The 57,671-nt window shown below is 42.6% G+C and carries 47 protein-coding genes, 1 tRNA gene, 1 pseudogene and 1 riboswitch (2 of these 50 cut by a window edge); of the genes and pseudogenes, 23 read left to right on the top strand and 26 right to left on the bottom strand.

The window, feature by feature from the left end; genetic code table 11:
- The 6 genes from U5J89_RS03130 to U5J89_RS03155 form a co-directional block, all read right to left on the bottom strand.
- Positions 1-418, bottom strand: the 5' portion of a protein-coding gene (locus U5J89_RS03130; protein WP_322574148.1) for a hypothetical protein. Its footprint begins 5 nt before the window's first position; 418 of the gene's 423 nt are visible here — the first part of the coding sequence; it begins with the start codon at positions 416-418; the stop codon falls past the left edge of the window.
- Positions 419-561: 143 nt separating this feature from the next.
- Entirely contained in the window at positions 562-729 is a 168-nt protein-coding gene (locus tag U5J89_RS03135) for a hypothetical protein (protein ID WP_322574149.1), read from the bottom strand.
- 197 nt (positions 730-926) lie between these two features.
- The gene (locus tag U5J89_RS03140; RefSeq protein WP_322574150.1) at positions 927-1,142 is read right to left on the bottom strand and encodes a cold shock domain-containing protein; all 216 of its coding nucleotides are present in this window, start codon (positions 1,140-1,142) and stop codon (positions 927-929) included.
- Between the two features lie 417 nt (positions 1,143-1,559).
- Positions 1,560-1,644, bottom strand: a tRNA-Leu gene (locus tag U5J89_RS03145).
- 177 nt (positions 1,645-1,821) lie between these two features.
- Positions 1,822-2,037 carry a cold shock domain-containing protein gene (locus U5J89_RS03150; protein ID WP_322574151.1) on the bottom strand — a complete coding sequence of 72 codons (216 nt, stop codon included), beginning with the start codon at positions 2,035-2,037 and terminating at the stop codon, positions 1,822-1,824.
- Between the two features lie 173 nt (positions 2,038-2,210).
- Positions 2,211-3,416, bottom strand: a complete 1,206-nt coding sequence (locus U5J89_RS03155) for a GlmU family protein (RefSeq protein ID WP_322574152.1) — start codon at positions 3,414-3,416, stop codon at positions 2,211-2,213.
- Between the two features lie 134 nt (positions 3,417-3,550).
- Here U5J89_RS03155 and glmS point away from each other — a divergent pair.
- From glmS to U5J89_RS03185, 5 genes and pseudogenes are all read left to right on the top strand, one after another.
- Positions 3,551-5,396, top strand: a pseudogene (gene glmS, locus U5J89_RS15880) (glutamine--fructose-6-phosphate transaminase (isomerizing)).
- Positions 5,397-5,510: 114 nt separating this feature from the next.
- Positions 5,511-6,080: a helix-turn-helix domain-containing protein gene (locus U5J89_RS03170; protein ID WP_322574155.1), complete on the top strand. Its 570-nt coding sequence runs from the start codon at positions 5,511-5,513 to the stop codon at positions 6,078-6,080.
- Positions 6,081-6,186: 106 nt separating this feature from the next.
- Entirely contained in the window at positions 6,187-8,445 is a 2,259-nt protein-coding gene (locus U5J89_RS03175) for a heavy metal translocating P-type ATPase (protein ID WP_322574156.1), read from the top strand.
- Positions 8,446-8,848: 403 nt separating this feature from the next.
- The gene (locus U5J89_RS03180) at positions 8,849-9,208 is read left to right on the top strand and encodes an Hpt domain-containing protein (RefSeq protein WP_322574157.1); all 360 of its coding nucleotides are present in this window, start codon (positions 8,849-8,851) and stop codon (positions 9,206-9,208) included.
- Between the two features lie 64 nt (positions 9,209-9,272).
- Positions 9,273-9,590, top strand: a complete 318-nt coding sequence (locus tag U5J89_RS03185; RefSeq protein ID WP_322574158.1) for a phage holin family protein — start codon at positions 9,273-9,275, stop codon at positions 9,588-9,590.
- Here the strand turns inward: U5J89_RS03185 and U5J89_RS03190 are convergent, their stop codons facing one another.
- Positions 9,591-10,202, bottom strand: coding sequence for a class I SAM-dependent methyltransferase (locus U5J89_RS03190; protein WP_322574159.1), 612 nt, complete (start codon positions 10,200-10,202; stop codon positions 9,591-9,593).
- 229 nt (positions 10,203-10,431) lie between these two features.
- Here U5J89_RS03190 and U5J89_RS03195 point away from each other — a divergent pair, with 229 nt between their 5' ends.
- Positions 10,432-12,924, top strand: coding sequence for a zinc-dependent metalloprotease (locus tag U5J89_RS03195; protein ID WP_322574160.1), 2,493 nt, complete (start codon positions 10,432-10,434; stop codon positions 12,922-12,924).
- Positions 12,925-12,997: 73 nt separating this feature from the next.
- Here the strand turns inward: U5J89_RS03195 and U5J89_RS03200 are convergent, their stop codons facing one another.
- The 3 genes from U5J89_RS03200 to U5J89_RS03210 form a co-directional block, all read right to left on the bottom strand.
- On the bottom strand, positions 12,998-14,743 hold the full coding sequence (locus U5J89_RS03200; RefSeq protein WP_322574161.1) for a sodium:solute symporter: 1,746 nt from the start codon (positions 14,741-14,743) through the stop codon (positions 12,998-13,000).
- A gap of 148 nt (positions 14,744-14,891) precedes the next feature.
- On the bottom strand, positions 14,892-16,052 hold the full coding sequence (locus tag U5J89_RS03205; RefSeq protein WP_322574162.1) for an aminotransferase class V-fold PLP-dependent enzyme: 1,161 nt from the start codon (positions 16,050-16,052) through the stop codon (positions 14,892-14,894).
- 59 nt (positions 16,053-16,111) lie between these two features.
- Positions 16,112-16,789: a WbqC family protein gene (locus U5J89_RS03210; protein WP_322574163.1), complete on the bottom strand. Its 678-nt coding sequence runs from the start codon at positions 16,787-16,789 to the stop codon at positions 16,112-16,114.
- Positions 16,790-16,875: 86 nt separating this feature from the next.
- On the opposite strand from U5J89_RS03210, the gene U5J89_RS03215 reads away from it, so the two are divergent.
- Together U5J89_RS03215 and gltX are read left to right on the top strand one after the other, a co-directional pair.
- Positions 16,876-17,322 (top strand): four helix bundle protein, encoded by a 447-nt coding sequence (locus U5J89_RS03215; protein WP_322574164.1) that lies wholly within the window; start codon positions 16,876-16,878, stop codon positions 17,320-17,322.
- A gap of 109 nt (positions 17,323-17,431) precedes the next feature.
- Positions 17,432-18,916 (top strand): glutamate--tRNA ligase, encoded by a 1,485-nt coding sequence (gltX, locus tag U5J89_RS03220; RefSeq protein WP_322574165.1) that lies wholly within the window; start codon positions 17,432-17,434, stop codon positions 18,914-18,916.
- A 170-nt stretch (positions 18,917-19,086) separates the two neighbouring features.
- Here gltX and U5J89_RS03225 read toward each other — a convergent pair whose 3' ends face one another.
- A complete protein-coding gene (locus U5J89_RS03225; protein ID WP_322574166.1) occupies positions 19,087-20,256 on the bottom strand; it encodes a pyridoxal phosphate-dependent aminotransferase in 1,170 nt (389 codons plus the stop codon).
- Positions 20,257-20,671: 415 nt separating this feature from the next.
- On the opposite strand from U5J89_RS03225, the gene U5J89_RS03230 reads away from it, so the two are divergent.
- The gene (locus tag U5J89_RS03230; protein ID WP_322574167.1) at positions 20,672-22,402 is read left to right on the top strand and encodes a Na+/H+ antiporter NhaC family protein; all 1,731 of its coding nucleotides are present in this window, start codon (positions 20,672-20,674) and stop codon (positions 22,400-22,402) included.
- Between the two features lie 178 nt (positions 22,403-22,580).
- Positions 22,581-23,123: an REP-associated tyrosine transposase gene (locus U5J89_RS03235; protein ID WP_322574168.1), complete on the top strand. Its 543-nt coding sequence runs from the start codon at positions 22,581-22,583 to the stop codon at positions 23,121-23,123.
- Between the two features lie 359 nt (positions 23,124-23,482).
- Here U5J89_RS03235 and U5J89_RS03240 read toward each other — a convergent pair whose 3' ends face one another.
- Positions 23,483-24,253, bottom strand: coding sequence for an NRDE family protein (locus tag U5J89_RS03240; RefSeq protein WP_322574169.1), 771 nt, complete (start codon positions 24,251-24,253; stop codon positions 23,483-23,485).
- Positions 24,254-24,348: 95 nt separating this feature from the next.
- Here U5J89_RS03240 and U5J89_RS03245 point away from each other — a divergent pair, with 95 nt between their 5' ends.
- The 3 genes from U5J89_RS03245 (at position 24,349) to U5J89_RS03255 (ending at position 28,348) form a co-directional block, all read left to right on the top strand.
- Positions 24,349-26,970 carry a PP2C family protein-serine/threonine phosphatase gene (locus U5J89_RS03245; RefSeq protein ID WP_322574170.1) on the top strand — a complete coding sequence of 874 codons (2,622 nt, stop codon included), beginning with the start codon at positions 24,349-24,351 and terminating at the stop codon, positions 26,968-26,970.
- Positions 26,970-27,485 (top strand): thioredoxin family protein, encoded by a 516-nt coding sequence (locus tag U5J89_RS03250; RefSeq protein WP_322574171.1) that lies wholly within the window; start codon positions 26,970-26,972, stop codon positions 27,483-27,485. Before U5J89_RS03245 ends, U5J89_RS03250 begins: the two co-directional genes overlap by 1 nt.
- Positions 27,486-27,691: 206 nt before the next feature.
- Positions 27,692-28,348, top strand: a complete 657-nt coding sequence (locus tag U5J89_RS03255; RefSeq protein WP_322574172.1) for a metal-dependent transcriptional regulator — start codon at positions 27,692-27,694, stop codon at positions 28,346-28,348.
- Between the two features lie 134 nt (positions 28,349-28,482).
- Here the strand turns inward: U5J89_RS03255 and U5J89_RS03260 are convergent, their stop codons facing one another.
- The 9 genes from U5J89_RS03260 to U5J89_RS03300 form a co-directional block, all read right to left on the bottom strand.
- On the bottom strand, positions 28,483-29,523 hold the full coding sequence (locus U5J89_RS03260; RefSeq protein ID WP_322574173.1) for a zinc-dependent alcohol dehydrogenase family protein: 1,041 nt from the start codon (positions 29,521-29,523) through the stop codon (positions 28,483-28,485).
- Between the two features lie 304 nt (positions 29,524-29,827).
- Positions 29,828-33,013, bottom strand: coding sequence for a S41 family peptidase (locus tag U5J89_RS03265; RefSeq protein WP_322574174.1), 3,186 nt, complete (start codon positions 33,011-33,013; stop codon positions 29,828-29,830).
- Positions 33,014-33,204: 191 nt separating this feature from the next.
- A complete protein-coding gene (locus tag U5J89_RS03270; RefSeq protein WP_322574175.1) occupies positions 33,205-34,443 on the bottom strand; it encodes a glycerophosphoryl diester phosphodiesterase membrane domain-containing protein in 1,239 nt (412 codons plus the stop codon).
- A gap of 334 nt (positions 34,444-34,777) precedes the next feature.
- On the bottom strand, positions 34,778-36,961 hold the full coding sequence (locus U5J89_RS03275) for a PAS domain S-box protein (RefSeq protein WP_322574176.1): 2,184 nt from the start codon (positions 36,959-36,961) through the stop codon (positions 34,778-34,780).
- A 107-nt stretch (positions 36,962-37,068) separates the two neighbouring features.
- A complete protein-coding gene (locus U5J89_RS03280; RefSeq protein WP_322574177.1) occupies positions 37,069-37,458 on the bottom strand; it encodes a hypothetical protein in 390 nt (129 codons plus the stop codon).
- A gap of 1,039 nt (positions 37,459-38,497) precedes the next feature.
- Positions 38,498-39,154 carry a response regulator transcription factor gene (locus U5J89_RS03285; protein ID WP_322574178.1) on the bottom strand — a complete coding sequence of 219 codons (657 nt, stop codon included), beginning with the start codon at positions 39,152-39,154 and terminating at the stop codon, positions 38,498-38,500.
- Complete coding sequence (locus tag U5J89_RS03290) at positions 39,147-42,356, bottom strand: PAS domain S-box protein (RefSeq protein WP_322574179.1); 3,210 nt, start codon at positions 42,354-42,356, stop codon at positions 39,147-39,149. The genes U5J89_RS03285 and U5J89_RS03290 overlap by 8 nt, the downstream gene beginning before the upstream one ends.
- 426 nt (positions 42,357-42,782) lie before the next feature.
- Positions 42,783-42,986: a DUF2892 domain-containing protein gene (locus tag U5J89_RS03295; protein WP_322574180.1), complete on the bottom strand. Its 204-nt coding sequence runs from the start codon at positions 42,984-42,986 to the stop codon at positions 42,783-42,785.
- A gap of 44 nt (positions 42,987-43,030) precedes the next feature.
- Entirely contained in the window at positions 43,031-43,831 is an 801-nt protein-coding gene (locus U5J89_RS03300) for a GntR family transcriptional regulator (protein WP_322574181.1), read from the bottom strand.
- Between the two features lie 249 nt (positions 43,832-44,080).
- Here U5J89_RS03300 and U5J89_RS03305 point away from each other — a divergent pair, with 249 nt between their 5' ends.
- From U5J89_RS03305 to U5J89_RS03345, 9 genes are all read left to right on the top strand, one after another.
- Entirely contained in the window at positions 44,081-44,467 is a 387-nt protein-coding gene (locus U5J89_RS03305) for a DUF302 domain-containing protein (protein WP_322574182.1), read from the top strand.
- Between the two features lie 69 nt (positions 44,468-44,536).
- A complete protein-coding gene (locus U5J89_RS03310; RefSeq protein ID WP_322574183.1) occupies positions 44,537-45,904 on the top strand; it encodes a TolC family protein in 1,368 nt (455 codons plus the stop codon).
- Positions 45,905-45,942: 38 nt separating this feature from the next.
- Positions 45,943-47,037, top strand: coding sequence for an efflux RND transporter periplasmic adaptor subunit (locus tag U5J89_RS03315; protein ID WP_322574184.1), 1,095 nt, complete (start codon positions 45,943-45,945; stop codon positions 47,035-47,037).
- 26 nt (positions 47,038-47,063) lie between these two features.
- The gene (locus tag U5J89_RS03320; RefSeq protein ID WP_322574185.1) at positions 47,064-50,288 is read left to right on the top strand and encodes an efflux RND transporter permease subunit; all 3,225 of its coding nucleotides are present in this window, start codon (positions 47,064-47,066) and stop codon (positions 50,286-50,288) included.
- 176 nt (positions 50,289-50,464) lie between these two features.
- On the top strand, positions 50,465-50,677 hold the full coding sequence (locus U5J89_RS03325) for a hypothetical protein (RefSeq protein WP_322574186.1): 213 nt from the start codon (positions 50,465-50,467) through the stop codon (positions 50,675-50,677).
- Between the two features lie 37 nt (positions 50,678-50,714).
- Positions 50,715-50,972 (top strand): DUF2892 domain-containing protein, encoded by a 258-nt coding sequence (locus U5J89_RS03330; RefSeq protein WP_322574187.1) that lies wholly within the window; start codon positions 50,715-50,717, stop codon positions 50,970-50,972.
- A gap of 169 nt (positions 50,973-51,141) precedes the next feature.
- Positions 51,142-51,903, top strand: coding sequence for a sulfite exporter TauE/SafE family protein (locus U5J89_RS03335; protein ID WP_322574188.1), 762 nt, complete (start codon positions 51,142-51,144; stop codon positions 51,901-51,903).
- 51 nt (positions 51,904-51,954) lie between these two features.
- Positions 51,955-52,338 (top strand): rhodanese-like domain-containing protein, encoded by a 384-nt coding sequence (locus U5J89_RS03340; RefSeq protein WP_322574189.1) that lies wholly within the window; start codon positions 51,955-51,957, stop codon positions 52,336-52,338.
- A 154-nt stretch (positions 52,339-52,492) separates the two neighbouring features.
- A complete protein-coding gene (locus tag U5J89_RS03345) occupies positions 52,493-52,906 on the top strand; it encodes a rhodanese-like domain-containing protein (protein WP_322574190.1) in 414 nt (137 codons plus the stop codon).
- 73 nt (positions 52,907-52,979) lie between these two features.
- On the opposite strand, the gene U5J89_RS03350 is transcribed toward U5J89_RS03345, so the two are convergent.
- Positions 52,980-53,597 carry a class I SAM-dependent methyltransferase gene (locus tag U5J89_RS03350; RefSeq protein ID WP_322574191.1) on the bottom strand — a complete coding sequence of 206 codons (618 nt, stop codon included), beginning with the start codon at positions 53,595-53,597 and terminating at the stop codon, positions 52,980-52,982.
- A 111-nt stretch (positions 53,598-53,708) separates the two neighbouring features.
- On the opposite strand from U5J89_RS03350, the gene U5J89_RS03355 reads away from it, so the two are divergent.
- Positions 53,709-54,167: an isoprenylcysteine carboxylmethyltransferase family protein gene (locus U5J89_RS03355; RefSeq protein ID WP_322574192.1), complete on the top strand. Its 459-nt coding sequence runs from the start codon at positions 53,709-53,711 to the stop codon at positions 54,165-54,167.
- 264 nt (positions 54,168-54,431) lie between these two features.
- Here U5J89_RS03355 and U5J89_RS03360 read toward each other — a convergent pair whose 3' ends face one another.
- The 4 genes from U5J89_RS03360 to U5J89_RS03375 all read right to left on the bottom strand — a co-directional run.
- A complete protein-coding gene (locus U5J89_RS03360) occupies positions 54,432-55,052 on the bottom strand; it encodes a TlpA disulfide reductase family protein (RefSeq protein WP_322574193.1) in 621 nt (206 codons plus the stop codon).
- Positions 55,053-55,184: 132 nt separating this feature from the next.
- Positions 55,185-56,642 (bottom strand): alkaline phosphatase, encoded by a 1,458-nt coding sequence (locus tag U5J89_RS03365; protein WP_322574194.1) that lies wholly within the window; start codon positions 56,640-56,642, stop codon positions 55,185-55,187.
- A gap of 171 nt (positions 56,643-56,813) precedes the next feature.
- Complete coding sequence (gene crcB / locus U5J89_RS03370) at positions 56,814-57,266, bottom strand: fluoride efflux transporter CrcB (protein ID WP_322574195.1); 453 nt, start codon at positions 57,264-57,266, stop codon at positions 56,814-56,816.
- Between the two features lie 59 nt (positions 57,267-57,325).
- A riboswitch (Fluoride riboswitch) is annotated at positions 57,326-57,397 on the bottom strand.
- Positions 57,398-57,438: 41 nt separating this feature from the next.
- A protein-coding gene (locus U5J89_RS03375) for a copper chaperone PCu(A)C (protein WP_322574196.1) crosses the window boundary here: on the bottom strand, positions 57,439-57,671 show its end. The gene runs 250 nt beyond the window's last position; the window shows 233 of its 483 coding nt (coding positions 251-483); its start codon lies off the right edge, out of view — the gene reads right to left on this strand; its stop codon occupies positions 57,439-57,441.

A 57,671-nucleotide genomic window follows, 5' to 3' on the forward strand; every position in this document is an offset into this window, starting at 1 on the left:
TCATTAAAAATAAATCTTTGACCAATATTAGGGTATAGGAATATAAATCCATTTTTAAATGTTGTTTGTCCGGATACAGCAGATGGAGGATTAATAAACTCCCAGCCACATCATCTATTCTAACTTGACTTCGTAATACTTCATACCCTGTCTGGAGACCAAGGATTAACTCATGTCTGGTAATACGTTGAAACTGTGCAGAGAAACCATAGGATAACTTTTTCTTAGTGCCATAGGGATTATTAGTGTAATTACCCTCGGAAGATACATCACTGGCTATTATAAAAGAGCTTTCTGTGGCAGATTCTCCGCCAAAAGAAGAAAGCCCTGAATTAAAATGGACTGAAAACTCTGTACTTTGACCATAAGCTGTTGAAAAGAAAATAAATGGGAGTAATAATACCCCTAATTTTCTCATTGTGTTATTTAGATTCGATTGCATTGGTTTGAAATCCTATAGCGATATTACACTTAAAGAGTGCGTGTAAAAATGTTGATTTATTAAATAATGAATGATGATCTAAAAATCTGGTAGTGTAAACTAAACTCTGTCTAAGTTTATCAGTTTTTATTTTTTAAAACATCATCCAGTTTATCTTGCACCTCTTTCTCGAAGTCGCTCATATGTTCTTGAAGCTCAGCTACAAGCTCTTTTTTTCCTCGTACCATACCAAAGGCCATCCCAATAACAAATCCAATGCAGAAGACTGCAGCAATGGTAAAGTACATAGTGATGCCTTTCTAATTAGTTACTGTTCTTTTAAATACTCCCTTTGCTGATGAATAATAACATCGTCAGTGTATGATATCGATCATTGATTTGTCTTCTCCAACATTACGGGAAGTAGCCTTAAAAGTCGCAAAATAAAAAAGCCTGCTCCCAAGAGGAAGCAGGCTTAATTATTCATTGGATACAAAAATTAGATCTATTTGTAATCCAGACTTTTTACGTTTGTAGCGCTTAAGCCTTTGGGAGTTTCTTCTACGTCAAATTCAACGGATTCCCCGTCCTCGAATCCCTGATCGGGCGCTAGGTTTTCAACTTCATTTCTGTGGACGAAAACATCGTCGCCTCCGTCGTCAGGTTGGATAAATCCAAATCCTTTTTGTGCGTCAAAAAATTTAATCTTGCCTTGTTTCATAAATATAACTGTGTTTTTGTTTGCACCTATAGGCTTTGTCTAATGAAAGGAATTGTACTATCGCGTCTTCTCAAAGAATTCACTTAGTAGGTGGGTAATTAATTATAACATGGTCAATTTAACGCATATTGCGTACAATTCCCACTACTCATTCAATGATTCCCGGCAAACTACCGAATTAAATTAAGGTATTAATAATTCGGGGGCCCAGTAACTAATGCGATGGTTGCCGTTAATTAGTTAGTAGGAAAGTATTTGCTCGCACATATAAATTTGTGCGAATAAAATATTCAGCTTGCAAGGCGAAATCGAGCTTTTCTGTCGATTTGTTCTACCAATGTTCTACCATAAAAAAGGCCGTAACTCATTAGTATGTTGTGCACCAATAGTTTACGGCTATAATAGTATATTATATAGTGCCCAAGAAAGGACTCGAACCTTCACGGGAATAATTCCCACATGCTCCTGAAGCATGCGCGTCTACCAATTCCGCCACTTGGGCAAATTCCGCTAATTTTTCAGCGTGACAAATATAGCAGTTTTCATCACTAATTTGAAACCATTTCCAACGCTTATTTATTGGTCATGCCCGTGTAGGTGCCGGTAATGAGCAATAAATAAGCCATAAAAAAAGCCCGCTAAAAAGCGGGCTTTTAAAATCCAATATAAAATCTCGGATCTATTTGTAATCCAGGCTTGTTACGTTAGTAGCACTTAAGCCTTTGGGAGTTTCTTCTACCTCAAACTCAACGGCTTCGCCGTCTTCAAGTCCTTGGTTGTAATCGAGGTTCTCGACATTATTTCTGTGGACAAAAATGTCATCGCCGCCCTCGTCAGGTGCAATAAATCCAAATCCTTTTTTAGTGTCGAAAAATTTTACTTTGCCTTGTTTCATAACTATAACTGTGTCTTTGTGTACACCTGTCTGCTCTGTCTGATGAAAGGAGTTGAGTTAACGCGTCGTTTCAAAGAAGTAACTTACTGGGTGGGTAATTAAATATAACGCTCAAAGATAGTGCTATCTGAGGACAATACCTATTTATTATTCAGATATTTTTTAGGTGACATCTATTGCGGGTGATTTTTGGTGTCAAAAATGGCTCGCATCATTCGTTTGTATTCTTCGTTGAGGGATACATCGCGGCGTGCCATCATCGCTTCCATGGCTTCAAGGGCCTTATCAAGGCGATATGTTTGAATGACGTTGGAGCCGACCCAGCTAAATGACGGGATTAGTTTGGGAGGGAAATCATTCGAAAAAATATTACAGCTAACTCCGCAAATGGTCCCTGTATTGAGCTGCGTGTTGATAGCTGTTTTGGAATGATCTCCCATTACGGTTCCAAAAAACTGTTGATTTGTTTCAAGCTCTTGACCGTCAGTCCAATCAGGAATACGAACGGTACTGTAATTATTTTTCAGGTTTGATGTGTTGGTATCTGCTCCCAAATTACACCACTGGCCAATAATGGAGTTGCCGACAAATCCGTCGTGACCCTTATTGGAATAGGAGTGAAATATCGAGTTATGTACTTCGCCTCCCACTTTGCAGACCGGCCCTACAGTTGTATCTCCATAAATTTTGGCGCCCATTTTAATAGTGGCATCTTCACAGATTGCCACCGGACCGCGGATATGAGAACCGGACATGATGGTCGCATTTTTGCCAATAAAGATGGGTCCCTTTGAAGCATTAAGTACGCAGCCTGCTTCAATTGTAGCACCGTCTTGAATATAGATACTGTCCTTTTTTTCGAGCACGGCATGATCCGAGACGGTACCGCTTATGGTATTATTTATTCCCAACAAGTCAATATCTCGAACAATTTCCTGGCCGTTCAGCTGGAACAGGTCCCAGAAGTTATTGACAGATAAAAAATCGTTGGATTCCAGCACAAAAAGAGTGTTGAAATCAGGCTCACCATTTTCAAGCCATTGCCCGGATGTTGCTCCATCAACTTTGGCAGCAATAATTGTTTCTCCGTATGTAAGATATTGGCCTTCATTCAAATTGTTGATTTGGGTAACAAGTTGCTCGGTCGGCAGATATCTGCTGTTAATCCAAATACAGTTCTCATCTGTTGAAATTTCACCCTCTTCAAATATTCCGGTGAGCTCTGAACGCAGTATTCGATTAATATTTGCAGAATCGAATGCTTGCTTCCATTTCTCCGAGAGTGTTAAAATGCCGATGCGCAGGTCGTCGGTGGGACGAGTTAATGTAAGGGGATGAAAGGTGGTCAATTTTTCATCTTCAAAGAAACACAGCTGCATGGTGATACCTATAAATGATTAATTATAATTGTTTCAAAATATCTGCCAGAATGATAACTTTAGTATTGTTCAATACTCACTCTGAGAGAGACAGTATAAGAATCAGTAAACAAATACAATAATAAAAGACATCTATGTGCGGAATTGTAGGATATATAGGAAATAAGCAAGCGAGCGATATCATTGTAAAAGGACTTGAACGACTTGAGTATCGCGGATATGACTCTGCCGGTATCGCTTTGCTTAATGGACAGCTGGACATTAAGAAGGGGAAGGGCAAGGTTCAGAACCTCAAGAAAAAAATACAAGCTAATCCCAGCGAGGGTGTTGTTGGTATTGGGCATACCCGATGGGCTACCCACGGGGCGCCAAATGATATAAATTCACATCCACATGTTAGTGAATCGGGTAAAATTGCGCTTGTTCACAACGGTATTATTGAAAATTATAATACGTTGAAGAAGGAGCTGAAGAATAAAGGCCGGACGTTTCATACCGATACCGATACGGAAGTTATTGCGCAGTTGATCGAAGAGATTTATGAGAATGGAGATGGTGAGGAAATAACTTTTGAGCAGGCCGTGCAGATGGCACTGCAGCAGGTTGTAGGCACCTATGGATTGGCTATTTTGAATGTTGAAGAGCCCAATCGCATCATTGTAGCTCGAAAAGGATCACCGTTATTGCTGGGCATCGGCGATGATGAAATGTTTGTGGCTTCGGATGCTTCGCCCATCGTTGAGCACACGAAAAAGGTTATTTACCTGGATGACGGTGAGATGGCTGTTGTTACGAAGGATGGATATGAGGTTAAGACCATCCAAGATGAGCCGCTTACGAAGAAAGTTCACGAGCTGGCGATGAGTATTGAGGAGATCGAGAAAGGCGGCTATCCGCACTTTATGCTCAAGGAAATTTATGAGCAGCCGCGCGCTATTTCGGATTGTCTGCGTGGACGGCTCAATGTAGAAAATCATTCTATACAATTAGGTGGTATTGCCGATGTATTGGATCAATTGGTAAATGCCAAACGGCTGATTATTGCTGCTTGTGGCACCAGCTGGCATTCTGGGCTGGTTGCTGAATACCTGTTCGAACATCTCGCTAAACTTATCTGTCGAAGTTGAATACGCTTCTGAGTTTCGATACCGCGAAGCACTTATCGACGAAGACGATGTGATGCTGGTTGTTTCGCAAAGTGGAGAAACGGCCGACACGCTGGCTGCCCTGCGCACAGCAAAAGAACGGGGAGCACTTACACTGGGCGTTTGTAATGTCGTGGGATCTACTATTGCCCGTGATACTGATGCCGGCATTTATACCCATGCCGGCCCGGAGATTGGGGTGGCATCTACCAAAGCCTTTACAACGCAGGTTTCTGTACTGGCGATGATGGCTATTATGTTGGGACAAAAACGAGGTGTGCTTGATGAAGATTATGCGGCGCGATTGATCGAAGAGTTGGATCGTATCCCTGAAAAGGTGCAGAAAATTCTGGATAACAGCGATTCTCTTAAGGATATGGCCAGGCTTTTTAGCTATGCTCCGAACTTCTTGTACCTGGGACGTACCTATAACTTCCCTGTTGCCCTTGAGGGAGCATTAAAGCTGAAGGAGATTTCCTACATTCATGCCGAGGGTTATCCCGCAGCAGAGATGAAACACGGACCTATTGCCCTCATCGATGAAATGATGCCTGTGGTAGTAATTGCTGCTACGGATCATACCAATGAGAAGATGATCAGCAATATCGAAGAGGTGAAAGCGCGTGAAGGACGTATTATTTCGATAACGGGCGAAGATAATCACGAGGTTATCGATCTTTCTGAGTTTTCTTGTCCGATTCCAGAGACCGAAGATTGCCTATCGCCGCTGCTAACAACTATTCCGTTGCAGTTACTTTCCTATTACATAGCTGTAAATCGTGGTTGTAATGTAGATCAGCCACGAAATCTGGCAAAAAGTGTGACGGTAGAATAGTTTTAAATTTTAAGAATATTGTAAGGGCAGGGCTGTAAAAGCTTTGCCCTTTTGTATTTTTATAGAGTACTTAAGTCATAAACGATTTCCCAACTTGCCGCGTTTTATTGATCTATGACGACACTACAAATTAAAAATATGGTCTGCGACCGCTGTATCATGATGGTACAGCAGGTCTTGGAAGATCTCGAATTTGAGGTAGAATCCATTGCGCTTGGCAAAGTTGTCATTGCAGAAGATGTAACATCTGAGGACCTTGAAAAGATAAGTGAAGAACTGGTAGACAAGGGTTTTGAGCTTATCCAGAAGAACAATGAGGCATTACTTGAGCAGATAAAGGTTCAGCTTATCGACTATCTCAAGTATCTCGAAGACTCCGAAGATCCTGATAAAGTCTCTTCTTTTTTAGAAGAGAATATGCAGTACAACTATAGTTATTTGAGTAAATATTTTTCAGATAACGGTGGAGTTACGATTGAGAAATATCTTATTAACTTGAAGATTGAGCGAGTTAAAGAGTTGCTTTCCTATGGTGAGCTGACACTAAGTGAGATAGCATGGAAGCTCAATTACAGCAGCGTGCAGTATCTTTCCAATCAGTTTAAAAAAGTAACCGGAGAAACAGTCACTTCTTTTCGCGATAACATTGATGAGAATAGTCGTCAGTCGCTGGATGCTGTATAGATCTTAAGACCCAAAAATATTACACATTTCTTTTAATGGATTGTAAGGGTTGCTTGGCTTAGGGCTGTTATATTTGGATGTAATTTGAAATTTAGTAGAAACAGCCATGAAGGAATCATTACAAATCGAAGGCATGCATTGTGCCGGTTGCGCCAACAGCGTAGAAAAAGCTCTCTCTGAAGTGGAGGGAGTTAGTAAAGCCTCAGTTAATCTGGCTACAGAAAAAGCATTTGTTGAGTTTGAAAACGGTGAGGTTACTCGTGATAAGTTAAAAGAGGCCGTTCAAAATGCCGGCTACGATATTAAGGAAGAAGTTGAGGACGATGAGGATCCGGACGTAACCGGTAAAAAAAAACTTGATGTAGCCTACCACAAGATGTGGTGGTCATGGGCATTGACCATCCCCATCATTTTGCTGATGATCCCCGAAATGTTTGCCGGCTATGCGCTCGGCGGAGAGTTGGTATATCAGCTATTAATGATCGGACTTTCTTCGGTTGTGATATTTTATCCCGGCTGGGAAACCCTTAAAGGAGCGTGGAAGTCGGCAATTAACGGCTCACCCAACATGGATGTACTTATTGCAATGGGATCGTTGGCAGCCCTGGGAACGGGATTTGTAGCCCTGCTACATATTTTCGGGATGGCACCGCCTTTCCACAGCTTTGCCGGTATTGCGGGTATGATTATGGCTTTTCACCTTACGGGACGCTATGTAGAAACCAAGGCAAAAGGTCGTGCTTCTGAGGCTATAAAGAATTTAATGACGCTGGAGGCCAAAGAGGCGACGATCATTCGTAACGGCAAGGAGATGACCATACCCGCAAAAGATTTGAAGGTGGATGATGTGATGATTGTCCGGCCGGGTGAAAAGATTCCCACCGATGGCAAAGTCATCGACGGAGAAAGTAGTGTTGATGAGTCGCTTGCTACGGGCGAATCTATGCCGGTACGGAAAGAGAAAGGTGATGAAGTAATCGGGTCGACCATCAATAAAAATGGTACGCTTAAGGTACAGGCGACTAAGGTGGGCAGCGAGACTTTTCTCAATCAGATTATTCGAATGGTTGAAGAGGCCCAGAGCTCTAAGGTGCCGATACAGGAGTTTGCAGATCGTATTACTGCTGTGTTTGTGCCGGTTATTATTGGATTAGCTCTCACCACTTGGGTGGCCTGGATGGTGTTTCCGGAATTTTTTGGACAGATAGCCGTTTGGGCGTCGGGTTTTATTCCTTGGGTAAATCCTGACATGGGTTCGATAGCGCTGGCCTTTTATGCAGCTATTGCCGTATTGGTTATTGCATGTCCATGTGCTTTGGGATTGGCTACGCCAACGGCCCTGATGGTTGGTACTGGCCTTGGAGCCGAAAACGGTATTTTAATCCGTAAGGGTAAAGCTGTTGAGCTGCTTCGTGAAACAGATGTTATTGTGCTAGATAAGACCGGAACGATAACCAAAGGAGAGCCCTCGGTTACAGATGTGGAGGTATTATCAGATTGGGATAAATCAACGATGCTTAAATATGCTGCAGCAGCAGAAAGGGGATCCGAACATCCTCTTGGTGAGGCTATTGTTAATCATTCCAAAGAAATAGGAATTGATCTGTGGGATGCGTCAGGATTTGAAGCCGTAACCGGAAAAGGTATTCGGGCAGAGATTGAAGGAAAAGAAGTTATTGTTGGTAATAAGCCATTGTTTGAAGAACAGAATATTACAATCAGTAGTGATGCAGAAGCTGATATTGAGCAATATGAAGGTGAGGCCAAAACCACTGTTTTAGTTGGAATAGATGGGGTCTTGGTTGGCCTGATAGCTATTGCCGATCCTATTAAAGAAGATAGTAAAGCAGCTATATCTGCTATTAAGCAGATGGGATTTACACCGGTTATGATTACCGGTGATAACGAACGAACGGCACGCGCAGTGGCAAGCGAAGTAGGTATTGAGCAGGTGATTGCGGGTGTACTTCCCGATCAAAAATCCGATGAGATAAAGCGCCTGCAGTCAAACGGAAACAAAGTTATTATGGTGGGTGATGGCATTAACGACGCTCCCGCACTTACACAGGCCGATGTAGGTATTGCCATCGGTACTGGGACCGACGTGGCTATAGAATCCGGTGATATTGTACTCGTAAAAGGGGAGCTGCAATCGGTAGTGCAAGCGATAAAGCTAAGTGAGGCTACTTTTAAAAAAATAAAACAAAACCTTTTTTGGGCTTTCTTTTACAATGTCGTGATGATACCCCTGGCTATTATGGGAATGATGCATCCTGTTCTGGCTGAAGCTGCCATGGCATTTAGCTCTATAAATGTGGTGTTTAATTCCAGGCGACTGCAAAAAGCTGACCTTTCCACAAGCTAATAAGTATCTGTGGATAACTATGTGGAAAACTTGCGAAATATAATTTATCTGAGAAATCTGTAACAAAATACCTTTCTATCTCTCTTGAAAGCACAATCGGGAAGCAAAAGGTGATTAAATGTATAAATATCAATGTTGATAACTTGATATTAAAGGAAGGATTTATTATTACTTAGTTGCTTTTCCGACAAAAAGTGTAACAATAAGTTTTCGGATACTATTATGAAAAATTGGAAGGCATTGATTTTGAAAATAACATTTCTGGTGCTTGTGGGCATTGTAATGTTGACAGGATAATAAGACGGCTTAATTACAAAGTTTAATTTGAATTATATTAGCAGAAATACGTATTTGGTATGGAGCAATCGGCATATCAAAATGTATAATTTAAAAGCGTTTTTCTGTGAGTAATAAATCAGTAACCGACCTTTCTTATTTGCGTGAGATTGCAATGGGTGATGATTCCATTGTTATTGAAACTACCGAGGCATTTCTTGAAGATGCACCTGCAGCCATCGAAAATATTCAGAAACATTATGAGAGTGAGGAATGGCAAAAGCTCTACAAAAAAGCCCACAAAATTAAGCCTAATCTAAAATATATGGGAATGGAACGAGCCCACGAACTTATATTAACGATAGAGGAACAGGCGAACACGGGGGAAATATCTGAGGATTTAGGGGAAAAAGTTTCAGAATTTTGTTCGTTATGTCATCAAGCTCTCGATGAGTTGTCGGATAAAATTGAAGCATTGAGAGCATAACGCCCACAACCTTTGGTAGAATTATCCGTATGGTAGACAAATTCTCATTAAAACGGATAATTATATGATTTGGTCACTATTAGTAAACAGCATCGGGATTTTCGTAATAGGCTATATCCTAAAAGGCGTACAGATAAAAAGCTTCTTCACAGCCATTGGAGTAGCAATACTTTTGGCAATTATAAATAGCTTCGTTAAACCAATCCTGGTTTTTCTTACATTGCCCATAACGATACTGACATTCGGACTATTTATTCTTGTAATTAATGCCCTAATGCTGATGTTGGTAGATGAGCTTGTAGAAGGGTTGAAGATAAAAAGCTTTGGATGGGCGTTCTTATTTAGCTTGTTGCTGGCGGTGCTAAATTTGGGATTTTTCTAATTACGCCACGTTAGAGCTTTTAATAGTGTCCTGTTCATTATCAGTTTGATTTATTTCGAGCGTATAGATTTTGGCGGGGGGGATATTTAAGAAGACAATTTTTTTGTCATGCTTATAGGTTTTAACAATCTCCTCCTCAAAGTCACTTTTAAAATCGCCAAATTTCAAGTATTTGAAATAGCTGATATAGGCTTTTTGCAAGCAAAGATTAAGTTTCTTCTCCCAGATCTGCTTGGTTATATCTTCAGGCATATTTTCGTAAGGTAGGCTCGAAAATATAAAATCGTACTTAATTTGGGGATGGAAGTTTAAAATATCAGCATGATGAATACGGATGTTATCATCGTGGCGATACTTCGAACCAATGATTTGATAAAACTTTTTGTGGATTTCAACAATGTCCAAAGAATCTTGGGGACGAAGATGCTTTGCTATCTGTTTGGTCAATGAACCTGTACCGGCGCCAACTTCCAGGATGTTTAAAGGTTGGCAATCTGCATCAGAAAGTTTGTTTTGTAGCTGTGTTACAAGATCTTTGGCCAAAAACTTAGAACTGGGAGCCACTGCTCCCACTTGTTTCAAGTCTTTTAGAAAGTAAAGTAGGTGTTCCAATGTTATTTCTTTATTTACTAATGGCTGAATAAGGTAACAAAGCTTAAGCAAATTGACTAATAAGAGCGAATGAAATTACTTTAAATATATCTTGTAAATTAAAAAAAGTTTCAATGGTTGTCGCTGAAATATATTTTTACATCTAATTAACTATTTTTAGTTGATTCATTTCGCTACAGCCCTCACTTTAAGTATTATTACAAACTAACATTAAACTAAAATACCATCTATGAGTTATTCTATCTTCAAGGAATTGAAGCGATTGAGTATTATGATGTTGTGTGTCGGCATATTAGGGGCATGCGCAAGTACTCAAAACGCTCAAGACCAATCAAAAAGCGGTGGCCCATCATCTCAGGAGTCAGAAAACGGCATGAAGCCGTACAGTGAAGTTATTACTGATGAGACTGAGACCGATACAGGATTATTTGATGTCCATAAAATTGACAAGGATTACTTTTATGAAATCCCTGATTCGCTACTTAGTCGCGAAATGCTGCTCGTTTCTCGCATTGCAGAAACGCAGGATGAAATTGGCTATGGCGGCGAAAAGCTGAATACTCAGGTTGTCCGTTGGCAGAAAAAGGACGATAAAATTCTTCTTCGACACGTTTCCTACGAAAATGTGGCAAATGATTCACTACCTGTGTATGAAGCGGTCCAAAACTCAAACTTTGAGCCTATTATTGCTTCATTCGATGTAAAATCGCTAGGCAAGGATTCGTCCGGTGTAGTAATTGATGTTACAAAACTTTATAGTACCGACATATCGGCGCTTGGCTTGCAGAGCAATCAGCGCGAACGATATGGAGTACGGAGACTCGACACCGATCGTTCTTTTATTAACCACATCAACAGTTATCCGGAAAATATTGAGGCTCGTAACTGGATGACCTATGAAGCCTCAAAACCTCCATCTAATGCTTCTACGGGAACAATATCTATGGAGATTAATCATAGCATGGTGCTGCTGCCGGAGGAAAAATGGGAAACCCGTTCTTATGATCAACGAGTTGGTTATTTCAGTATTCAGCAGACCGATTATGGTACGGAGAAACACAAGGCAAATGAGCAACAGTACATTACGCGGTATAAACTGGTGCCCAGTGATAAAGAAGCTTATCTCGACGGAGAGCTCGTAGAGCCGAAAAATCCTATTGTTTATTATATTGATCCCGCTACGCCTAAGAAATGGCGACCTTATTTAAAGCAGGGCGTCGAAGATTGGCAAAAAGCATTTGAAGCGGCCGGGTTTAAAAATGCAATTATTGCAAAAGATCCACCTACCGAAGAAGAAAATCCCGAATGGAGTCCCGAAGATGTACGCTACTCGGTGATTCGATATTTCGCTTCTGATATTCAGAATGCATATGGACCGCATGTGCATGATCCACGTACGGGGCAAATACTGGAAAGCGATATCGGTTGGTATCATAATGTGATGAACCTACTACGCAACTGGTACTTTGTTCAAACGGCAGCGGCCAATCCTAATGCCCGAACGGTGCAGTTTAAGGATAAGGTAATGGGTGAACTTATTCGATTTGTTTCGGCCCATGAGGTTGGTCATACCATTGGCTTGCCACACAACTGGGGATCAAGTTATGCTTATCCGGTCGATTCGCTTCGTTCTCCAACCTTTACGGAGAAGCATGGCACGGCTCCTTCCATTATGGATTATGCCCGCTTTAATTACATTGCACAGCCCGGTGATGGAGTAGAGGATTTTCATCCCGCTGTCGGAGAATACGATAAATGGTCTATTAAATGGGGCTATACATGGTTTCCCGAAGATATGACCGAAGAAGAAAAAGTGGCTAAGCTTAACGAGTGGACCCGGGAGCGTGCTGATGATCCTGTTTATTTCTACGGTCGACAAACCGGTAGCAAAATTGATCCCCGATCACAAAATGAGGATCTTGGTAATGATGCCATGAAAGCCAGTGAGCTTGGTATTGCAAATTTGAAACGCATTACTTCAAATCTGGTTGAATGGACCGAGCGCGACGGAGCAAACTTTGCAGAGCTCGAAGAGCTTTACAATAACGTTGTAGGTCAGTGGAACCGTTATATGGGACATGTTACTAAAAACGTAGGCGGTGTGTATGAAAATCATAAAACGTACAACCAAGAAGGTCCCGTTTATACATTTGTTCCCCAGGAAACCCAGCAGCGAGCAATGGATTTTCTGGTTGACTACGTATTTATGACGCCCGACTGGCTGATTGAGGAGGATGTCCTCGACCGTATTAATCAATCGACAGTTGTTGATAATATGCGAAGTGCTCAGGTTCGGGTACTTAATGATCTGACTGATCCGCAGCGTATTGCTCGGCTTATTGAGTTTGATGCGCGGTCGGCAGAAGATACCTATGATGCCTTCGAAATGATGGATGATGTTCGAAACGGCATCTGGTCGGAGCTTGATAATAACAGTGAAATTGGAGTGCACCGCCGTAATTTGCAGCGAGCATACCTTGAGCGCATGGAGTATCTGATGACTGAAGAGCTTCCTGATATTTCATCAGCTTTTAAAGAATATTTGGGATGGACCGATGTTGATGTCAGCCAGTCTGATATTCGTCCGATCGTCCGGAATCAGCTTCAGATATTGTTAGACGATGTTCAGAATACACAAAATCGTGTTCAAGATCGTGCCACAGGTGCACACTTGGAAGACATTGAAGTGCGGATTGATAATATCCTTAATCCGGATGACTAAAAGCAAAGTCATCTAAATAGTTTTAAAGCCCCGGTTTATAACTGGGGCTTTTTTTATTTGTAGGTCTGGATTATTAACGGAGGGATTTGTCGCTCACCTGCTCCCAAAGCATACTTATAGCAATCCCCACAATAACAACGACTACCGTCCCCAGTGGATTTAGCCACAAGTATTCAATGGCTTTGGTAAATCCTTCCGGGTTTTCTTGCCAGGGTAAGATCAGTTGCCAACTTCCTGTTTCTGGATGTTCAAAGAGTCGGTCGAAGAAAAATACAGTAATCATTCCCGAGATAAGTCCTGTCAACGCCCCGACTCCGTTTGCACGTTTTACCCAGAGTAGCAGGACAAAAACGCCCAATATTGAGCCGTAAAAATAACTACCTACCTTGTTCACCAACTCAATTATCGAACGCGTTTCGCCCAGAGCCAGGGCCGCCCCGGTTGCCAGTACCCCCCAGAGTACGGTCGTAAACCGTGAGGATTTGAGATACCATTTTGGACTCCGATCCTTAGAGTCCAATCGTTTATACCAATCCACAATCGAGATGGTGGCAAGGGCATTGAGCTCACTGTCGATGCTTGAGAGGGCAGCAGCAAAAATCCCGGCTACAATAAGTCCGATAATGCCGATGGGAATCTCGTTAAGAATAAAATAGGGTAGAATATAGTTCGTATCATTTCGGCTGGATTGGGTAATCTTTTCCTGCCGCTCTAGCTCCGATTCGCGGACTTCGTTGAGATGTCGATCTGCCTCTCGAAAAGCCTTGGCATTTTCGGGTGTTTGGCTTTCAAGTAGATCTAAAGCAGCTTCCCTGCGTTGCAAGTGAGTGGCCTGATATTCTTGTTGTAACATTTCTCCAGCAATTTCGGTCTGTTCCGTTTCGGCCACGGGATCGGTACTGTGAAAGGTGATAGGCGCAGATCCAAAAATATAGAATACATAAAGCATCACGCCCAGCAACAGGATAAAAAATTGCATCGGCACTTTAGCATATGCGGAAAGTAGTAGCGATTTTCGGGCATCGTTCAGCGATTTTGCTGTAAGGTAGCGCTGCACCTGACTTTGATCAGTGCCAAAATAGGAGAGCATTAAAAAGAGCGCCGCAAAAACACCCGTCCAAATATTGTACTTCTCGCTGATGTCGAAGCTAATATCGAGGGCATCCAGCTTGCCCAGCGTTCCCGCAAGATAGAGCGAGTCACTGAAATCTACATTCGGTGGCAGCTGATGATGAATCCAGTAAAAACAAAACCCAAGCCCAAACATCATCACCGCCATCTGTTTTACATCGGTGCGAATGACCCCGCTGATACCGCCGACCATAGTATAAAGTGTAGCGGTAATCCCAATAATAAGGATGGTAGTCGACAGCGGCAGGTTGAGCAGTACGGCAAGTACATACGACGGAGCCGCAATAATAATTCCCAAACCCAGGCCGCGTGACATCAGAAAAAGAAAGCTGGTAAAAAGCCGGGTGGAAAGACCGAAGCGCTCCTCCAGCACCTCATAAGCGCTAAAGTTTTGCAGTTTATTAAAAAATGGAACTAGCGTCATGCAGAGAATGATCATCGCAAAAGGTACCGCCAGATAGATCTGTACAAATCGCATATCCTCCACATATGCCTGCCCCGTAGTACCGATAAACGTAATAGCCGAGGCTTGGGTCGCCATCACAGAAAGTCCCATGGCCCACCATGGCATCGAGCGGTTAGCAAGGAAAAATCCCTCAATATTTTCACTCTCCTTGCCGTAACGAGTCCCATCCCAGATGGTATATCCCAGAAATGCGATCAGAACAAGCCAGTCAATCCAGTGCATAACAGCTAAATAGGGAGGTTAAAAAAGTATGTAAACAGCCCCAGCAGCAGGATGTAAAAAAGACCAATCCAGAAGACACGCCAATAGTTTGGTTGGGATTTTTCCGATTTTTTCTCTGTCATAATCTCTCTGGCTTAAAAGTTACCTGTTATACCTCGCTTGCCACATCCTTAAGTACATCATATAACATAGCAATATCTCGCTCATCATTATACACATTGGGTGAAATACGAACTGCCGAGCCCCGAACCGATACATGAATATTATGTTTATCGAGTTGATGCTTTAATTTTTTTAGAGATACAGACGCTGGCAGCCGGATTCCAAACATGTGCCCAGCTCGCCATTCGGGATCCTCAATTTGATATCCGTAGTCGGGTAAACCTCTCTCTATATCGGTTGTTAATTGCTCGCAATACGTTTGGATGTTTTGAGGGTCCCAGTCCAAAATCTGCTTTAGCGCTTCAATCATCATGGGTACTAAAATAAAATTGCTCCGTTCGCCCATATCAAATCTCACAGCCCCCGGCTGATAGTCATCTTCATAATCCACTAGTCCGCTAAAATCTTCGCTGTTTTTACGGACGATCCAGCCCTCTTCAAGAGGAATACCGTCCTGCAGGCGTGGCCCAAAATACCCAAGCGTAATGGCATAGGGACCCATCAGCCATTTATAACCGGCACAGATCAGGGCATCAGCCTTAATTTCTTGCACGTCGATGGGCATAGCTCCAACCGATTGTGTGCCGTCAATAACAAAATAGGCATCATTTTTTCGGGTCTTTGCGCCAATGGTTTTTAGATCGAATAGTGTGCCGTCTGTCCAGTGAACATTGCCGAGCGCAACCAACAGCGTATCTGAGTTGATGGCATTCATTATTTTCTCATTCCATAGTTGTCCGCGATCTTCGAAATCTTCCGGTGGATCTACTACTTTTAGCTTACAGTCGTGTTCATTACAAAATCGCTTCCACACGTAGACATTACTGGGAAATTGTTCGCCCGCTATAACAATCGTTTTGCCCTTGGCAGGATCAATATTCTTGGCCACCGTTGCAAGACCGTACGAAACGGCAGGCATAATTGCGATGTCTTTCGCATTGGGAGCATTTACGAGTTTCCCGAAAAGTGATCGCAGTGTATTACTATCCTCGAAAAAATGATGGGGTGTTGTTTCCCATGGGCGACTTTTTCCCTTCATGCCCTGTATACCGGCTTGTTCCACTTTGTTTAGCAGTGGCGATAAATACGAACAGTTCAGGTAATGATGATTATCGGGCAATGAAAATAGATGTTTCTGACAGTCCATCTTGATATTGAATGTGATAAAGTTAAATGTTGAAGGATTTTATGGTAAACTTTTAATATTCAACCTTCAACTTTTTCAGCAAGCTGATCGGTAATTCGAAAACTTTCCGGTCCAAATTGAAAGAGCACATCCAAAATGCAGCACCAGGGTTCAAACCCGTCAAAATGTTGGTGATATTCGGGATGTTCGAAGTCGGGATCACTTTTTTGCTCGGCTTGCCGCTGATAGTGGCGGCTATCGTGTTCCTGGAATAGGGTATCAGCACCCAATCGTTGTGCCAGCACATCGGGATTGGCATCGTAATCCGGAAGCTCACTGGCCAGCTCATAGTCAATACTGATATCCATAAAGCGAAACAACCTTTGTTGAATATATAGAATAAACTCTATCAGGTAAGTGTACTCGTAGGCGGATTTAAAATCCGCTTTAATTTCGGGCTCGTAAAAATCATAGTAAATACTGTTGCGATAATTGTATTCCAAGGTGCGAAGCAGCGGAGTTACCCAATCTTCGGAGTGATCCATACGCACATCTTTGACTGCTTTTTTTCGGTCTTCGGTGCGGATGGGAATATTAATCCATTGCGTGCCTTCGGGCGTACGAATTTGTGCCCGGTGAATACGGCTCTTGCGCGACCAGCGCTCCACATCCTGTAAAATAATTCGGTCGGCCTGCAGTATGGCAGCTAAATCGTAGAGATTGGGAGCAAATTGTGGGGTTAAGAGGGCTAATTTCATGATTGACGAGTGAGGAGTAATAAGTAATTTGTAAGGAAAATCTTAAAAACTGGTCTTACTATAAAGATAAAAGTAATAAGTGTTATATGAGCAATTATCAAATTGGTAAATATATTCGTAAAGTAAACATGCGCGTTTGGAATCTCAAAGTTTATCGGGCTGCTTTGTATTTGTCTGATCTTTGTTGGAAAGATACTCAAATGATTAAAGATCAAAGATATTTTTCTTTGGCAGACCAATTGTATAGAGCTGTTGGTTCAATAAGTGCAAATATTACAGAAGGTTATTCGAGAAATTCCCCGAAAGAGAAAGCCAGGTTTTATGAAATAGCCTTGGGTTCTGCGAGAGAAAGTAAGGGTTGGTATTTTAAGAGTAGGCATATATTAGGTGGAAAAACGGCCTTGCATCGGATAAAGTTGTTAACTTCTGTGATCAAATTATTACTAAGGATGATAAATGAGAAAAGATCTTCTGCCAAGATTTCAGAAAAAGAAGTAGGTTATTTGATATCCGATATCGAGGGTAATTTATAATAAGGATTTAACTCATTACTTATCACTTGTTATGATTAGCACAAGTGCCCCATAAGCCTTATTTTTCGATGCATTGAACAGAAATTTTTTTAATCCAATTATCCAGATTATGGAAGGTAGTGTACGTGTACGTTTTGCGCCGTCACCCACAGGTTTTTTGCATATTGGTGGGCTCCGTACGGCACTTTATAATTATTTATTTGCGAAGGGTAACGACGGAATATTTGTGCTCCGTATTGAAGACACCGATCAGGCTCGCTATGTAGAGGGGGCCGAAGAAGATATCCACCGCTCTTTGAGTTGGGCGGGTATGGAAGTCGATGAAGGCCCAGAAAGTTCCGGTGATGTAGGTCCGTATCGACAGAGTGAGCGTAAAGATATTTATGAAGAGTATGCTGAGCAGCTTGTTGAACAGGGCAATGCCTATTACGCTTTTGATACTCCTGAAGAACTTGATCAGATGCGGGAGCGGTTGAAAAAGTCAGGAAATCCGTCGCCCAAGTATGATGCTATAACCAGAATGTCGATGAAAAACAGCCTGACGCTTCCCGAGGAAGAAGTTGAGCGGAAGCTGGAAGAAGGCGAAGAGTATGTAATTCGTTTAAAAGTTCCGCGGCGCGAAACGATTCGTTTTGAGGATGAGGTTCGCGGGTTTGTATCCTTCGAAAGTAAAGGATTGGACGACCAGGTTCTGCTTAAGTCCGATGGAATGCCGACCTATCACTTGGCAAACGTAGTGGATGATCACCTGATGAAAATATCACACGTAATCCGTGGGGAAGAGTGGCTCAGCAGTACGCCCAAGCACATTTTGATGTACGAATATTTTGGCTGGGAGCCGCCCAAGATGGCGCACTTGCCGCTGATTATGTCGCCCAGTGGAGGAAAGCTATCCAAGCGAAAAGCTGAGACCGAGGGTATCCCAATCAACACAAAAGATTATATTGAGCAGAAGTTTGAGCCGGAAGCCTTAGTTAATTTTTTGGCGTATCTGGGATGGAGTCCGGGCGACGATTCGGAAATCCATTCGCTGGAAGAACTTTGTGATTTGTTCTCACTGGATCGCGTAAGTAAAGGTGGGGCAGTGTTCGATTATGATAAGTTGATTTGGTACAATGAGCACTACCTGCGCGAAAAGTCGGCTGACGAGCTATGGCCGCGCGTGCAGGAGCTTGCAAAGAAGCACGGTCTTGATCCCGATGAGGAATATATGAAGCAGATTATTCCACTGATGAAAGAGCGCGTTAGCAAAGTCGAGGACTTTGTTACGATGGGACGATTCTTCTTTGAGGATCCCGAGGAATACGAAGATAAAGCGGTTAAGAAGTGGAAAGATAACAGTGCTGAGCTTCTGGAAGCTTATGTCGAAAAAATTGAAGACCTCGACGAAGATGAGTTCGAAGCCAAGACCCTTAAAGATAAAATCAAAGAAGTGATTGAAGAATACGATGTCAGTTTTGGACCCGTGATGATGCCACTGCGCGTGGCCGTATCAGGAATGGGCTACGGACCTGACCTAACGCCAACGATTGAATTGCTTGGCAAAGAGACGACCATCCGTCGCATTAACACAGCTATCGAAAAATTGGGATAGTTTAAGCCAAACTTGGAAATAGATTATAAACCCTGAAGGTTTTCGAAACCTTTAGGGTTTTACTTTTAGATAATTCAAAAAGCTGGCGCACCAGAGGTACGCCAGAAGAATATATGTTTTAAGTCATTATTGTCTGACTTTATTTCTGATTCAACGGTAATACTGTTGTATCATCCCAAATAATCCACAATTCTTCGGCAAGCCTCCTCCAATTCATGCTCCTTTTTGGCAAAGCAAAACCGTAGCAGGTATTTACCGTCATCAGGATTGGTAAAAAAAGATCCACCCGTGACTGAACCTACTCCAGCTTCTTCAATCAGTGTAGAGCACGCTTCTTGATCATCAGAAAAACCGGGGCGGTCCCGAAGTGGTTCAAAACTCGCGAAGACATAATAAGCACCTTCCGGCCAAGGGACGTCAAAGCCCACTTTTTCAAGTGTTTTGCAGATGAGGTTACGTTTACGGCTGTAGTCCTGAAGTAATTCTTCATAATAATCGTCGCCTGTGGGATAGCCGTCTGCTAATCCATGCTGAAGTGGAGTAGGAGCACAGATGTAAAAAAGATCACTCAACAGACCCATCTGTTCAATAATATGCTCAGGACCAGCAGCATAACCCAGGCGCCAACCGGTCATATTAAACGTTTTGGAAAAACTGGAAAGAGTAATCGTTCGTTCAAACATATTGTCCAATGAAGCAAGAGAAATATGGGAGTGGTCATCATACGTCATATACTCATAAACCTCATCGGTAATGGCATACAGATCATGTTTGGTCATCAGTTTCCCCAGCTGCTGAAGTTCCTGTCGCGACCATACTTTGCCGGATGGATTATTGGGAGTGGTTATGACAATTGCTTTAGTCTTGGCTGTGATAAGCGATTCCAGCTTATCAAAATTTATGTCCCATTCCGGCGGATTCAGGAGCATCGTTTCCTGTTTTATATTTCTGAGCTCTAGAATTTTGCTGTGATATCCGTACAGGGGTTCAAAGAGAATAACCTCATCGCCGGGATCGAACAGACCAAAAGTGGCAGTTACAAATGCTCCGGTGGAACCGCTGGTAACCAAAATATTGTCTGGACTACGAACCGGGATATTGTTAAAAGATTGCACTTTATCGATAATACGTTGTTTAAGAGAGTCAATTCCACCAAAAGGAGCATAGATGGATTTGTCGTTGTCAATTGCTTTTTTGGCTCCTTCTTTGATGGAATCCGGTGCCGGCATATCACAGATGCCCTGGCCCAGATTAATTCCATCTACGGCTTTTACGCGGGCAGTAATCGAGCGAATATCACTTTGGATGAGTGCTTCGGTTATGGATGAAAGTGGCTTCATAATGTTACTGGTTGATTAAAATGTCGATAATTTCGGAATACCTTGATAAGGACTGAGTTATGAGAGGGCTTTGATAAAATTTTTTATGTTATGCTGAACATTTAGTTCTGAACTTGATTCAGGATCTCTTTCAGCATCTGATGCCAAGTTATGGTTAACGCTTTTTAAATAGTGTTCATCTATAGATCTTAATCCCAAAAGCTTTTGCAACAGGATGACACAATTTTCAAAGTTCCTAAAACTTCATGGTTTGTTTAGAATTATCAAATTTCTCCTCTATTTTTTTCGATTAATTATGCCGGATATTTTAGATCCTGTAAAAATTTCTGGCAAATTATTGTAGAGATTGTATTTTCACTGATCAATTGTGCGTTTGGTACTTCTCAACTAAAAAAGCTAATCAAAAATTGATTCAATGAAGCGTAAAGCACTGTTTGTATTAGCGGGTATTTTTTCAGTATTGCTGTTGATAAATTTTGGCTTTGCTTCTCCCGGTGCTGCACAAGCTGCCGAGGAAACTGCTAAAACGGGTATCGAAACTGGCAGTTGGCTCAGTATTTTGCCACCCCTCGTAGCTATTGGCATTGCCCTTATTTTTCGCCAGGTCCTTTTTGCCTTGTTTTTAGGGATTTGGTGTGGTGCCTTTTTAGCCGGAGATCTCACATTTGGCGGTGTATTTTCCAGTTTTTTTACAGCCCTCCACGGTTATATTGTACCCGCAACCGCTGATGAAAGCCACATGAGTATCATTATCTTCACTATACTCATCGGTGGTATGGTTGGTATTATTACCGATAACGGTGGAACGCGGGGGGTCATTGAGCGCATAACGTCTTTTGTCAAGACCAAGGTGCATGGCCAATTGATGACTTCGTTGATGGGATTTGTAATCTTTTTTGATGACTATGCTAACACCATGGTTGTGGGCAGTACTATGCGTCCGTTAACTGACAAGCTACGCATATCGCGAGCAAAGCTGGCCTATTTGGTAGATGCTACCGCAGCTCCGGTAGCTACAATAGCCCTTGTAAGTACCTGGATAGGGGCCATGGTCGGCTTTATTTCAGATGCCTCATCAAAAATGCCCAACTTTAATGAGTCGGCCTATGCGGTCTTTCTGAGTTCATTACCGTATAATTTTTATGCTTTCTTTACGCTTCTTTTTGTGATTTTAATCGCTTGGTCGGGACGTGATTTTGCCACCATGCTCACCTCGCGAATCAATCTTTATAAGGCGAAGCACAATCCTGATCTCGATACTTATAACCTGTGGAAGGATAAAATTGAGGACGATGAGAAAACGAAGAAAGTATCACACTGGTCGAATGCAGTAATTCCAATTATAACCCTTGTATTAGGTACAATTGGAGGTCTGTTTATTACAGGAGAGGGAAATTCTATTCAGGCGATTATTGAATCTGCAGATTCGTACAAAGCATTGCTCTGGGGATCGCTTATTTCTGTTACCGTAGCTATTATTATGACTCTTTCCCGAAAATTACTGGAAGTTGATGAGATGCTCGAAGGTATGTTGGAGGGGATGCATACCATGTTTGACGGACTTCTGATTTTGGTATTGGCCTGGGCGCTCAGTGCTCTTACCGTTGAGCTTGGCACGGCCGATTACCTGATGAGTGTGTTTGGCGAAACGCTTAATCCTTATTGGATGCCGGCTATTGTGTTTATCCTATCAGCTCTTACAGCGTTCGCTACCGGATCGAGCTGGGGAACAATGGGAATTTTGATGCCACTCGTGGTACCGTTAGCCTGGGATATCGGCAATAATACCGGATTAGAATATGCAATGACGGCCGAAATTATTTATGCCAGCGTCAGTTCGGTATTGGCAGGATCGGTTTGGGGTGATCACTGTTCTCCTATTTCGGATACCACTATTCTGAGCTCTATTGCTACCCAGTGCGATCATGTAGAACACGTTAATACGCAACTTCCTTATGCGATGGTTGTTGGAGGAATCAGTATTGTGAGCCTAATTGCAATTATGGTGCTTGGCGTCCCGGCATGGATTATTTATCCCGCAGGAGTGGCGATCATCGTAGCCATTATTTTCCAGTTCGGTGAAATTCCCGATCCCGAAGAATATACGCCTGATGGTAAAGAGGCGGCCAGTACATCACTGGATTAATTATTGTAGATAGCACGAGCGGACGCTCGCGCTATTACAGCTATTATTTATTTTTTAATAAAGACTATGTTCAAGTAACTAATGGCGCAAGCGTCCGCTTGTGCCATTAGTTTTGAATAGCAAGAAACACTTGCCATAATTACTTTTCTAAGGTAAATAGAATTAAAAAGTCATCAAGATGAGTAGAAAATATAAAATCTATGATCAAAGATACCCTTATTTTATGACATCAACAGTTGTTAATTGGATTGATATCTTCACCAGACGGGAATATCGAGATGTTATCGTAGAAAGTCTTAAATACTGTCGGGAAGAGAAAGGGTTATTGTTATATGCTTATTGTATTATGACGAATCATATCCACTTAATAGTTGGGACAAAAGGGGAGAAAGTGCAAGATATTGTTAGGGATTTTAAGAGCTTTACCTCAAATCAAATAAGAAAAATTCTGGAGGATAATTTACAGGAAAGTCGAAAAGTATGGATGTTACAGATGATGTATGATGCTGGTAAAGAAAGATCAAATAATAAAGACTTTCAATTTTGGCAACATCACTTTCATCCTATTCTGTTGGATTCCAATGAGTTAATAGATCAAAAATTGGAATATATTCATCAAAATCCGGTTAAGGCAGGTTTTGTCAATAAGCCCGAGGATTATTTATACAGTAGCGCTAAAAATTATGCTGGGCAGCAGACGGTTATAGAAATTGATTGTTGACCAAAAGGCTTCAGCGGACAGTATGTCATTGGATTAGGAAAAATAATTTGTACGAGCGGACGCTCGCGCTATCTTTTTATTTGGGATTGTTGGTTGGTAGATGGAAGATTTTGTTCAGTGAACTATCTAATACTATAGAGGAGTAACGGAATATGAGCAAAGATTTATAGTTAAAAAGTTCTTTATAGTAACTCAAAATGGCGCAAGCCTGCCTTTGCCGAAGCGTAGCATACCATACTAAAAATTGAATTTTTACTGTTGGCTACGCGTAGGCAAGCGTCCGCTTGTGACAGTGCCATTCTGAATTCTTAATAAAAAAGGTTTTACACTTTTGCTTTCCATACTTTTGGATTAATGAACTACTCCTCTATCGAAAATTGGTACTGGTTTTCTTCTTCGACTTCCATTGTTCCCGGCTTAAATCGACGTTCTGCAAATGTAACTTCTCCATGATCGTCAATCAGTAAAACGGTAGAGCAGCGTGTGCCGTAACCGTCACTTTTAATAAAGATCGGCGAAACTTTCTTTTCTACCTCCTTGGGAATTCCGGTATCCGGTAATTCTTCGTCCGGAGCTTCGCGATCATCTGCCAGTAGATCAAATATATGTTCCGGAGCAATAGAAGTATCATTTATCAGGGACTGCAGTTTTCTTTTTGCGAGACGAACTTTAGGCCATGAAGTTTCCAGCAGGTGATTGCTGAGGCCATATAATCCCGAATCTAAAAAAAGAATCTCGTCTTGTAGGTTGGAGTAATATCCCAATTGGTCTAACGATCCCGCTAACAAATTAAAGCCCATGTATTGATCAGCGCGGGATTGTAAATTTGAAAGATAAACCGGTGCATTTTCATCGGTTTGCAAGAAATTGAGCACTAACTTTCCCCGACTGGGTGGATTTTCTTTTTCAATATCAGGATCGCGGTAGTTGGTTACGGCTGAGAACTCTCCTTTCTTGTTAATTCCCATCCACGTACCACCGGCTCTTAAATCTTTACCGGCTAAGATATCTGAGTTTTTATTCCAAAATTGAGCCGATTGCGAAGGTCGGTCATAGTGTTCGTCTCGGTTAGTGGCAAAAATTAACGGATATTGGGGATGTTGCTTATATGAGAATACAATCAGACACATTTTTTAACCGGCAAAAGTATAAAGCAGAAATTTACGTAACAATTTGGCATATTCGTGCGTGAACACAAAAGTAATATTTTACATAAAAAAACTGCATGTCAATTATTCATAAAAAAACTGCATTTGGAGTCGGGGACTTTGTTTTTATTGCAGTGGGATTGTTATGTGTGTTTGGATTTTTTTTGAACTATCCATCACAGGAGCCGCGTAGTATTATTTCAACAACATTGAGCCAGGATTCGGTCAAAGTAAAGGCCAATCAGGTTGTTCGTGATTTAGGATATTCTCTTGATAACCGGCAAGCATCAGTTATTAGATTTCAGAGTAATACCGACTTACTTGACAGTTTGCAGTATGATAACGGTCGCCAGTCATTTATTCGTACAGTATCAGACTCTATGCCACCGGGCTTACATCCTTATTATTGGGATGTCGACTTTTCTAATGCAGAGAATAGCTCCCAACCCGGTGAAGATGGGAATGAAAATATAAGTGTACGTCTTGATGGACAGGGACGCTTGATTGAATTTTTTAATCCTGAGAATAGTCTTCCGAATCGCCCTGTACATCGCAGAGCTCTAATTCACGCTTTTGAAGCGGAGCCCGATTTAGATCTATGGAAGACGTTGCCTGATTCGGCCTGGGATAGGGTGCTCCGATTTGATTTAGATGAGGATTACAATAGTTATTCGACCTCTGACTCAGTGGATATCGAAGATAGCGATCGTTCACATACCTTTACACGAGTTAATATCGAACGATTAATGGATTATTATTTGCAATATGGGGGTTGGAAGACTACTCCATTCGAGTTTTCGGAAATCCAGATTGAAACTGTCAACTCTCAAGCTGTTGCAGATGTGACTGTTGATGCAGCAGCTCCTATAATGGGCCAAGATGTCCGGATTAATGCCCGTCTTCTTTCCAGCGGAGCGTTATTAAACTTTGATGCCAACTATAATCCGGATAGTACTGAATCCGATATGCCGGGTCTGTTAGAAATTAGCAGGTTATCGATGATACTAATTTTTGCCCTTGTCCTGATAGTTCTGTTTTATTTCCGGATTCGTTCTCGCGCAATTGATACGCAATCGGCCTTGATTGCCGGTATTTTGACAGGTTTGACCGTGCCGGCAACAATCTTTTTACAAGAATGGGAAACAAGTACATTGATGAGTGGAAATGGGCAGTCGGTGGACTTGCTGGGATTGGCACTTCAAATGGGGTTTTCCGGTGCTTTTACATCGGTAGGGGTGTTTGCCCTTTTTGCTGTCGGGGATTCGATTATGCGTCAATACTGGCCCCAAAAATTGTACACCTATGATTATCTCCGCCAGGGAAGCTTTTTTAATAAGCCTATCGGGGAAATGATTTTGCGATCGATGGTATTGGCATTTATAGTATGTGGGATTTGGACCATTGCGCTCTCTTTTGCTCCCAATTTGTTTTTTGAAGTCGAACGCACTTTTCTTGCCCATGAAGCAGCCTGGTCACCTATTTATCTTTTTCTAAACAGTTTTTGGTTTAGCTTATTATTTGCATTGTGCATTTTTGCTGTTGCAGCAACACAATTTTATGGTTCTCATAAAAGAAAGTGGCTTTCCTCATTAGTTATCATTCTTGGTGTTATTTTGATTATACCTACGTTCCAAAATGTTGGTCCGACTATGCAGGAGATGATACTTTTTGGGATTTTGGGCATCGTTTTCACCGTTATTTTTCTAAAGTGGGATATTCTGACGGTCTTTTTTACCCATTTTATCTTTGTATTAATGCTTGAATCTTCAAGCGGTTGGATTGTAAGTGGTTCACCGGATCTGTCGGCATTTATTCTGTTGCTAATCTTTCTTTTTAGTAATGCTGTTGCAGCCGTATTATTCATAGTCAAGGGAGATAAAGAGCAGTCCCTTTCAGGGTATGTACCCGAATATGTAGAAGAGCTGGCCCAGGAACAGCGAATTAAACAGGAACTTAGAATTGCGCGTGATGTACAACAGTCTTTCTTACCTGTAGAAACCCCGCGGTTTAAGAATTTGGATTTAGCGGCAATTTGTAAGCCGGCATATGAGACAGGCGGTGATTATTATGATTTTGTTCAACTGGATGATCATCGTATTGCAGTAACAATTGGAGATGTGAGTGGCAAAGGAATTCAGGCTGCATTTTATATGACCTTCATTAAAGGAATATTGCAAAGCCTTTGTCATGAAATAGATTCCCCGGCCGAGATTCTGAAAAGAGTTAATCGATTGTTTTATGAGAATGCCCAGCGAGGAACATTTATCTCGTTAGTGTATGGGATTATAGATCTAAAAAAGAGAACGTTTCGTTTTGCTCGTGCCGGTCATAATCCAATATTGAGAGTGGGCGGCAACAATACGAATTTAGAAGAGTTAAAACCCAAAGGAATCGGTATTGGATTGTCGAAAGATCGTTTTGATGAGCATTTGGAAGAGGTTGAGTTATCTATAGAGGATAAGAATGTGCTTGTCCTTTACACCGATGGAATTGTTGAAGCTATGAGTGAGTCTGAAAAATTTTATGGTACAAAACGGTTAAATATGATGATAAAACGGAATGCCCGTAAATCCGCTAAAGAAATTTTAGACCTGGTAGCTAAAGATGTAGGCTCATTTATTGGCAAGGCGAAACAGCACGATGATATGACCATAATGGTTATGAAATTGAAAGATCAGAAAAAAAATAGGGTCCATTAATGAAATTTGCATGGAGTTTAAGAGGATTTCTCATTGGCTTATTTGTATTACTTTTTGGAGTGTTTCCTGCTACAGCGCAGCAGGATATTAATTGGAAATCACTTTCCGAAGCCCAAGAGCTGGCCAAAGAAAATGGTAAAAAAGTGATGCTGTTTGCCGAAGCCGAGTGGTGTGGATATTGCAAAAAAATGCACAAAGAGGTGTTCCCCAAACAGACCGTGCAGGATAGTCTGCACAAATATTTTTATCCCGTTAAGGTTGATATCGAGTCGGATCGGAAAATTGTATTTAATGGCAGTTCCCTCACCGAACGACAATTGGCCCGGCGGTTCAGGGTTAGTTCTACGCCCACATTTATTTTCCTGGATCAGGATGGTAACACCATTGGGAGACAGCCCGGATTTTTGCCGACCAATATTTTTGATAAACTTGTGGCTTTTGTGGGGTCAGATTTAACGGGGAAACAATCGTTTAAACAATACCTGAAGAAACATGGAGTGGATATTAATCGATAGTGTGGCAATGTAAAGACATTGAGAGGCATTTGAAAAACCTTACTGTCATCGCGAATGTAATGCGGCGATCTCCTTTTATTAACTCTGATTGGGAGATTGCTTATCAAGCTCGCAATGACAATCTTAATTTTCCGGGTTTTGCAAAGGCCTCAATGAGATATTCTATATATTAAAGCAATAGAAATAAAGTATAAAAAGTTTTTGAGATGGTACTAAGTCAGGCTGTTGAAGATTATCTGAAGGCGATATATACGCTGGAAACAGAAGACAAAGGGGCATCAACAACGAAGATTGCAAATTCACTGGATGTGTCATCGGCGTCGGCAACCAATATGGTGAAGCGGCTGGATAAGATGGGATTAGTCGATTATCAGTCATATAAAGGAGCGCGTCTGACGGATTCGGGCAAGAAGATTGCACTCGAGATTATACGTCACCATCGTCTGCTTGAACTGTATCTGTTGGAGGTGATGGGTTATTCCTGGGATGAGGTGCACGATGAGGCCGAAAAGCTTGAGCACCATATATCGGAACGCTTTGAAGATAAAATTGCCCAGCTTCTTGATGATCCCACCCACGATCCCCACGGAGATCCCATTCCCACCAAAGATGGATTAATGCCCGAAATGGATGCGAAACCTCTTGTTGAGGGAGAAACAGAGCAAAAGTATATCGTAAGTCGGGTAAAAGATCAGGATCCGGAATTATTGCGCTACCTTGAAAAGATTGGTTTGCTGCCGGGAGCACAGATTATCGTAAAAGAAAAGGCTCCTTTTGATGGACCGGTTACCTTGCTTGTTGAGAATGATGAGCAGGTAGTTGGCAATGATGTTGCCAAAAATATTTTTGTGGCTGAGATGTAATATTTCTTCTGAAAGAATATTGCTAATACAACTTAGAAGCGATTCTCTCTGAGTCGTTTATTTCACCAAACTCATAATAAAAAAAGCCCGCAGGAATCCACGGGCTTTTTTATAAAGATAAGTTGAAGGATGATCTATTTATTTTCTAGAATTATTTTCAAGGCTTTTTCTTCAGCAGCATTGCCAAAGGTGTCATAAGCCTCCATTATATTATCTAATTTAAAATGGTGGGTGATTAGCTGTTCGGGTTCCAGCTTGCCGGACCCTACGGTTTTCATAAGCATCGGGATAGTATAAGTGTCAACCAACCCTGTGGTCATTGTGATATTTTTAATCCACAGTTCTTCCAGCTTAAAGTCTACGCTGGTACCGTGTACACCTACCACAGCAACTTGTCCGCCGGCTTTGATAATATTCTGGCAGATATCAAAAGTGGCAGGAATACCAACAGCTTCAATAGAAACATCCACTCCCTTATCATCAGTTAGTTCCATTATTTTGTCGACCGCATTTACGTCACCGCTGTTGACGGTATCAGTAGCCCCAAATTCTTTAGATACTTTGAGGCGATTGTCGTCAAGATCAACCATGATGATTTCAGCGGGAGAATAAAACTGAGCGGTTAACAGGGCGGCAAGACCAATGGGACCGGCTCCAACAATGGCTACAACATCTCCCGGTTTTACTTTACCGTTAAGTACGCCCACTTCAAATCCCGTCGGTAGAATATCACTGAGCATAACCAATGCTTCCTCATCGGCTCCTTCCGGAATGTGGTACAGGCTTGTATCGGCATGTGGAATACGAACATACTCGGCTTGTGTTCCATCAATAAGGTGACCGAGAATCCATCCACCGTTTTCGCAATGGGAATACATCTGTTTTTTACAATTATCACACTTTCCACAAGCGGTAATACAGCTTATGAGAACGGGATCTCCTTTTTTGAAATTGGATACACCTTCACCCACTTCTTCGATAATACCTACCCCTTCGTGGCCGAGCGTAGTTCCATCTTGAACGGCAGGAACATCTCCTTTCATAATATGTAGGTCGGTACCACAAATGGTTGTTTTGGTGATTTTGACGATAGCGTCAGTTGTTTCCTGAATTTCGGGTTTTGGTTTTTCTTCGTAAGTGCGATTGCCGGGACCGTGATAAACGAGTGCTTTCATAATACCTACCTCTCATATATTTAATTGAGCATCTTGATAATCTTTTTAAGGATGCCCTAATTACTTGTTTTACCTTTTATAACTGCAATAGATGTGCCATAGATGAACCGGCAAAAATTATTTTATAAAGTCGTTTGAGCGTAAATAGGAGCTGTTTATTGGGAGACAAGAGATCATAAAAAACAGTACCAGTTAGAAGGTATTGCAACCGTGCAATATAAAGGGCTGAGAATTTCGCAAAAGTGCATAAAAAAGGGATCGACCATTTTAGATCGATCCCTTTTTAACCGAAGTAATAGGTGGTTTATTCTTTGTTATCAATTTGATTGAGTAGTTCGTCAACAGCCCGCTTAAGCTGCTTATCTACTCCCGTACGGTAATCGGGCGGATTAATCACCTTAACATCGGGGACAGCGGGTTGACGATCCATATTTGCATTCGTGTTTTTGACAAACCAGCCTCTAAATGGCAAACGTATGTATGATCCGCCCATTAAGCTTGCGCCACCGGTGGATATTACTGCCCCGAACGTTGTTTCTCCCACTAATGTTCCCAAGTCAAGTTGCTTATATGCGTGAGAAAAAATTTCGGCATTGGAATAGCTATTTTGATTGGCCAGCGTTATTGAGGCATCGGTCCAGCTTGAGAGGGGCAAGCGTTCTCCGAAGGGATAGTGCTCGCGGAATTTGGTTTTATTTTTTTGAAGATTGTTCGTCGCTCCCCGAGGAATTGTATAAGCGTGCTGACGATATTTTAACACCGTTAGCAGGTAATCGGTCGTCCAGCCGCCGCCGTTGTATCGCACGTCGATAACGATTCCTTCCTTGCCTTCGCCGGTCGCCACGAGCTCACGTTCAAAACGTTCAAAGCTGGGCCAGTTCATCCCCTCAACATGGATATAACCCAGCTTTCCATTTGAGTATTTTTCCGTTAGCTCTTTACGCTTCTCAACCCATTCATTGTAAAGTTGATCTCCCAGGCTTCCGGTAGGTTCAATAACAATTTCACGGCTTTCACCTTCAGAATTTTGGACTTGCAGCAGAGTTGGAGTATCAACTCTGTCAGATAGCAAGCTGTAATAATTATCTACTTCAGCCACTTGTTGCCCTGCAACGGCCGTAATGACATCTCCCTCATTTAGCGTGCTCATCTCACGATCAGCAGGAGAGTTGGGAACCACGCGAACGACACGAACTCCATTGTTAGCTGGCTCAACCTCAGCGCCAATAAGTCCGGTGCGCGTTTCTTGCGTTTCGGCGCGATCCGATCCGTAAAAGCCCATGTGGCTGGCATTGAGTTCACCGAGCATCATGTTCACAACGTCTTCGAAATCCCGATCAGTGGAGGTCTGCATGGCCCATGGTTTATAATGTTCTTTGAGGGCTGTCCAATCTTGGCCATGAAAATTTGGATCATAGAAGTTGACATTGAGTTTTCGCCATGCCTCCTCAAAAATCTGCTCACGCTGTTTATTATGGTTGATTTTCGTGCTTGCTCGATAAGGCAGTTGCTCAATGCTGTTTTTATCCAGATCATAGCGACCGATTTTACCGCCGCGTTGCATAAAATAGAGGCTATTTAAATCAGTGTTTAAGCGAAGGCTATAGGGATTTACTCCTTGATCTGTAAGAGCGGAAATTTCACTGCCATCCCATTTTGCTTTGTAGATGTCTTCATCAGCATCGTCGCCTACAAAATAGAATGTTTGTCCATCTTTGGAGATTGCAATATTCGATTCGTCACCGGGCATTGAAGTAACCTGATGTAATCGTTTGTAGAGACCATCGAAGTCGATTGATACATTAACTCCGACCGTATCTTCCGGGGATACCTCTTCAGCCTTTTCACTTTTATCCCAGTCGAGTTGTGTGCGCTGCCAGTCACGTTTGTTGAGCCAGGCAAACCAGACATCATCATCGCCGTTATTGCGATTTGACAGAAATGCTACTTTGCTTCCGTCGGGACTCCAAACAGGATCAGTATCGGGACGCGGATGCTTGCTTATATTGACCGGCTCCTTGGAATTGTCTGCGGGATGGATATAAATTTCATGATTAAAATCGAGATCGGGCATGGAGTACGCCAACCACTTGTTGTCTGGACTCCATGCTACATCACTGGCCTCGGCCCATCCATTATCTGTTAAAATAGTTTCTTCACCGAGATCGTCTCGGCCGCTAATTTCTGATACCACCAGTTGCCCGCGGCCGCGATTGAATGCTACTTTCTTCCCGTCAGGCGAAACCACGGGATTGCGTTCGCCCATTCCCGTATCGGTAAGCTGCTTTGTTTCAAATTGGAGACTTTCAAAAAGATCGTTGGTACCTTTTTGTGACGGCCTAATTGAAAAGAGATCATATTGACCTTTACGATCGCTGGCAAATATAAGCGTAGAATCATTTAAAAACGCCACATCACGATCGCGATAGGCATGATCCGTTACTTTGACTGAACGCTGCTTGGAGGGATCGTTATGCTTGACAAAAATTTCGCCTTCGATTACAAATGCCAGCCAGTCTCCACTTGGAGATACATCGAACTCTTGGGCATCTTCGGTAAAGGTTTTCTGCTCGATATTATAAAACCGCTGGTCTTGGGTAACATCCAGTTTTAAGTGCTGACTGTTATCCTCTTGCGGATTTAGCGTATATAGACCGGTTTTGCGTTCGTAAACAATGCGTTGTTCTTCATCATCAATATCAAAATAGCGAATGCCATCATCTTTGTAATCAGTTACGGCGATGGGTGAATAATTTGGGCTGCCGTCATCATTGATTTTCATTTTGTGAATATTGTGTGCCCCGTTTCTTTCACTCAAGAAGTAAAGCGTTCGGCTGTCGGTAAAAGTGGGATACATGTCATTCCCTTTAAAATCGGTGAGCTGCTGATAGCTTTCGTTTTCCAGGTCATAGAGCCAAAGATCTTTATTTGCCGATCCGCGATACCGCTTGCGAAATTCGCGATTATAGCCTCGAACAAATACTAAAAATCGTCCATCGGGACTCATCTCCGCCATCATCCCAAAAGAATCAAAAAATCGGTCGGGAGTTCCGCCCTCAGCACCGACGGTATGAATTTCCGGTTCCCACTCTACCTGGTTGAACAATCGATTGGTGGTGAATATAACGCTGTTGCCGGGCGTCCATCCGGTTAATTCGTCATCGGTAGAATGATAGGTGAGTCGTTTAATCTGACTGCCGTTTTCATCCATTACAAACAGATCGTCATTTCCATGACGATCGCTGGTAAAGGCAATCTTGTTGCCTCCCGGACTCCATTCGGGATAGGCCTCATACGCTTCGTGCAGAGTCAGTCGCCAGGCGCGTCCACCTTCAGCCGGGACGGTCCATATATCCCCTTGATATGAAAAGGCAATCGTAGAGCCATCGGGACTGACAGCAGGAAAGCGGGCAAAAGGTTCATCTGATTGGGCAAGTGAAGCTGTAAAAAGTAAACATACGATACCAACGGTAAGAAATAACTTTTTCATAATCTGGCGGTTAATTTAAAAATAGATCTGAGTAGCTTTTAATTGATGAATAACTATCTGAAAGTAATAAAATTTATTATGTAAGAGATTTTAAACAGAAGCAAATGTACAAAGGTATAAGGCGGAAAATTTTAAAATTATGATAAAGTATGGGAGCCGTAATTAATAGTAGGCCAATTTACTATTCTGTATTAACATCTATAAGCTGGTTGAACTGCAATAAAAGGCGTTCGGTTGCCGATAAATTTTGCAGTTCTTCTCGTACCCGGACCGGCGCGATGGGCTGCTATGTTAACTTGCTCGTGCTTTGCCTCCGGGATCTGCTCGATCATATAGCCGCTGAAAATAAAGCTGATGAAAGCAATAGCGCCAACTACCGGGAAAAGCAATTGTGGTCGAAAGACCTTTTTTAAAGTGGAGCCGAGTTTTTTGAATTTATATCGAGAGCGTGGGGCCGAAGTTATGTTGAACTGTTGAAAATTTTGAAAGTATAGCTTTGTGATAAGCGTTGACACATACGAAAATCCCAGAAAGGAGATAATAGCATCAAGTAAAAGAGAAGCCATCAGGTAGATTCCTGTAGCAAGGGCGATGATTCTCAAACTATTTGCGAAGTCACTTATCCAGTTGATCATCCCAAAGGATGTGGCAAAAAGAATGGCATCCGCAATAAATCGAATTATTACCCAGAAGCTGATGGCAGCAAGGATGGATTTTAGCTGTTTTCTGGATTTTTGAGTGCCAATTTGCCAGGCGTACCGCAATGATTCCCGAATGGTTTTTTGACTGTACAGATACGTTGGCAGCGCAAAGAGAAACCGGCCGGATAAATAAGCGATGCACCACAGCCAGATTAAAAACCAAACTACAGATGTAATGATGGCAATGTGCCATTCGATGGGGGTTGACGAAAGGTAGTAGTTGATGTCATAGGTATCCAGTAACAGCTCATATATTAACGCCAGTCCCCCCGCCAGCGGTAATAAAAGGAGCAGTCCTGTTGCCACGATAAACAAACAGAGCCGAAATAATAGATGAGTTTTGCTGAGGATGCGAAATATAATATCCCGAAAATCAACTGCTTGCTTATTGATGTCATCAGCTACAATCTGAAAGATGCCTGCGAACCGAAGAATCCATCCGGTGAGAGTGAGAGCAGCCCCCAGTAGCATATAGCTTGCACCAACGGGTGATAGCAACCAGGAAAAGAGCTGTTCATTTCCGATTACAAGTTGCCCACTGCGGAAAAATTCCAGGCTCAGTACTACAGACGAAATAGGGGCTAAAAGAATTGCTATGATTCCCCATACAAGTATGGTCCACGCGGCCATCGGCTTCCAGAGATGTATAACTCGTCGCCAGGTAGAGCGAATTAGATTGGGGCGTAAAATTTTCTCAATAAATTTATTCATCAGGTCAATGATAAACATTGACCGACAAAAACCCATTTTGAGTAAGGAGTTCCATGTAGGGCTTTGAGCAAAGCTTTGATTTTGTGTCATTCTGAACCTGTCGTCCGAAGCCTTGGCGTAGGAGGACTTGTTTCAGAATCTCTTCCATCAACTTATACAAGGGGCTTTAGAAGTATTTCCCTGTTTAATGTTGAAGACCCTGAAATGAATTCAGGGTGACACGGGATTTGCAAAAAGCTTAATAAAAAAGGCAGACCTTTGGTTAGGCCTGCCTTTTAACACAATGGGGATTGTGTTTGCCGTTGAAACTGGCTGTGGATTGAATAAATCCACAGCCATGTAGAGAAATTACTTATTCAGCTACTTCCAGGTATTCGCTTGCCGGGCTGGTCCCGTTTTCTTTGGTGAAAAAGAACTCAAACTTCTGATAATCACTTCCCGGGTTTGGCCAAATTAACGTTCCTCCCAATTGCTTGGCCAGTGTTTTTATAAGAATATTGTGCAGCGAATTGCTTTTTTTCGCTTCATCGGGACAGTTGATAATGCGATCTCCCTCAATAATGAGATGTACTTGTTTGCCATATTCGCGCAGCCGAATGTCAATGGATGACTGTTTTTCCTTATCAGTAAAATTGAATATCAGAGAGAGAATTTCATTTAGTAACAATCCGCCGGGAATAGATTGGTTGATGTTTAGGGAGAGTTCTTCCGTAGGGATGTTAATATGAATATTGTTCGTATCCCGTTGGTTTTGAACCATGTGTGTATTCAGCAATTCTTGCAGGAAATTAGTAAAGGGAATACTGGTTAAACTACCGTTTTGATACAGCACCTCGTGAATAGAGGCGATGGTCATGATACGATTCTTAATATTTTGCAGTTCGTCTATCAACTTGTCATCCTCAGCGTCAAAAAGCTGCAGTTCTACAAGGCTGGTGATAAGGGCCAGATTATTTTTTACCCGGTGATGCAGTTCCGAGAGAAGGGCCTCTTTCTCCTGTAAAGTCTCTTTAATTTTTTCGCGATAATTGCGCTGTGTAGAAACGTCAACGTAGATACCATAGATGGCAATAATTTCATCCTGCATTTCTACAGGCACGCTACCGATAAGTACGGGGATCTCAGAACCATCTTTATGTATGCGTTTAGTTTCGGTTTGCAGGCTCTCCCCTTTTTGGGTAGCATGAGAAATAGCATTTGCTTCGGAGTGTTTGTTGCCGGGAGCAAGCAAGGAGTTGATGTCTTTACCCGTGGCCTCTTCCTTGGAATAGCCAAAAATATCTTCGAAACTCTTGTTAACTTTTTGGATGTTGTTGTTATTATCAACAATGGTGATCCCCACCGGGGCATTACCAAAAAGTTGCTCGAGCATCAACTGGTGTTTTTTATTTTCGCGCTCAATATTTTTCTCTTGGGTCATATCTAGAGCGGCACCGACGATAAATTTTTCACCGTCTTCAATAAAGCGCTTGGCGCTCACATAGTAATCGCGGATTTCACCTTCTTTGTTATACACATTTGTCTCTACGACCAATTCCTTACCATTAAGGCATTCTTGTATTTTATGATGAACGTCAGCTTTATTCTCCTCAACGATAAACTCCATAACATTTTTATCAGAGAGTTCTTCGGCGGAGTAACCCAACTTTGTAATCATGTTGTTATTCCAGCGAACAAAATCTCCATCTTTATTAAGAACGAAAAAGGCGCCGGGAATGCTATCTAATATTGATTCGGTAAAGTGTTTATTCTTTATGAGGTTCTCCTCAACTTCTTTCCGTTTGCTGATATCCTTAAAAGTAATGATGCTCCGCAACTTGCCGTATTTGTTGCGATAAGATTTGGAGGATACCTCGGCAGGTATTTTTCGTCCGTCTTTGTGGATCAGCTCCATTTCAAGACGGTAGCTGCCCGTCTTTTTTTGTTGATCCAAAGCCGTTTGATAGTTGGAGTCATGAACGTTTAGTATTTCATCGCGATTGCGGCCGATAAGGCTCTCACAATCCCAACCAAGAATTTTGCAGGCTGCCGGATTTGCATCCAATATCTGTTCATTGGCATCGGTAATTAGAATGCCGTCGAGGTTCTGCTCAAATTGAATTTGATATCGATTCTGTGTTTCCTCCAAATGGTGTTTGGTCCGGATAGTTGAGCTCACATCTTCGTGAATCATAATAAATTGCGTGTGCTCATTATTGCAGGGACGAATAGTAACTTTGAACCAGAGGGAATCACTTTTGGACTGCAGAGGATAAGTAAGCGAAAAAGATTCTTTATCTTGATTTAAGACCTTCTTTAATCCCAATAAAAACTTGAGTGCATAATCGTCGCCCATCTCGACAGCTTTCTGTAGGACGTTAAAATAATTTACGCCAGCATCAGCACGTTTTATTAGAGTAGAATCGTCATTGAAAGTCTCCCATGCTTTATTGTACTCTACAATTGTGCCGTCGGCATCTATGATGGCCACATGTGCAAGCAGGCTATCGAGAAAAGTGGTATCTAAATTGATATCGGAAAAATTTGAATTCGTCATGGTCCTTTTGAGCTGATGATTATCTGATCATAAAATCATCAATTGCAGGGATCCGGAAAACAGCTGAAAAGCCTATATTTCTGATAACGCAAAAAGCTTATGGGACACTAGGTAGATTCTGCTATAATGCATTTCGTCCCGGATGCGACTTTTTGTACGGCTTTGATAAGCTTGCTGTCTGACATATCGTTTTGGATGTATCCCGTAGCCCCTGCAGTAATCAGTGGTTCAATAAGTGCGCTGTAATGATATGAGTGAACGACAAGTAATGGGGTTACATCAAAGTGGTCTCGAATTTGAGAAATTACTTTTGTAGAGGATCGCCTGAAATCCTCTAAATTGGCAATCAGAAGGTCGAAATCAGACTTTTCTTGGCTAATTTTAGTGAAGTCATTTAAGTCTGAATGCAGCTGTGTCGACCAGTCATCAATCGACCGGAGCATCGTTTGTATGGTAGTAGTAATAGAAGACGTTTTGCCAACGAGTAATATGTGCATGCCGTATTGTAAATAAGATGATATAACTCAACCTACTATTTTTGAGATAAGTTGGATATAGCTTTAAACACCTATTTTTGCAGTAGGTGAAAAAGCCTATAGGGGTTGGGGGGAAAGATTTAAAATACCGATAGATAGGCTGTGCGAAGATTAGCTGTAATAGAGGCTTTGTAGAACCTGAAAATCGAGTTTGTTGAAAGAAGCCTGTGGCGCTGTAATCTCTTTGAGTAGATTCAAAAAGACTTACCTCTCATACGTTAGCAAATTGTTTGATGGAGAATTGCCCGCTCCATTCCATTTTGCTCCCCGCTACACCGGGACGCGGCGCGATGACAGTCGTTGTTATTCAAAAAAGGCAGTCATTACGAGGGATTCCGACGGCTGTCGGAAGACCGTGGTAATCTCCTCGAAAAAGTTCGTGTAGTATATAAAGGTTGTCCCATAAGTATTAGCAAATTGTTTTAGGGAGATCGTCTGCCTATGCGCTCACCATGACATCAGCGTTGGTGTGCTTTTTCTTAAAAGCAGTGTCACCTGACTAGTCGAAGGTCTCCTGCATGAGGTTGACGATCATCCAAGTTGCTATCACGCATCCGCAAATTGTTTCAGGGACATGCACGCTCCATTACATTTGCTCGCTATGACAACTTGTTGTTTTAAAAGCTGTCACTGCGAGGCAGTCCGCGTTAGCGGAACAACCGCGGCAGTCTCCTTTTCATTGCTCGCGTAGAAGCTGAAGGATTAGACTCCGGCACATTAGAAAGTCGCTTTTTGGAGATCGCCGCGCTTCGCTCGCGATGACAGTCGTTGTTATTCAAAACAGCTGTCATTACGAGGAAGAGGCTTCGCGCATGGCAGGCTCGAGCTCGTGTGTACTACGTCTCCGCAATGAGAAGCTTCGCGAGAGGCGATTACTGCCTGAAAGCGTTATGTCTCTTGAAGATGTCACCTGACGATCGAAGAGCTCTTGAGCTAGCGTAGGCTGTACTATAGAAGGCGCTCAGATGTATCCGAAGCTTTTTTAACAAAGTTGCCAGATTCAATTAATATCTACCAGGTTATGTCTAAAGGCATAGGTGACGAGCCCGGCCGTATTTTTTGCGCCTGTTTTTTGCAGCAGATTACGCCGGTGGGCATCTACCGTGCGGGTGCTTATGTACAACTCCTCGGCAATCTCTTGATTGGTATACTGTTTGACAATCAGTTCGAGCACTTCTTTTTCGCGATCAGTAATATTTCCGGGATCAGTACTGTTGTTTTCTTTAGCAGTGCCCTTTACAAGATCCATCATAACACTTTGGGTGGCATCATCACTGAAATAGTGCTTACCGTCTAAAATAGTCGTGATGGCATCGACAAGCTCAACTTTATCAGAGCTCTTAAGGATATATCCGGAGGCACCGGCTTCAATCATTTGGCGGATGTGCTGATCTTCATCCATCATGGTAAGCGCCAATACCTTAATGTCGGGGGATGATTCTTTAATCTTTTCGGTGGCCTCAATGCCATTCATCTTGGGCATACTTATATCCATGATAACCAAGTCGATATCGTCTTCTTTACATGCCTTGATCGCCTCTTCACCGTTTTCTGCTTCTGATACGATCCTGAATCCTACTTCGTCTTCCAGTAGCATCCTAATCCCGTCGCGGACAATATCGTGATCGTCCGCCAATAAAATATTGATATTAGCCATGATCCGAATTATTGGATTTCAGGTGGTTAATGTGTGGAATGGTAATTATAGTTTGCATCCCTTCGCCGGGTTCCGACTCGATATCAAGGGATCCCTTGAGGCTGCTTACTCTTGTTTTAATGCTCCGCAATCCCAAGCCGGCCTCTTCATCTAGTTCATCCAGCTGCGTCCCAATCCCATTATCTTTAGCCATCAGTTTAAGTGAATCGTCCTTTAGTTGCAATTGAATATCTATTTTCGAGCATTCTGCATGACGAATGGCATTGGTAATGATTTCCTGAAAAATACGATAGATATTGATTTTAGCCTGATCGTTGAGCCTTAGCTCATCGCAATTGTGGTTAAACTGGAAATTGATGTTTGTGCTTTTGCTAAAATTGTTAATGAGATTTTTGAGGGCAGCGATAAGTCCATAATCCGAAATAGCTTGCGGCATTAGGTTGTGGGCAATACTTCGGGTTTCGGAAAGGGCATTTTTAAGAAGCGATATCCCCGTTTCAAACTGGTTTTGTCGTTTTTTGCTTAACTTATCAATATCAGATTTGGCGGATTGCAGGTTCATGCTGGCTGCTACCAGGTACTGTCCGAGCCCGTCGTGTAGTTCGTGCGCAATACGCTTTCGTTCCCGATCTTCGCCCTCAATAACAGACTGAATGATCTTTTCCTGCATGCGTTTTTGTTCGGTTATATCGTGGATGAGCGCCAATCGAAAAGTACTTTCTCTGTATTGGATATTTGTGGCCGTTATTTCCACATAGATTAGCGTCCCATCTTTTTTATGATGTCTCCATTCCCCGGAATAGGTTTCGTCGCTCCGATGTTTATCTACGATGTTTTTTAATTTCTCGATATCTTCAGCGGGACGAATTTCGGTGAGTGAAATATTGAGAAACTCTTGTTCTGAATATCCATAGTGATCAACTGCCGCCTGATTAACTTCCATAAATTCCAGCGTATCGGGATCGTAGATCCACATTGGTTCGGGATTGTTTTCGAAAATGTGGCGGTATTTTTCTTCCGATTCCTTGAGTTTTTGCTCGGCCTTTTTGCGTTCGGTGATATCATTAAGGGTTCCCACCATGCGGGTAGCTTCGCCTTTTTCGTCCCTCATAATAATGCCCCGATCAACAATATGAGCAATGGAATTATCTGCCCGGATAAAGCGGTATTGTTCCTCCCAGAATTTATCTTTGCTATCCAGAGCCTTTTGCAGGCTTTCAGTAGCTCTCTTTTTATCCTCCGGGTGAATGTGGTCGGTCCATGATGAGAGGTCATCGGCCAACTGCTTTAGTTTATAACCAAAATGCTTTTCGAATCCCTTACTCCACCAAATAGTATCATCTGTCAGATCTAAGTCCCAAATAACATCGCTGGTAGTTTTGGCAACGAGCTGGAACCGCTGTTTTTCTTTTGATAACTCTTGCTCAATATTTTTTCGCTCTGTGATATCAAGGATAATTGAATCCCAAACTATACTCCCATCCTGTTTTTTACTTGGAATTCCAATCCCATTTTGCCATTGTAACGATCCGTCCGGCATAATATAGCGCCACTCTTCATTCCACGTATTGAGTGTTTGAGCTGATTCCTGAATTGATTGCTGAACACGATCAATATCTGATGGATGAATTTTTTGCCATATTAATGAATTATTATTTTGAGCTTCCTCAGGAGTAACACCCCAAATTTTCTGGGCTCCTTTACTTACGAATTCCAATTTATCCGAGCCCTGTTGTTCAAAAATGTATCGGAATACGACGCCCGGTACATTATCCGTAATATTTTGAATGCGTTCTTTACTTTCACTTAGCGCTAGTTCGACTTGTTTCCGCTCGGTTATATCCTGTATGATTCCCCGGAGTTTTATGACATTTCCCGATTCATCTTTCACAGGAATTCCAATTGTCCGTATATATTTTTTGTTTCCCTGATCAGTTTGCAGGAGTAGGTCAATATCATATAACTGACCGTCATCAACGGCTTTTTGTACAGCCCGATTGTGTTTTTTGCTTTGTTCTTGGTAGTAATTGGTTTGCAGCTCTTCGAAGGTGGGAGGACCCAGCTCGGGATCGCGTTCAAAAATTTCGTACATCATGGTCGACCAGTAAATGTCCTCGGTTTCAGTATTCAATTCCCAGTCGCCTATTTCACCTATTTCCTGCGATCGCTGCAGCCGTTCTTGCCGTCTTTCAAGTTTTTGTTGGTATTCTTTTTGTTCGGTAATATCCCGTACAGCGCTTACCACTTTATCAATTTCTCCGTCCTCATCATAAACCAGCGTTACGGTATGATCGGAATGAAAAATGGTTCCGTCTTTTCGCTGCATCTGGAATTCAGTTTGAAATACACCTTTTTCTAATAAAGGCTGATCACTTAACCTGCCAAATTCCTCGAATGTCTCATCACTGACGTGGAGCATTCGAGTTGAACTGCCTTCAAGCTCTTCCTTGCTGTAACCGAACATTTCTTCGGTACTTTCATTACAGTCCACAATGGTACGGCTCTCGAAATCAAGAATAATCAGGCTTGACTGCATGCTCTCGAAAATCTTTTTCAGCATTTCCCGAGATTTACGCATCTTGGCTTGGGAGGCTTTGATATCCGTCATGTCTATTCCGATACCGACGGAGGTGTTATCGGTAAGGCGAACGTTCGTCCATGAGATGGGTATTTTTTGACCGGATTTTGTGTTGGTATCAATTTCCCTCCAGCCCACGCCCGGACTATTCATAAATTGAACAGCTTCTTCCCGGGTATCAAAATCTGGATAGCAAGCTTCGAGTAGGTCAATTTCCTGTTCTTCAATTTCTTCATTCGACCATCCAATTACTTTTTCGAACTCTTTGTTTACTTCAAAGGTCTCGAGGTCGGGATCGTAAATGGTAATCAGTACGGGAATACGTTCAAATAAAACGTCTTTGAGTTCCTTTTCAGATTGTATATCCGCCAGCAAGTTTTCGAGCCTCACTTCTTTTGTTTGAAGCTGCTGATCGTGCTTTTTGATCAGCCAGTATAAGCCGGCTCCTGTTAGAAAAACATAAAACCAGCCCTTGTAGGTTTGTAATATAGACAGGGCATGAGTATCGCTCACCAGTGATTCAACCAAGCGATCGGTGAAGGCAATCCAAAGTGCAGCTACAATAAGATAAATAACGGTTATCTTAAGGGGAGATAGCGATATGTCATTTGTTTTTTCAGGCAATTTCTCCAAGATGTATTATAGCTTTTGAGGCAATATCGATCCCAATCCAAATATTTAAAGGTATTGTAACGCTTTTCTTAAAAATTGAAAAATTCACCTGGTGATTCTAATACTTTGTAAAGGATATATTAAGCCATTATAGGTTTTAGAACTTATCCTTAATAATTTAACAAGATAATTTATGTCCTCGTTTGGATTACTATTAGAGGCCTCTGTAAAATCCATTCGATGGGTACTCTAAAGCGTTGTTGATTTATCCGATCGCAAATTCAGATCTCCTACGTGTAAAACTTCTTAGAACAAGCGACGGGATGGGATAGTAATTTAACCCCTTCTAATAAATAACAGTAGGGGAGGGTGACAATAAAAAAGGCGACCATTATTGGCCGCCTTTTCTTCGTAGGTAGTGCTAGGGGATTTTTAAAGTTAGTTTTTCTTTCGTGTTGATAGTCCAAACGGCATATAAAGGGGACAGGTGCTAACAAGGCTGGTAAGCAAAAAGATAATAGCCAATGCTCCTAAAATGATAGCAGTAGTGCCCGAAATAACATCAACGTAATACAGCACGCCTACTAATATAGCCAGCAGAGTTCTGATTAGCCGATCGATCGTTCCCATATTTTTCTTCATAATTATTACCTCGAATGGTTTATTGGGATTGTTTGGGAAATACATTATTTGTTGTCTCGAAAAACAGGAATCATTTCTTTAAACGGCAGTTCCTCATCACTATTCGTATTAGTTGGTCTCCGTTCAGCCATAAGTTCAAATACCATTCTATCGTTCCGGTAATATCGCTTTTGGTAATATACCGGTTTCTCTCCGATCGTGTAGGAGATGCGATTCATCAAAAGCAGGGGTGTTTGCGGATCTACTTTTAAGTGCTCAGCCAATGATTCGTCTGCCATCGATGCTTCAATGCGATAGCATCCTTTTTCAATGGGGATATCGAATTCATCTTCCAGAATTTTAAAGATCGTTGCTTCTTCAAGATTGTATCCTTCAATAAGCTGTCCGTAAAATATGGGCATCCAGGTGATGTCATAGGCAATAGGTTCCCCGTCACCCAGGCGAACACGTTCTAATTGAACGGCTATTTTTTTGTTTTCAATATCAAGATACGAAAGTAGATCCTTTTGATCGCTGATATCAACTTGTTCAAAGGATATCAGTTTTGAGCTGGCTTCCAAGCCCGAGCCTTCGAGCTCTTCGGTAAAATCATTGAGGATAGAAAAGGACCGGTGCGTACGCTGATCAGTTACAAACGAACCCAATCCCTGACAGCGATAAATGAGCTGCTCGTTTTCAAGGGTTTGCAGAGCTCGTCGAACCGTTACGCGACTTACATCAAATTTTTGGCTCAGCTCATTTTCCGAGGGCAATTTTTCATCAGATGTTAACGCCCCGCTTTCAATTTCCTGCTTTAACCAATCGCTGATCTGCTTGTGTAGTGGTATGCCTTCCTTTAAATCCATAGTTGCATCGTTATTAATCGTATTTGCTATAAGCTAAACAAAAATATGCTTAAATCAAATACCTGTTAATACAAGTATATTTATTTGTATTGTGGGATAATAGCTTCCTAATAGCCAATATAGCTTTAATAAGGCTTTTATAGAAGAAATATATCAATACTATTGAATATATGTATTTACTTGTATTGACAACTATAGTTTCTGTCCCTATATTCATGCATGACAAAAAACAATCAAACCAACGGTATTATGAAATACTTTTACTCTGCAACAACCGATCAATCATTTGACGAAGCTATTGAAACGGTTACAGCCCTGCTTAAAGATGAAGGCTTTGGGGTGCTTACCGAAATTGATGTTACCGATACGCTGAAGAAAAAGCTAGACGTAGATTTTAAGAAGTACCGAATTTTAGGTGCGTGTAATCCCAATTTTGCCCACCAAGCGCTGACGCAGGAAGATAAAATAGGAGTGATGTTGCCCTGCAATGTAATAGTGGAAGAGCACGAGGATGGACAGGTGGAGATTTCTGCCGTAAATCCGGTGGCCTCGATGCAGGCAGTTGAGAATGAGGAGTTGCCTCCCATTGCCGATGAAGTTCGATCACGATTGCAAAAAGTGATTGACCAGCTGTAAGCAAACACTCCGGTAGCAATGCTCCCTGAAATGCTTTGGGATAAAAATCATTAAATAAGATCGAATACAATGCGAATTATTGACAAGACAACAAATAAGATATTAGTGCTGATGGCCGGAGTCATAGTGTTCTCTTTCCAGCCGATACTGGCACAGTCTAATAATGATACTACAGACGTTCGGGAGATGAGTCTTCAAGAGGCGCTTGCAATTACTGAAGAGGCCAGCTTCGAAATTCGAATGGCTGAGGCGGATATGGAGAAGGTACGATCGCAATACCGGCAGACGAACGCTGCGTTTTTACCGCAGTTATCTATAGAGGAAACGGGCATTTCAACAAATGATCCGCTTAATGTTTATGGATTTAAGTTAAAGCAGGAGGCGGTAACACAGGCCGATTTTAATCCAACACGGTTAAATGATCCGGATGCTTATGACAATTTTACTACGACCTTTAAGGCACAGCAGCCGCTCTTTAATGCCGATGCCATTTTTCAGCGCCGGGCGGTAAAAAATCAGTTGGAAGCGGCAAAGAAACAGATGGAGGGCACCATTCAACACGTGCGCTATCAGGTGAAGGATACCTATTACCAGCTTCAATTGATGGAGAAGCAGGATGAGGTGATTACCAAGTCACTCGAAGTTGCACGCGAAAACGAACGTCAGGCCAAAAATTATTACGAGCAGGATATGATCAACAAGGCTGATTACCTGGCGGCAAAAGTTCGTGTGTTGGAGCTCAAAAGCCGGCAGTCAAAAGTTCGTGATCAACGAAAGACGGTGCAGGATAATTTTCGCTATCTGCTGAATATAGAAGATGAAATCGCCATTGAGGCAACGGACAGCCTTCAGATGCGCCCCGGCATTTCGGATAAAATGATTGATGCTGAAAATGCAACCAATGCCAAAATTGAGGCGATGAAATATCGAATGTCGGCGGCAAAGGAGATGCAGCGGTCCTCGAAGTTCAACTTTATTCCCAGTTTAAATCTGTTTGGCAGCTACGAGTTTAATGATGAGGTGCCCTTCGGTACACAGGGCGACAGTTATATGATTGGGGCAACGCTCAAGTGGGATCTGTTTAAAGGATTTAAGAATGTGGGCAAGGTTATGGAATCGAAAGCCCAGTTGAAAAAGGCGGAGTTGGCTTACGAAAGCAGCCTTTTCAAAAATAAGATGGAGATTCAACAGGCCCAGCGTTCGCTGGATCAGGCCCAAGAGCAGCTTCAGTTTGCTGAGGCATCAGTAGAGCAGGCCGAGGAGGATTTTCGTATTCGCAATAATCGCTATGAGCAGGGCATGGAAAAAACGACTGATCTGCTGCAGGCCGAAACTAAGGTGCTGCAAAGTAAATTACAGCGATTAAATGCGCTCTATCAATACAATTTGAGTGTAGCAACACTGGAGTTGCTGCTTGAGCGCGAAATGCCTTACTAAATTTTTCGGAAGATTTTAACAACTAAACAAATAGATCAATGAAATATAGCATCATGAACATATCAGGAAGACTAATATCTGCACTTGCAGTGCTAATGCTGGTGGGGATCTCGTGTAGCTCATCTGACAGTGAAAAGCCGGCAGATGATCAGCCCATAACGGTCGATACACAAACAGCAGAATATGTACAGGGAACGGCATCACACAGCTTTTCCGGCACGGTGATTAGTGATCGCACGGTCAACATGAGTACCAAAGTAATGGGACGAATCACTCAGCTTGATCTTGAAGAAGGAGACTACGTGAGTAAGGGCGACGTGTTGATTCAGATTAAGGATGACAACCTGCAGGCGCAGAAAAATCAGGTCGAGTCAAGTTTGGTGGAAGCAAAGGCAGCGCTGAAAAATGTAGAGACCAATTATAACCGCATCAAAAATTTGCACGAGCAGGAAAGCGCTACGCAAAAAGAGCTGGATGATATATCCACGCAGTACGAGATAGCCAAAGCCAAAGTAAAGACGTTGGAGAGCAAGCTTCAGGAAGTGGAAGATATGCTCGATTATACGACGTTGACGGCTCCTTTTAAAGGATACGTAGTGTCAAAAATGGCTACCGAAGGAGATATGGCCACACCGGGGCAGCCTATTATTGCGCTTGAGCAGGAAAGCATCATGAAAGTGAATATCACGGTTCCCGAGAGCAATATTTCACTGTTTAATTATGATGATACCGTTTCAGTAGATATCAAAGCAGCCGGCTACAACGATGGTATTGGAGTTGTGAAGAATATTAATCAGTCCGGTAATCGGGGTAGCCGACAGTTTGCTGTTGAAGTGATGCTGCCCGACTTGGAAAAGAACGCTGGCGTAAAATCAGGGATGTTCGCCGAGGTTGGATTGGTGACGGAGAGCGATCGCTCGATTGTTGTGCCCAGGTCTGCCATTATTGAGCGCGGACAGTTAACCGGTTTATACACGCTGAATGATGACTCCGAAATTGTGCTTCGCTGGGTTCGCCTTGGTAATGAAAGTGCCGATGGGGTAGAGATCTTATCGGGCTTGTCAGAAGGCGAATCATATGTGGCTTCGGTGGATCAGCCGCTCCGCGAAGGCCGAAAAGTAAGTACGCAGTAAATAGAAATTATTTTAGGTATACCATTATGAAGACTGGAATTGCAGGAAAAATTGCGCAAGGGTTTATCGACTCAAAGTTGACGCCTTTGCTGATGATTGTGTTTCTGGCGCTGGGGTTTTACGGAACGTATTTGACTCCGCGTGAAGAAGAGCCGCAAATTGATGTTCCGATGGCCGATATTTTTGTCGGTTATCCAGGGGCTACGCCCGAGGAGGTGGAAAAGAATATTGCGATCCCACTGGAGAAAGTGCTCTCAAATATTGAAGGAGTTGAATATGTGTATTCTACTTCCATGCCCGATCAGGCCATGGTTTCGGCTCGTTTCTATGTTGGTGAAGATGTAGAGCGCAGCTTGGTTCGGCTCTATAATGAGATCATGAAAAATATGGATCGGTTTCCGGAGGGGGCGACCCAACCGATGGTGAAAACTCGCTCCATCGATGACGTCCCGATCATGACGTTGACGTTATGGAGTGATAAATACAGTGATTTTGATTTGCGCCGCATAGCCGATGAGATGGCCCTGGATATCAAACAGATTGAGGATGTGGCACAGACTGATATCCACGGCGGGCGAACCCGACAGGTTTCGGTGAATTTGGATAAAAACAAGATGGCCTCCTACGGGATTGACCCGATGCAGGTAGTCGGACAAATTCAGGCGGCCAATCAAGAGCTTTCATCCGGCTCATTTAGCAGTAACGACACCGAGTACTTGGTTGATACCGGTGACTTTTTTAAATCTGCCGAAGAGGTTCGGAATGTTGTGGTAGATGTGCAGAATGGAGATCCGATCTACTTGCACAGTATAGCTGAGATTCGCGATGGACCGGAAGAGCCCTCCGAATATGTATCGTATGGCGTTGGCCATCAAAAAGCGCAGGAGACCAGCTTAAATGCAGGAGAATCTTTCCCCGCGGTAACTATCTCGGTAGCGAAGCGTTCCGGTGCCGATGCGATGGCGATTGCCGAACAAATACAGCGAAAAGTAGATAATCTTGATGGCAGTCTTATTCCGGCTGATGTAAATGTAACAACTACCCGTAATTATGGTGAGACGGCTTCGGCCAAGGTATTTTCACTTCTTGAGCACTTACTGGTTGCAATTTTAGCCGTGACTTTTGTTGTAGCTTTGGCCTTGGGTTGGCGCGGTGGACTGGTGGTATTTCTGTCTGTGCCGGTAACTTTTGCGCTCACGCTCTTTCTGTACTACATGTTCGGCTATACCCTAAACCGGATTACGCTCTTTGCACTGGTGTTTGTGACGGGTATTGTGGTGGACGACTCGATTATTATTGCCGAGAACATGCACAGGCACTTTAAGATGAAGAAGCTCCCGCTCAAGCAGGCGGCTATCGCCTCGATCAGTGAGGTTGGGAATCCGACTATTCTGGCGACGTTTACCGTTATTTCGGCGGTATTGCCGATGGCTTTTGTATCGGGATTGATGGGACCTTACATGAGTCCCATGCCGATTGGTGCTTCGCTGGCTATGATTTTCTCCCTGATTGTTGCCCTGATTATAACCCCGTGGCTGGCATATATTCTGCTTCCTCATGGTAATACCGAGAAGGATGAAAACGGGGAAGAGAAGAAATACGACCTTAAGGAAACGCTCATCTATAAGTGGTATGCCCGCACCATGGAGCCGCTGCTCGAAAGTACGTTTAAGCGATGGACATTCATTATCGGGGTTACGGTATTACTTTTGGCCTCAACGCTGTTGTTTGTGTTCCGAATGGTTGAGGTGAAAATGCTTCCCTTCGATAATAAGAACGAGGTGCAGCTTATTATTGATATGCCGGAGGGCACTACGCTGGAGCGTACCAACGCAGTTGCTCGTGAAGTAGGGTTAAGCTTGAAGGATGTGCCTGAAATTAAGGATTACCAGATTTATGCCGGTGATAATGCGCCTATTAACTTTAACGGTCTCGTACGTCATTACGACTTACGAAAAGGTCCCAATGTGGCAGATATCCAGCTAAACCTGATAGATAAAGGAGAGCGCAGTGATCAAAGTCATGCGATTGCCAAACGTCTTCGTCCCATGGTTCAAAAAGTGGGCGAAAAGTATAATGCCAATGTTAAAGTGGTTGAGGTGCCGCCCGGGCCCCCGGTACAGTCTACGATTGTTGCCGAGATTTATGGTCCTGATACCGACGAGCGAAAACGTGTAGGCAAACGGGTAAAAGACATATTTGAGAAGACTGCCGGTATCGTTGATGTGGATTGGATGGTTGAAGCACCACAGAAGAAGTACAAGCTGGATGTAAATACCGAAAAGGCGATGATGTCGGGTATCTCATCCAAACAGGTGGTTCAAACCGTAACAATGGCGCTGCGTGGGAAGGATGTCTCACGTCTTTACAGCGAAAAAGAACTGAATGATGTACCCATCACGGTGAAGCTGCCCAAAGCCGGTCGTTCTGACATTGAAAAGCTCAAGCAGTTGCACATGAAGTCGGCATCAGGGGCGATGATTCCCGTTGCTGATCTGGTGACGGTCAGCGAGGATACCCTTGAGACCAGCATCCATCGAAAAAATCAGCGGCGCGTAACGTATGTGCTGGCTGAGGTAGCCGGTGAAATTGAAAGTCCGGTGTATGCCTTGCTCGACACCGGCGGAGAGATCGACAATATTGAAATGCCAAAGGGCTATAATCTGTCGCAGATTTTTGCCGGCCAGCCGTTTATGACGGACGATTATACTCTGAAATGGGATGGTGAATGGCAGATTACCTACGAGGTATTTCGTGACCTGGGTATCGCATTTGCTGTTGTACTGGTGATCATCTACATGCTGATCATCGGATGGTTCCAGGACTTCAAAGTGCCCATTATTATGATGATTGCCATCCCGCTTTCGTTGATTGGTATTCTGGTGGGGCACTGGGTGTTGGGCGCCTTCTTTACGGCCACATCGATGATCGGTATGATTGCCCTGGCCGGTATTATGGTGCGGAACTCTGTCTTGCTGATAGACTTTATCAACATACGTCTTGATGACGGTGAGTCGCTCAAGCAGGCCGTGATTGAGGCTGGAGCCGTACGAAGCATGCCCATTCTGTTGACGGCCGGTACGGTGGTAATAGGTGCGGTAGTAATCCTATTCGATCCGATATTCCAGGGGTTGGCGATTTCACTGATGGGCGGTGCGGTAGCATCCACAGCATTAACCCTGATTATGATACCACTGATCTACTTTATGGTAGAGAACAAAATGAAGGAGCTCAAAGGAGAGCAAACGTAAGGTTAAGCAGGTTTCACGGCCGGGTATTGGTATTGTGAACCCGGTCGTGATTATCAATAATAAAAAACATCACATTATGAAGTTATTAATCATACTTAGTATCGAAGAATATACCGATGACGTACGCAAAATTTTAGCGCGACAGAAGGTTCCGATTTACAGCGAAACGGAGGTGCATGGCTTTCAGAACCGATAAATATCAGCCGGAGATTTCTAACTGGTTTGCCGGGGATGATCATGGTATTTATTCCTCGCTGTTTTTTTCCATTCAGGATGAGAAGTGTGTAAAACGGGTTATCGAAGAAGTAAAAATCTATAACAAAGAAACAGGCGCTGAGAAACAGAATCCGCTGCACGCCTATTCGCTGAGCGTCGAAGAATCAGCATAACAAAAAATTCAATTTCAATAAGTAACAAAGGAATACTATGAGTAATCAAAATCCAAGTTGTTCAACAATGCGGCCGATGGAGCGTGCCATACGTATGCTGGCCGGTACAATTGTAACGGTAAGTGTAGCATTGGGATATTTTGTAAGTCCCTATTGGTTCCTATTAACCTTGTTTGTAGGACTAAATTTATTTCAGTCTTCTCTTACAAACTGGTGTCTGGCCGAACAGATTTTTTCGAAGCTGGGTATTGGTGTGGAGGAAAACTCCCAAAGCGGTGCAAAGGTTAAGGGCTGAACAGGTTATGGGTTTTGCAGCCGTTTTTGAACCAAAAGAGGAAGAATTTCCCATGTACAAGCAGAGTATATAGCTATTCAGCTATGACTCTGTTTTTTGATAGATCCCCTAACGTCGGGTGGTCGGTTGATAGCCGGCCATCCGAATTATTTTTATATATTCAGTCATTATGATTTTAGCTTGGATTGGGGCGTTATTTGTTGGTTTATCATTAGGGCTGCTGGGATCCGGTGGATCGATACTGACGGTACCGGTGCTCATTTACCTGGCAGGCGAACATGAAAAGGTAGCCATTGCCGAGTCGCTGGGCATTGTAGGAGCAATAAGCTTTGCGGGATTTATTCCCTATGCCCTCAAGAATAAAGTGCACTGGCAAAGTGTGATTTTATTTGGATTGCCGGGGATGGCCGGAACGTATCTTGGAGCTATTGCAGCGGGCTATGTTTCGGCCACCTTTCAGTTGCTACTTTTTGCAGCTGTGATGTTAGTGGCTGCCGTGATGATGTTCCTTGATAAAAAAGAAAAATTAATGATTGACGGTCAACCTGAGATTACCCATGCCTGGTGGAAAATTGTTATTGAGGGTTTGCTTGTAGGTGTATTAACGGGCTTGGTAGGTGTTGGAGGTGGATTTTTGATTGTGCCGGCACTGGTGCTGCTGGCCGGACTTCCCATGGGATTGGCTGTGGGGACGAGCCTGCTTATTATTGCACTCAAAAGTTTTAGCGGCTTTTACAAATACCTGGATGTACTAAGTGAGCTCCAGCTATCCGTAAACTGGGAGTTGGTTATTATTTTTAGTTTAATAGGGGCGGCCGGCAGTTTGATAGGTAACAAGGTAAGTCGTAAAATATCGAATGAAAGGCTCAAAAAAGCATTTGCCGTGTTCCTAATTTTGATGGGCAGCTATATCATTTACATGAATATATAATCGAAACTATTGGCTTGATAAGATCTAATTAATCAAAGAAAATATTAATCAATGGATGCAACAACAGTTATTATTTTAGTGGGTGTGGCATTTGCGCTCTTCTATCTGAATAAATTAAAAAATTCAAAAAATATGATACCTCCACAAAAATTTAAAGAGCTACTTGAAGAAGAATCGGGCGTTATTATCGATGTCCGTACAAACGGTGAATATAATAGTGGACATTTAAAAAATACGGACTTCAATTTTGATGTATCTTCCGGTTTTGAAGAAAAGATTAAAGACCTCGATAAAGACAAGAATTATTTTCTGTATTGTCGAACCGGATCTCGCAGTGGACGTGCTACTCAGATCATGAAACGAAATGGCTTCGAAAATGTGTATAATGTAGGTGGGTTACAGAACTTAGTTAATGCAGGTTTTGAGAAAGAATAATTAATAAAAAGGCTATTGCAAAACCCCAAAAATAAACTCGTCATTGCGAGCTTGGGAAGCAATCTCCCAATCAAAGCTGGTAAAAGAAGATCGCCGCATTATATTCGCGATGACAGTAAGGTTTTGCAAAAGCCATAATTTGATAACAAATATTATGATAAAACGATTATTTACTGTTGGATTGATAGCGATGATGACCCTTTTTGTAGTACAAGCCTGTGCACAAAGTGAAAAAGAAAAATCTTCAGCTGAAGATACACGAATTACCGCTTCTGAATTCCAGGATCAAATTGATAAGCAGCCTGGCGTTGTCATTGATGTTCGTACGCAAGACGAATACGATCAGGGACACGTAGCTTCTGTGGACTATCACCTCGATTTGCTCAACGGTGATTTTGAGTCCTCCTTAGATTCCCTCGACAAAGACAAAACCTATTACCTGTACTGCCGGACAGGCAATCGCAGCGGGCAGGCCGCAGATTTGATGAGGCAGAAAGGATTCGAAAATATCTATAACATCGGCGGCTTCCAGGATTTGGTGGATGCCGGTGTCGAGAGCAAGCAGTAAAAGAACTTATAAACACGTGACTATTATGAACGTAGTCACGTGATATATTTATTTACCCAGCTAATCAAAGTTACTATTCGGGACGCTGAGCCAATAATCGAATGACATTGGCCGTGCCTTCATGGTGCATACCCTCTTTAAGTTCTAGCTTCGTTGATTCAGCCTGCAGAATTTTCAATCCCTCAAGGTCTTTTTGCAGTTCATCCAAATCATAGAGCATGTCTAAATCTTGTGGTCCGCCGGAATCATTGCCCAGTTGCTTTTTTGAAAAAGCCTCCAGAATCAAATGTCCGCCGGGTTTTAATCCCCCAATAAGTTTTTGGTGAATAACACGTCGTTTTCCTTTATGGAGATGAGCGTAAATAAGCCCAATGGCATCATAGGTGTCTTCTTTGATATCGAAATCACTATACGTACTTAAATAGTAATTGATTGTCACATGGTTACGCTTGGCCAGTTCCTGAGCCTTGTTTCGCCCCTTTTCGCTGATGTCAAAGGCATCTACTTTCCAACCTTCACGTGCCGCATAAATGGCATTACGTCCCTCTCCCTCGGCAGGTAGCAATAGCCGGCCGGGCTCTAGTTGGTCAAGTTGTTCTTTGAAATAGGTGTTGGGTTCCGTTCCATAGATGTAGTTGCCACTGGAAAAACGATCATCCCAAAATTGTTTGGCCTCTTGTGCAGTACGCATAATCAAGTAATATTTTTATGGTCTGTTTTTAACTAAATGTTGGCGCTGTTTAGATCACTCTTTTTATTAAGTTTGTACTACCGATAGTTAAGAAAATAAGATGAATAACTCATGAAATTAGAACTCAAGATTCCACCGGCCATTGTTACCCTTATTATTGCTATAGCCATGTGGTGGATAGATCAAACCCTTGAATACACCTGGGCTACTTTTGATACCGTATTGATGATCGAATTTCTCTTCTTGGGAATTGGAGGTTTCTTGGGCTTGGCGGGATTGATCCAGTTTTATCAAAGTTCTACCAGTATAGATCCCCATAAACCGGGTAAGACAAGCCGGCTGGTGGCAGATGGAATTTATAGTATTTCTCGTAATCCCATGTATCTGGGACTCTTATTTATTTTGGCGGGATACGGGTTTTATCTTTCGAATATATTAACCTTTCTCTTGCTCCCACTTTTTGTTGGATATATGAATCGCTACCAGATTATTCCCGAAGAGAAAGTGATGGAAGAGAAGTTTGGGGATGATTATTTGCGATATAAATCGGAGGTGCGCAGGTGGTTATAATCAATTAGAGGCACAATAAGTAGAGTCCACTTTGGAAGTGGACTCTACTTACACATTAATAATAACGTGTTTGGCGGTTAGATTAGATAGCAAGAACCAAGAAATATCTGCCGTGTCATCCCGGACTCCGATCCGGGATCTCGTAAGGACTATATCGTTGATCTGGCAAGAGTCTTAATCAACGTTTCTTATCCCTGCCAGATCCTGAAACAAGTTCAGAATGACACATAGGCTAATTTTAACCGCTAAACCCGTTGATAATACCTATTCCTGAGCTAGCTCCCGAATCCATTGCGCAAAATTTGGTGAACTGTAGTCGGCAATCCCTTCCTTTTTGTAGATGATCTGACCTTTTTTCGATATGATATACGTCGTGGGCAGATACTGGCTCCGCAACTCGGCTGGAAGTCCCGAAGCCGGAAAATAATAGGGCATGGGAAACTCTTTTCTTTCCATAAAATCTGTCGCTTTTTGTCGCTCTTGATCCATAGACAATAAAATAAAGCGGATGTTTTCTTCTACACTCACGTTATCGTAAAGGGTTTCGATTGTTGGCATCTCAGCTACGCAGGGTGGACACCATGACGCCCAAACATTGACAAAAACTACATCCCCGCGAAAATCGCTTAGAGATATGGTTTTGCCGTCAGCCGTTTCCATGGCAAACCGATAATCTGAATCGGAGAGCATTGGTCCGTCGGTTGTGGCAATTTCTGAAGTATCGGCATCAAAAAAGCCCGTCCATAGCATTCCGCGCTGCAGGGTGCCGAGCACCTCAGTATGCAGGCCTGTCATATAAAGAATGGCCCCAATGGCAAAAATGACGCCCCACTCGATGAGGCTTCGTTTCCAACCTGATTGTTTATCGTTTTTGTTTTCGGCCATAATAGTAATAGATGCCGAAGGTATTTAAGTTCAATAGATTAGGATAGATATCATCATCCGGACTTGTATGGAAATTTCGCCAATTTTAGATAACAAGTAGAGTCCACTTTGAAGTGGGCTCTACTTAATTATTTAAGCGAGGGCCATATTTTCATTAACGCCAACCGCGTTTACCATCAGATCAAAAAGTTCGGTATTGCGGGTGAAATGATCCAGATTATCAATGCCGGGCCCCAGGGCAGCAAGTTCTACGTAGTCACTGGTATGTCCGCCACTGGTAAAGCTGATACTGGTATAGTTTGCTAAAATGGATCCGAGAACGCTGGAAGGATAGTTTTTGATATCATAAATGGTTTCCAGGTTTCCGTTTAGTGCTTTTCTCAGTGTTTGAGCTTCTTCTTTTTTGATGGCTAATTGCGTAGCATATTTGACTCGCTCCCTGATCTCTGAGACCGAGCTATTTTTGTCCAGTTCGGATAAGATCCAGTTGTTGGAGTGTCGGAAATCCTGGAGTCGATCAAAAAATGGTCCAGAGTCATTGTAGCCTTCACCGGCCGCATTAAGGGCGGGATTGGCATTTCCGTGATCAGTAGTAATGATAAGCAATGTATCATCTCGTTGATCCACGAAATCCAGCGCAACTTTTACGGCATCGTCAAATGCAACCTGATCGTAGAGCATTCCTGCAGCATCATTGCTGTGGGCGCCATGATCCACGCGTCCGCCTTCTACCTGTAAAATAAAACCGTTCTGATTTTCGAGCTGCTGCAACGCCTTATCGGTCATTTCAGCCAGGGTCGGTATATTTTGCTGATGGTCATCAATCGTTTGATGATCAATGCTGTAAGGTAAATGGGTATCATAAAAGAGCCCTAAAAGTCGGTCGTTTGCAGAAGCCTGGGAAAGTTCCTGCTTGGTACGGACGATTGTGTAGTTTTTGTCGGAAAATTTTGAAATTAAGTCTTCACCGTCGTCGCGACTATCGGCTTCAAAGTGACGTGCCCCACCGCCCAGCATCAGATCATATTCACGTTGCAGATATTTTTGAGCAATCTCATCTTCCTTATTTCGATAGTCAATATTCACGGAGAAGCCGGCGGGAGTAGCATGAGTAATTCGCGTAGTCGTTACGAGTCCCGTTTTTTTGCCGGCGTCTTTAAAAATCTGGTTTATGGGCTTGTATTTTTCACCATTGGGTCCCGTATTTACAGCTTCGTTATTAACCCGATGGCCGCAGCCCCAAGAAGAGGAGGCTGATGCTGAGCCCGTGACGGGAGAGTTGAGAGAAGCCATATCCATAATTCCGCGATGAAATTTCCGATCGGAATTATAAAGGTCAATCCAGTGGCTATCATTGCCATATTGCCTTTTTTTGATGAGATCTGCCATGTTAAAAGTGCCGGCACTCATTCCGTCACTGACCATAAATATTACATTTTTTGCACTCCCCCGTTCTTGGAAACTCTTTTCGTCAGTAGTACACCCATTGAACATTATAGATCCAAGGCCAATGCTTGAGAGGGCGCTTGTTTTTAAAAATTGCCGTCGTGATATGTTATTCCGAGAGTTGTTGTCACCTGAGTTTGACATATTTTGATTTCTTTGGTCGAATTTTTGACTTATTGCTTAACGTATCAAATGTTTAACACAATGATTGTTAAAACAATGTTATTATTTTTAAAAATGCCAACAGATTTTCTTAAAAAGCAGGTTAGTTTTTTCAATCCATCGGATAGCAAATTCAGCTATCCGATGAGTGGTTTATTTTATCAAATTAAAACCGAGCCAGACGAATGCCAATCCCAGTACAAAGCTAGTGGCAGCATACAGGAAAGCGAGCCCTATTTCTTCGTGTTGTAGCAGGGAAAAGAACTCATAAGAAAAAGTAGAGAAAGTCGTGAATCCGCCGCAAAATCCGGTGGCCAAAAGCAGGCGCATAGATTTGGTAAGATCTCCATCGAGCGCGGCTGCAATAATAATTCCAATCAGAAATGAGCCGACAAGATTTACGGTTAAGGTCCCAAAGGGAAAACTGGAGTGCGCGCTGATATTTATGTAATGGCTGATGAGATAACGTAAGATACTGCCGAAAAAACCGCCGATGCCGACTGCTAATATAGATTGTAGCATGTGATAACTCCTGTAAATTATTTTATAATATTTGTAGGTGTCATGCTGAACTTGCCGTGTCCCGGCCATCCGGGGTTTCAGCATCTGTAATTTTCTATTTGGAAACACAGACCCTGAAATAAATTCAGGGTGACACGTAATTTTATTTAACAGGAGTCATCAGCTCAGACTGTGATCGGAGCGGTTAAAAGGCGAACTCCATCGCCGTGCTAAACTTACATAATGTGTTCTTGCAATGCCATCGCTTGAGATGGAATCAGTTCTGTATTTGCACAGGGGTGGTGGCTGTTATGGTACCGACGCGTGCAAATTTCAGGGAGAGTTTCAAAGAATCACCCACAGCTATATCTCTTTTCAAGTTGATGAGCATGAGGTGAAGTCCGCCGGGTTGGAGTCGGAGTTTTTCTCCGGATGGAATGACTTGCTGGCCGGCGGGTTGCATGCTGATGGTGCCGTCATCATGTTCGATGGATTCGTGCAGTTCTATCT

Origin of the sequence: Fodinibius sp. (assembly GCF_034521915.1) — a bacterium.
In the GTDB taxonomy this organism is placed as follows: domain Bacteria; phylum Bacteroidota; class Rhodothermia; order Balneolales; family Balneolaceae; genus Fodinibius.

Bases quoted from the DNA above. Each gene is read 5' to 3' on its own strand.
- U5J89_RS03175 (WP_322574156.1), top strand. From the start codon at position 6,187: ATGAAGGAATCATTACAAATCGAAGGCATGCATTGTGCCGGTTGCGCC.
- U5J89_RS03315 (WP_322574184.1), top strand. From the start codon at position 45,943: ATGAAATATAGCATCATGAACATATCAGGAAGACTAATATCTGCACTT.
- U5J89_RS03345 (WP_322574190.1), top strand. From the start codon at position 52,493: ATGATAAAACGATTATTTACTGTTGGATTGATAGCGATGATGACCCTT.
- crcB (WP_322574195.1), bottom strand. From the start codon at position 57,266: ATGCTGAAACCCCGGATGGCCGGGACACGGCAAGTTCAGCATGACACC.
- U5J89_RS03365 (WP_322574194.1), bottom strand. From the start codon at position 56,642: ATGTCAAACTCAGGTGACAACAACTCTCGGAATAACATATCACGACGG.
- U5J89_RS03200 (WP_322574161.1), bottom strand. From the start codon at position 14,743: ATGCACTGGATTGACTGGCTTGTTCTGATCGCATTTCTGGGATATACC.
- U5J89_RS03215 (WP_322574164.1), top strand. From the start codon at position 16,876: ATGAGCAATTATCAAATTGGTAAATATATTCGTAAAGTAAACATGCGC.
- U5J89_RS03310 (WP_322574183.1), top strand. From the start codon at position 44,537: ATGCGAATTATTGACAAGACAACAAATAAGATATTAGTGCTGATGGCC.
- U5J89_RS03140 (WP_322574150.1), bottom strand. From the start codon at position 1,142: ATGAAACAAGGCAAGATTAAATTTTTTGACGCACAAAAAGGATTTGGA.
- U5J89_RS03225 (WP_322574166.1), bottom strand. From the start codon at position 20,256: ATGAAGCCACTTTCATCCATAACCGAAGCACTCATCCAAAGTGATATT.
- U5J89_RS03255 (WP_322574172.1), top strand. From the start codon at position 27,692: ATGGTACTAAGTCAGGCTGTTGAAGATTATCTGAAGGCGATATATACG.
- U5J89_RS03265 (WP_322574174.1), bottom strand. From the start codon at position 33,013: ATGAAAAAGTTATTTCTTACCGTTGGTATCGTATGTTTACTTTTTACA.
- U5J89_RS03280 (WP_322574177.1), bottom strand. From the start codon at position 37,458: ATGCACATATTACTCGTTGGCAAAACGTCTTCTATTACTACTACCATA.
- U5J89_RS03245 (WP_322574170.1), top strand. From the start codon at position 24,349: ATGTCAATTATTCATAAAAAAACTGCATTTGGAGTCGGGGACTTTGTT.
- U5J89_RS03330 (WP_322574187.1), top strand. From the start codon at position 50,715: ATGAGTAATCAAAATCCAAGTTGTTCAACAATGCGGCCGATGGAGCGT.
- U5J89_RS03240 (WP_322574169.1), bottom strand. From the start codon at position 24,253: ATGTGTCTGATTGTATTCTCATATAAGCAACATCCCCAATATCCGTTA.
- U5J89_RS03275 (WP_322574176.1), bottom strand. From the start codon at position 36,961: ATGACGAATTCAAATTTTTCCGATATCAATTTAGATACCACTTTTCTC.
- U5J89_RS03135 (WP_322574149.1), bottom strand. From the start codon at position 729: ATGTACTTTACCATTGCTGCAGTCTTCTGCATTGGATTTGTTATTGGG.
- U5J89_RS03260 (WP_322574173.1), bottom strand. From the start codon at position 29,523: ATGAAAGCACTCGTTTATCACGGTCCCGGCAATCGCACTTACGAAGAA.
- U5J89_RS03185 (WP_322574158.1), top strand. From the start codon at position 9,273: ATGATTTGGTCACTATTAGTAAACAGCATCGGGATTTTCGTAATAGGC.
- U5J89_RS03350 (WP_322574191.1), bottom strand. From the start codon at position 53,597: ATGCGTACTGCACAAGAGGCCAAACAATTTTGGGATGATCGTTTTTCC.
- gltX (WP_322574165.1), top strand. From the start codon at position 17,432: ATGGAAGGTAGTGTACGTGTACGTTTTGCGCCGTCACCCACAGGTTTT.
- U5J89_RS03295 (WP_322574180.1), bottom strand. From the start codon at position 42,986: ATGAAGAAAAATATGGGAACGATCGATCGGCTAATCAGAACTCTGCTG.
- U5J89_RS03340 (WP_322574189.1), top strand. From the start codon at position 51,955: ATGGATGCAACAACAGTTATTATTTTAGTGGGTGTGGCATTTGCGCTC.
- U5J89_RS03285 (WP_322574178.1), bottom strand. From the start codon at position 39,154: ATGGCTAATATCAATATTTTATTGGCGGACGATCACGATATTGTCCGC.
- U5J89_RS03300 (WP_322574181.1), bottom strand. From the start codon at position 43,831: ATGGATTTAAAGGAAGGCATACCACTACACAAGCAGATCAGCGATTGG.
- U5J89_RS03305 (WP_322574182.1), top strand. From the start codon at position 44,081: ATGAAATACTTTTACTCTGCAACAACCGATCAATCATTTGACGAAGCT.
- U5J89_RS03250 (WP_322574171.1), top strand. From the start codon at position 26,970: ATGAAATTTGCATGGAGTTTAAGAGGATTTCTCATTGGCTTATTTGTA.
- U5J89_RS03270 (WP_322574175.1), bottom strand. From the start codon at position 34,443: ATGTTTATCATTGACCTGATGAATAAATTTATTGAGAAAATTTTACGC.
- U5J89_RS03155 (WP_322574152.1), bottom strand. From the start codon at position 3,416: ATGCAGCTGTGTTTCTTTGAAGATGAAAAATTGACCACCTTTCATCCC.
- U5J89_RS03210 (WP_322574163.1), bottom strand. From the start codon at position 16,789: ATGAAATTAGCCCTCTTAACCCCACAATTTGCTCCCAATCTCTACGAT.
- U5J89_RS03360 (WP_322574193.1), bottom strand. From the start codon at position 55,052: ATGGCCGAAAACAAAAACGATAAACAATCAGGTTGGAAACGAAGCCTC.
- U5J89_RS03335 (WP_322574188.1), top strand. From the start codon at position 51,142: ATGATTTTAGCTTGGATTGGGGCGTTATTTGTTGGTTTATCATTAGGG.
- U5J89_RS03205 (WP_322574162.1), bottom strand. From the start codon at position 16,052: ATGGACTGTCAGAAACATCTATTTTCATTGCCCGATAATCATCATTAC.
- U5J89_RS03150 (WP_322574151.1), bottom strand. From the start codon at position 2,037: ATGAAACAAGGCAAAGTAAAATTTTTCGACACTAAAAAAGGATTTGGA.
- U5J89_RS03195 (WP_322574160.1), top strand. From the start codon at position 10,432: ATGAGTTATTCTATCTTCAAGGAATTGAAGCGATTGAGTATTATGATG.
- U5J89_RS03320 (WP_322574185.1), top strand. From the start codon at position 47,064: ATGAAGACTGGAATTGCAGGAAAAATTGCGCAAGGGTTTATCGACTCA.
- U5J89_RS03235 (WP_322574168.1), top strand. From the start codon at position 22,581: ATGAGTAGAAAATATAAAATCTATGATCAAAGATACCCTTATTTTATG.
- U5J89_RS03170 (WP_322574155.1), top strand. From the start codon at position 5,511: ATGACGACACTACAAATTAAAAATATGGTCTGCGACCGCTGTATCATG.
- U5J89_RS03230 (WP_322574167.1), top strand. From the start codon at position 20,672: ATGAAGCGTAAAGCACTGTTTGTATTAGCGGGTATTTTTTCAGTATTG.
- U5J89_RS03325 (WP_322574186.1), top strand. From the start codon at position 50,465: ATGGCTTTCAGAACCGATAAATATCAGCCGGAGATTTCTAACTGGTTT.
- U5J89_RS03355 (WP_322574192.1), top strand. From the start codon at position 53,709: ATGAAATTAGAACTCAAGATTCCACCGGCCATTGTTACCCTTATTATT.